Genomic DNA, 57,671 nt, shown 5'->3' on the forward strand with positions numbered 1-57,671 from the left:
GGACCTGGCCTCGGTCAAGACCATGGCGGTGCGGCAGGGCGACCATTACGTCGTCAACGGCCAGAAGACCTGGACCACCCAGGGCCAGCACGCCAACATGATCTTCTGCCTGGTGCGCACCCAACGCGAAGCCAAGGCCCAGGCCGGCATCAGCTTCCTGCTGGTAGACATGAACAGTCCCGGCGTGGAGTTGCGCCCTATCCGCACACTGGACGGCGATCACGAGGTCAACGAAGTCTTCTTCACCGACGTGAAGGTGCCCGTGGATAACCTGGTGGGCGAGGAGAACAAGGGTTGGACCTATGCCAAGTACCTGTTGACCTATGAGCGCACGGGCATCGCGGGCGTGGGTTTTTGCATCTCGGCCCTGGCCAAGCTCAAGATCATCGCTGCCAAGGTGCAAAAGAACGGCAGGCCCATCGACCAAGACCCGCTGTTCGCCGCGCGCATGGCCCGCGTCGAGATCGACCTGGAGAACATGAAGACCACCAACCTGCGTGTGATTGCCGCCGTGGCCGGCGGCGGGGTGCCGGGCGCGGAAAGCTCCATGCTCAAGATCCGCGGCACCGAGATCCGCCAGGAGATCCTCTCGCTGATCCGCCGCGCCATGGGCCCTTATGCCGCCCCTTTCATCGAGGACGCGCAGTACGAGGGCTACACGCAAGCGCCGGTGGGCCCGCAGGAGGCTGCAACGGCCGCCGCCAACTACTTCAACTACCGCAAGCTGTCGATCTTCGGCGGCTCCAATGAAATCCAGAAGAACATCATCTCCAAGATGATTCTCGGCCTGTAGCCATGCAAGACCCCTTGAGTCGTTTAGCGCCTGCCCCTTGCGAGGAGACGAACTGCGCGGTGGCCGCTTTCGGGTCCCATGGATTGAGAAAGAGTTTCCTATGAACTTCGTACACACCGAAGACCGCCGCATGCTGGCGGACAGCCTGAACCGCTTCATCGCCGAGCAGTACGGCATGGAGCGCCGCAACCAGTTCGCCTATGGCGACGAGGGCCACAGCCCCGCCCTTTATGCCCAGTTCGCAGAGCTGGGCGCCATCGGCGCTTTGTTTCCCGAAGCCGCAGGAGGATTTGGCGGCGGAGGTTTCGACATCAGCGTGGTGTTCGAAGCCCTGGGCAAAGGCTTGGTGGCTGAGCCCCTGCTGGGGGCCCTGGTCGTGGGCCAGGCGCTGATCGCGGCGGGCACCGAGGCGCAGAAAGCCAGGGTGCAAGACATTGCCGCCGGTGGAGTGGTCGCTGCTTTGGCCCACGACGAACCCGGCAGCCACTACGAGCTTTCCAATGTCTCGGCGACAGCTGCCAAGACCGCCCAGGGCTGGGTGCTGAACGGTGCCAAGTCGGTGGTGGCATTTGGTGGAAAGGCCGATCTGCTGCTGGTTTCCACACGCACGGCGGGCCGCCCGTTCGACACCGCCGGCATCAGCCTGTTCCTGGTAGATGGCAGTGCGGCTGGCATCGCCAAACGCGGCTACAGCCGGATTGACGGCGGCCGTGCGGCTGAACTGACGTTCACCGATGTGCAGCTTGGCTCCGAAGCGCTAGTGGGCCAGGAAGGGGAGGGCTACGCGCTGCTAGAGCTCGTGCAGGGCTATGCGCTGCTGGCACTGGCGGCCGAAGCCCTGGGTGCCATGGATGTGGCCAAGCAGAGCACTCTGGAGTACCTGCAGACGCGCAAGCAGTTCGGCGTGGCCATCGGCACCTTCCAGGCCCTGCAGCACCGCATGGCCGACCTGTTGCTGGAGGTGGAGCAGATGCGTTCGGCTGTCATCAACGCGGCCGACGCCATCGACAACGCGCGGGGCGGGGCGCGCGAACGCACTTTGTCGGCTGCCAAGTACACCGCAGGCTATGTGGGCGCGCTGGTCGCGGAGGAAAGCATCCAACTGCACGGCGGTATCGGCATGACCTGGGAGTTGCCCCTGTCGCACTACGCCAAGCGCCTGGTGCTGATCGACCATCAGTTCGGCGACGAAGACCACCACCTGGCCCGGTTCATCGCTCTGGGCGCGGCATCCGCTGATTCCTCGAAAGGACGGCCATGACAGAGACCACCCCGCCTTTGCTGCAGCGGCGCGATGGCGCCGTGCTGGTGCTGAGCAACAACAACACGGCTGCGCGCAATGCGCTGTCCCCCGCGTTCTACGCCGCACTGACGCAGGCCTTGGTCGAGGCGCAGGCCGATCCTTCGGTGGGCGCTGTCGTGCTCACAGGAGAGGGCGGCCATTTCTGCGCGGGTGGCGACCTGAGGCAGTTGGCCAAACGGCGTGAGTTGAGCGTCGAACAGCGACGCGAGAAGCTCGAAGGCCTGCACGACCTCATCCGCGCCGTGCGCGACTGCGAGAAGCCCGTGATCGCTGCAGTGGAGGGCGCCGCCGCGGGTGCTGGCCTGTCCCTCGCCCTGGCGTGCGACATGCTGGTGGCGGCGCGCGATGCCGTGTTCTCCGTGGCCTATGTGAAGGTCGGCCTCACTCCCGACGGCGGTGCGACGGCGTTCCTGGCCGAGTTCGTTTCCCGTCAGGTGCTGACCGAGTTGTGCCTGACGGGCGAGCGTCTGTCGGGCGAACGCCTGCATGCCCTGGGTGCGGTCAACCGCCTGGTCGAACCGGGCAAGGCTCTGGCGGGCGCTTTGGCACTGGCCACCAGCGTGGCGGACGGTCCGCAACGGGCGATGGCACGCATCAAGGCCTTGTGCCGTACTGCGCCCCATGCGTCGCTGGAGGAACAGCTGGAAAGTGAAGCCCGCTTCATGGTGATGTCGCAAGCCACCGAAGAGTCCCGCGAAGGCATCGGCGCGTTCCTGGAAAAGCGCACGCCGGACTTCGCACCGCTGCGCGGTGCGGACTGACGCACGCATGCCCACTACGACCAACACAGGAGACAACACCATGACCGCCCCAGACCCGTCACAGGACATCGATTTTCCGCTGGAAGGCGTGCGCGTGCTCGATCTGTCGCGCGTGTTCGCCGGGCCGCTGTGCGGCCAGGTGCTGGCCGATTTCGGCGCCGAGGTCATCAAGGTCGAGCACCCGGGCCGCGGCGATGACACGCGCGACTGGGGCTTGCGCATCGGCCAGACCGAGACCACTTACTACAACAGCATGAACCGCAACAAACGGTCCATCACGCTGGATCTGCAAAGCCCCGAGGGCCTGCAGATCATCCGTGACCTGCTACCGCAGTTCGACGTCGTCATCCACAATTTCAAGACTGGTGGGGCCGAGAAGCTGGGCCTGGGCTACGAGCAGTTGAAGGCGCTGCGGCCTGGCCTGATCTATTGCGCGGTGGCTGGCTACGACAGCAGCGGCCCGGAGGCCAAACGCCCTGGCTACGACCTGGTGATCCAGGGCGAGGCGGGCCTGATGGCGCTCAACGGCGAGGCCACGCAGCCACCGCTGAAATTCGGCGTGGCCGTGGTGGACCTGATGACCGGCATGTACGCCGCGCAGGCCGTGTTGGCGGCGCTGTTTCGCCGGGAGCGCACTGGGCACGGCCGGCTCATCGAAATGGCTTTGTATGACTGCGGCATCATGGTCACAGGCTACTACGGCCTCGACGCCATGCAGCTGGGCCGCGATCCGGAGCGCTACGGCAATGCGCACCCATCCATCGTTCCCTACGGCATGTACGACGCGGCCGATGGTCCGTTGATCATCGCCGTAGGCAACAACGCGCAGTTCGACAAGTTCTGCCGCCAGGTCATCGAGCGGCCCGACATCGTGGAAGACCCGCGCTTTTCCACCAACGTGAACCGGGCCAGGAACCGCGTGGAACTGGGCCCCTTGTTGAAGGCACTGATCCATGCCTTCCCGCGCGATCTGCTGCTGGAGCGCCTCACGGCCGCCGGCATTCCCTGCGGCCGTGTGGCGGGGTTGCATGAGGCGCTGACCAGCGAGAGAACGCGCCGCAGCGGCCTGCTGCGCGACATGCCGCACCCCGTGGTCGGAACCACGCCCGTCTTTGCACCTCCTTACCGCATGGACGGCCAGCGCCTGCCCATCCGCAGCGCGCCGCCCACGCTGGGCGAGGGCACACGCGAGGTGCTGCACCGCCTGCTGTCGATGAGCGACGCCGAACTGCAGCAACTGCAGCAGCGCGGCGTGCTGACCCTGCCGGACGATTCGCCACCGGCCTGAAGGCCTTCCATTTCACCGCCCGGTCCCTTGCGAAAACACCGCATCAGATGGTGCATGGGGCCGTTTTCATCCCTTGACGACGATCGCACTGATCCAGGAGACAACGCTATGGGAATCCAATACAACCGCCGCAACCTGCTTCAGGGGCTGGCGGCGCTGGGGGGCACCAGCTTGCTTGGCCAGGCCGCAGCGCAAACCGCCAAAGCAGCCTGGCCGACCAAGCCCATCCGGCTGATCGTGCCGTTCAACGCCGGGGGGGCGACGGACATCATCGCCCGCACGGTGGGCGAAGCGCTGGCAAAACGCGTGGGCCAGCCCGTGGTGGTGGACAACCGGGGTGGTGCCGCCGGCATCCTGGGTACCGACGTAGTCGCCAAGGCCGCACCCGACGGGCACACCCTGCTGGTATCGCTCAGCACATCGATGCTGATCAACCAGTTTCTGTACACCAAGCTGCCCTACGACCCGCAGAAGGACATCACGCCCATCACCCAGATCGCGGCAGCGCCCGTCACGCTGGTGGTGCACCCGTCGGTGCCCGCGAGCAATATGAAAGAGTTGCTGGCCTACGTGAAGGCCCACAAGGGCAAGCTCTCGTACGGTTCCTGGGGCGTGGGTTCCTACGCGCACCTGGCCGGGGCCTACATGAGCAAGACGATGGACGCCGACATGACCCACGTGGCTTACAAGGGCGAGGCACCCATGATCCAGGAGCTGATCGGCGGCCAGCTGCAGCTGTGCTTCTCCAGTGCGCTGAACACCAAGCCCTTCATCGATGCGGGCCGCCTGAAGGCCATCGGCGTAACGGGCAAGCAGCGCATGGACATTCTGCCCACGCTGCCCTCCATCTACGAGCAAGGGGTGCCGGACGATGCGTATGCCATCTTCGGCTGGGTGGCCATGGGTGCTCCTGCCGGACTACCCAAGGAGATCGTGGACCAGCTCTACGGCCACCTGCGCGAGATCGCCAAGGACCCGAAGGTGCTGGAGCGCACCGTTGGGGCCGGCTTCATGCCCCTGATGAACAGCCCGGAAGCCTTTCGCGAGAACTACCAGCGCGACATGCCTGTCTGGAAGGCTTTGGTCGACGAAGCTGGCGCCAAGCTCGACTGAAACCTGGCGGCCGCAGCTCAGCAACGAGTCAGTGGCTGCCCCTGCAATGACTGACCGATGGATTGACGGGAAACACCATGCCTTTGCCTCACAAAACGTTTCTTGCCTGCACGCGCCGGAACACCCTTCTGGCGCTGGCCGCCGCCCCATGGCTTTTCGGGAGCGCCAGCGCGCAGCAAGCGGCGGCCGTCTGGCCGACCAAGATGATCAAGCTGGTGGTGCCTTTTCCGGCAGGGGGGCCCACGGACACGGCTTCGCGCATCGTCGGGCAGAAGCTGGCCGACCGGTTGAAGCAGTCCGTAGTGGTGGACAACCGTCCGGGTGCCTCGGGCTCCATCGCCGCCTCCCAGGTGGCCAAGGCCGACCCGGATGGCTACACCTTCATGATGCTGGCCACTCCGACCTTGCTGGCCCCGCATCTCTACAAGAAGCTGAGTTACGACACGGTGAAGGATTTCACCCCCGTCGCCACGGTCTATGACCTGCCCATCGTGGTGGTGGTCAACCCGGCGCAGTTGCCGGACGTGACCGACCTGCGCACGCTCATTGCCCACGCCAAGGCGCAGAAGACGCCGCTCAACTACACCAGTTCCGGGACCGGCAGCTTTGGCCATCTCAGCATGGAGTTGCTCAAGCAGATGGGCCATTTCGACATGCAGCATGTGCCCTACAAGGGCGGCGTTCCTGCCATCACCGACACCATCGGCGGCCAGGTGCCCATCATGTATGCCGACCTGGTCGCTGCACTTCCGCATATCCAGGCCGGCAAGCTGCGGGCCATCGCCGTGGGCTCACCCCAGCGCGTCAGCATGCTGCCGGATGTGGCAACCATCGCCGAGCAAGGCTTCAAGGGTTACGACGCCGTGTCCTGGGGCGGACTGCTTGCACCACCCGGTACGCCGAAACTGGTGGTGGACCGGGTGGCGAACGAGGTCAAGCAGATCCTGGCTGAAAAAGAAACGCAAGAGAAGCTGCTGCACGCTGGCGCCATCGCGCGTTTCGAAGACCCCGCGCAGATGGGTAAGCATGTTCAGCAAGACTATGCCAAATGGGGCCAACTGATCCGAGACAAAGGAATTGCGTCGGAGTGATCCGTGCAGCAATCCATCGTCCGCCTCATGGGTGAAGTCCAAGCACCCGTCAGCGAGCGCGTGGCTGGAGTGGTCCGCCGAGCACTCCTTCAACCCATCCTTTAAACACAGGAAAGAACACTGCCATGAAAATTCTGGTCCCTGTCAAGCGCGTGGTGGACTACAACGTGAAGGTCCGGGTGAAGTCGGACAACACGGGTGTGGACATCGCGAACGTGAAGATGAGCATGAACCCCTTTGACGAGATCGCCGTCGAGGAGGCCGTGCGCCTGAAGGAAAAGGGCGTGGTGACCGAAGTCATCGCCGTCTCCTGCGGCGTCGCGCAGTGCCAGGAAACGCTGCGCACCGCGATGGCCATCGGTGCCGACCGTGCCATCCTGGTGGAGACCACCGAAGAGCTGCAGCCCCTGGCCGTGGCCAAGATCCTGAAGGCGCTGGTGGACAAGGAGCAGCCCCAGCTCATCATCCTGGGCAAGCAGGCCATCGACGACGATGCCAACCAGACCGGGCAGATGCTCGCCGCGCTCGCCGACCTGCCGCAGGCCACCTTCGCCTCCAAGGTGGAAGTGAGCGGCGACAAGGTCAACGTCACGCGCGAAGTCGATGGCGGGCTGGAGACCATCTCCCTCACGCTGCCGGCCGTGGTCACCACCGACCTGCGCCTGAACGAGCCGCGCTACGTCACCTTGCCCAACATCATGAAGGCCAAGAAAAAGCAGCTCGATACCGTCAAGCCCGAAGACCTGGGCGTCGATGTCAAGCCGCGCCTGAAGACCCTGAAGGTCTCCGAACCGCCGAAGCGCGCGCCGGCATCAAGGTGCCCGACGTGGCCGCCCTGGTGGACAAGCTCAAGAACGAAGCAAAGGTGATCTGAACATGACAGCCCTCGTAATTGCCGAACACGACAACGCCAGCATCAAGCCCTCCACCCTGAACACCGTCACGGCCGCCGTGGCCTGCGGTGGCGACGTGCACGTGCTGGTGGCGGGCAGCGGCGCCGATGCCGCCGCCCAGGCCGCCGCGCAGATCGCCGGCGTCAGCAAGGTCATCCTGGCCGATGGCGCGAGCCTCAAGGACGGCCTGGCCGAGAACGTCGCCGCCCAGGTGCTGGCCATTGCCAGCCAATACAGCCACATCCTGTTCCCCGCCACCGCGGGCGGCAAGAACGTGGCCCCCCGCGTGGCCGCCAAGCTCGACGTCGCGCAGATCAGCGACATCACGAAGGTCGACAGCCCCGACACCTTCGAGCGCCCCATCTACGCCGGCAACGCCATCGCCACCGTGCAAAGCAGCGATGCGACCAAGGTCATCACCGTGCGCACCACCGGCTTCGATGCCGCGGCCGCCACGGGGGGCTCGGCCGCGGTCGAGAAGCAGGAGGCCGCCGCCGATTCGGGCAAGAGCAGCTTCGTGGGCCGCGAGGTCACCAAGAGCGACCGCCCCGAGCTCACCGCCGCCAAGATCATCGTCTCGGGCGGGCGGGCGCTGGGCAGCAGCGAGAAGTTCAACGAAGTGATGACGCCCCTGGCCGACAAGCTGGGTGCGGCGATCGGCGCGAGCCGCGCGGCGGTGGATGCGGGCTACGCGCCCAACGACCTGCAGGTGGGGCAGACGGGCAAGATCGTGGCGCCGCAGCTGTACATCGCGGCGGGCATCTCGGGCGCGATCCAGCATCTGGCGGGCATGAAGGACTCCAAGGTGATCGTGGCGATCAACAAGGACCCGGAGGCGCCGATCTTCAGCGTGGCCGACTACGGCCTGGAGGCCGACCTGTTCACGGCTGTGCCGGAACTGGTGGACCGGCTCTGACCTATGGACCAGAGCCACACGCCATGCCGTGTGCCGGTCATTTCCCCTGATTCCTGGAGATAGGAGACACACATGCACACATTCCTTCGCCGCCGCCAACTGTTGCTCGCCGCCACGGCGGGTTTCGCCGGAGCGGCTGTCAGCGCGCCGGCCTTGGCCAGCGTCCCCTGGCCGAGCAAGCCGATCCGGATCGTGGTTCCTTACACTGCGGGCGGTTTCACCGACCAGATGGCGCGCTTGCTGCAGGTGGGCTTGCAACAGCGCTTGGGCCAGCCGGTGATCGTGGACAACAAGCCGGGCGCCAACAGCATCATCGGCGTGGACGCCGTGGCCAAGGCCGCGCCGGACGGCTACACCTTCGGCGTGTTCATCGCCGCCTATGCCGCCAACACCACGCTGTATCCCAAGCTGCCGTACGACCCCAAGAAGGATTTGGTGGGCGTGTCGCTGATGGGGGTGTCGCCCCTGGTGGCCGCCGTAGCGATGAATGCGCCCTTCAAGACGACGGCCGAACTGGTGGCCTATGCGCGTTCCAATCCAGGCAAGCTGAGCTTCGCGTCGTCTGGCAACGGATTTGCCGCCCACCTCACCTCCGAGCTGATGCGCCTGATCACCAAGACCGAGATGGTGCACATCCCGTACAAAGGTGCTTCACCTGCGCTGGCAGACCTCATGGGTGGGCAGGTACCGCTGTTCCTGGATCCACCGCCCAACCTGATCCAGCCAGCCAAGGCCGGAAAGATCCGCCTCATCGGGGTGGCCAGCGAAAAGCGCCTTCCTGCCTTGCCCGATGTCCCGACCTTTGCCGAGCAGGGCTACCCTGGCCTGGTGGGCAGTACCTGGGCCGCGATGCTCGCGCCTTCCGGCGTGCCCCGCGAAATCGTGCAGCGCATGTCCGACGAAGTGGCGCGCATCGTCCGCAGCCCCGAAGTGACGCAGCGGCTGGAGCAGACCATGGGGACGTTCGCTGAAGGCTCCACCCCTCAGGAATGCGATGCCTTCATCGCGTCGGAAACGGTCAAATGGGCCAAGGTGATTCAGGAGGCGCGGGTCACGCTGGATTGACGCGGGGGCGAGGGCGGGGCTTCCACCCCGTCGGCGCAGGCAGCACCTGCCGCCGCTCTTCATGAAACTTCGCACTCCGTGATCAGCCACTGGATCTGCGCCATGACCGGGTGGGCATCTGACGAGTGATCTGCTCCAGCAAACGCATGGGCTCCAAAGTACGAGAGTGAAGGCGGTCCTTGCGGTCCTTGTTATCAGTTACTCGGCTTTCGCACCGGACACCCGCACCTGCTCGGCAGCCAATGGCATCTGCTGCTGCACGAAGCTCCAGAATTCATCGACGCCCATCGGCTTGACGGGCAGCGAACCCTGGTCCAGGAACTGCTTTTGCACCTCCGGATTGCGCAGGGCGGTAGCGAGCGCAGCATTGAGCTTGTCCAACGCTGCACGCGGCGTGCCTGCCGGCGCGACCAGTCCGTACCAGGAGTCGGTATGGAACCCCTTCACCCCGGCTTCCTCGAAAGTCGGTACGTCGGGTAGCGCTGGCAGGCGCTGTCGAGCGGCCACCGCGAGCGGGCGCAGCTTGCCCGAGCGGATGAAGGACATTGCGCCCGTCGTCAGAACGAAATCCACGCGGCCAGCCATCAGGTCGGTCATCGCCGGGGCCGTTCCCTTGTAAGGGATGTGGGTCACGTCGGCGCCAGTGATCTTCTTGAAGTTGGCGCCAGCCAGATGCTGACTGGAGCCGACGCCGCCTGATCCGTAATTGAGCTGGCCTGGTCGGGCTTGAGCGGCCTTGAGCAAGTCCGCAACCGAGAGAAACGGCGAATCGGTCGGTACCAGCAGCACGCTCGGAGATGTCGTAATCATGCCGATGGGTGCGAAGTCTTTTATGGGGTCATGGTTGAGTTTCGGGTACAGCGCAGAATTCAGACCGTGCGATGCCACCGTCGCCAGCATGATGTTGCTGCCATCCGGCTTCGCGCGTGCAGCCGCATCGCTGCCGATGTTGCCCCCAGCGCCCCCCTTGTTGTCGATGACGATGGATTGGCCCAATGCCTCGGACATGCGGACGGCCGTGAGCCGTGCCACGTTGTCGGAGGGGCCTCCGGCAGGCCAGCCCACGATCATGGTGATGGGGCCGGCCGATAGAGCGCCCTGGGCCATGGCGTGGATGTGAGGTAGCAGCGCAACCGCCAATGCGAGTGCGGAGAAGCGACGGCGAGTCAGTGTGGTCATGGTGTGCTTTCATCGAGGAGCTTGCAGGCCTGCAGCGAACCCATTGAGTGGTGAGTCCTTCAAGGGTGTTCCGGGAAATGGGGGTGGCGCGTTTGCCTCGGCGGACAAGCGGACTCCACGCTTCACGGTTTGTCTTGCCAGGGCATTTCTGCCCAGAGTTTGCGAAAGTTGGCTTCCGTGGCTTCGAGTTCGGCCGCATAAGCCGCTGGCCCCAGGTATCGCAAAGGTGCGTACATGGCTTCGGCCTGCTGCTTGAACGCAGGGTCCGCGGCGATGGTGGCAATCGCATCAACCAGTTTCTTGCGGATCGCCTCCGGTAAGCCCTTGGGAGCCGCCAGGCCACGCAGCGAGGCCAACTCAATGGCAATCCCTTGCTCTTTGAAGGTCGGCACCTGTGGCGCCAGGGATGAGCGCTCAGCTGACATTTGACCCAGCAGTCGGATCGGGGTGCCCCCCTTCTGATATGCCAGCACCTCCCCGATGTTGATGGCGCCAATCACAATTTGCTGGCCCGTGGCCGCGGCACGCACCTCGCCAGCGCCTTTGTAAGGCACATGCATGAGCTTGGTTCCCGTAGCGCGTTCGAACAGCAGCATCGCCAGGTGGTCATCCGATCCGGTGCCTGTCGTGCCAACAGTCACAGCGCCAGGGTTCGCCTTGGAATAGGCCGCCAGGCCCGCCAGCGAGGTGATGTTGTTTGTGTTGTGTATCGCGAAGCCGCCCGGGTCGTCCACGAGGTTGCCGAGCAGGTCGTACTGGCTCCAGTGGAAACTGCTCTTGCGCTCAATCGGAATGGTCAACACGTTGGGTGTGTTGATAAAGCCGATGGTGTAGCCATCAGGCTTCGCGCGTGCCAGCTCGCCAAAGCCGATGCCGCCTCCCGCGCCAGGACGGTTGAGTACCACGACACTGCCTTCGAGTTGCTTTTCCAGGTGCCGTGCCAGCAACCGGGCGACAAGGTCGGTACCTCCACCAGGACCGTAGGCCACAATCAGCTCGATGGGTTTAGAAGGGTACGGCGCGGCGGGCTGCGCTGCTGAGGGAAGCGCAAATGCAGTAGCGAGCAATCCGGCGCACAGCGTGCGACGGGTCCATTGTTTGTTCATGCTTGTCTCCGTGATGTTTGCCCGTTTCGGGCTTATGGGAATCAGTGGCCGAGCGCGGCGGCAATACGCTCCCTGGCCCGTGGCCAGACGTCAGGGTTGACCAGGCGCTCAGGTCGCTCGCCATCCGAGAGCAACTGCAAGATCTGTATGGCGGCCAGCGTGGCGTTGTTGCGCCGGGCTTCATGTGTGACACCAGCCGTGTGGAACGTTGCCACGACATTCGGGAGGCGCAACAGGGCATGGCTGGCGGGTGGAGGCTCCTGGTCCCACACATCGAGACCTGCACCCTTGAGATGGCCGCTGGCGATTGCAGCATGCAGGGCGTTCTCATCGTGAATGCCGCCGCGTGCGGTGCTGACGAAGATGCTGCCTGGCTTCATCGCTGCGAATGCGGCTGCGTTCATCAGCCCGAGGGTGCTGGCATTGCGCGGGCAGTGCAGCGAGACAATGTCGGAACGACGCAGCAATTCATCCAGTGACACGGATTGCGCACCTCGTGCACTCATCTCGGCGTCGTCCAGTGCGGGATCAACGCCCAGCACTTGCATGCCGAAGGCCCGACCCAGTGCTGCGGTGCGCCGGCCGGTTTCGCCGACACCCACAATGCCCAGTGTGCGTCCGCGCAGTTCGTGGCCCATCAAGTCTTCGCGACTGAAGCTGCGTTGGTTCGAGCGCAGCAACGCATCCGATTCCGGAATGCGGCGCAGCACCGCCAGCATCAGGCCGAGTGCCAATTCGGCGACTGAATCGGCGTTGCCGCCGGCCTGGTTCATGACCACCACGCCAGCGCGCGTACACGCTTCGATGTCGATGGTGTCGCAACCTGAACCACTCGACGAAACCGCCAGCAGCTTGGGGCAGCGTGCCAGCAACTCAGCGCTGACGAACCAGCGTCGCGGCAACTCATCCTTGGCCGCAGTGATCTGCAGCACTTGCGCTTGGGCCAGCGCCTCCCATGCTGCACGGTCAGCGCCTTCCCGTGCGCAGGTCTGCAATGTCACGCCAGGGGCTGCGGAGATGATGCGATTGAAGGCCGGGTCCAGCCAATAGTCGAAGCGAACGACCTGGCTCACAGAACGCCCTTCTCGCGCAGCGTGCGTTCAACCCAGCTCCGGTCGGCGCGGCCTTCAGCGATGGCCTGCAGCGCATCGGCTTCGATGCGTTCAATGGCTTCGACACGTGCCGCAATGTCTTCGGCCTCTTCGGGCGGCACCGCCAGCAGGCCATCGCCATCGCCAACCACAATGTCCCCGGGATGCACCACCATCCCGTCAATGGTGACTGGCACATGCAACTCGCCTGGGCCATCCTTGTATGGGCCACGGTGTGCAACCCCGCGTGCATACACCGACAGACTATGCTGACCGATGGCGTCGCTGTCACGAATCAGCCCGTCGATGACGATGCCTGCCGCGCCGCGCGCGATCAGCAGCGCGAGCATGATTTCGCCAATGATGGCGTTCGGACCCACTCCGCCGGCATCCACCACGATGACGTCACCCGGTGCGCAGGTGTCGATGGCGTGGTGCACCATGAGGTTGTCACCAGGCCTGGTGCGCACCGTCAGCGCACGGCCTGCGAGTCCACCATCGCGTCTGTGGAACGGTTTCAGCGACGAAGTTCCGGTGGTGCGGCTCATGGCGTCGCTGATGTTGGCGACTTGGAAGCCCCGGTACCGCGCCAAGAGTGCGTCACTCACGACGGTCGAGGGGCGCGCATGAATGTGGAAACCCTGGATTTTGCTCATGGTTGGTTCGAAGTGATGGGGAAATAGTCGATGGGACTGGCAACTGGACGGATGCAGCGGGATGTGATGTCGGCAATGCGCGTGAGTCCCAGCATGGCCATATCCCGAGAAATTTCTTCGTGCATCAGGGAGATGGCATGGGTCACGCCGCCTTGTCCAGCGACCGAGGCGGCATAGTTGAAGGGCCGGCCCACGAATACGCAGCGCGCCCCGAGGGCCAACGCTTTGACGGCGTCGGTACCGCGGCGAACGCCGCTGTCGAGCATCACCGGCATTTCGGGAACGGCGCGTGCGATGGCGGGCAACACGCGCAGCGGTGCCACCGCACCGTCCAGCTGACGCCCTCCGTGGTTGGAGACGATGATCCCGTCGACGCCATGGTCGCGTGCATGCACAGCGTCCTCCGGCGTCAGGATGCCCTTGACCACGAGTTGATTCGGCCAGCGCTTGCGTATGGCTGCCAGATGGGGCCAAGCCAGGTGGGCGCGGTCTGAGAAATCGCGCAGCACATTGGAGGAAAGGATGGGCGCGCCGCGCGTGGCGTAGTTGTTCTCGAAGTGGGGCATGCCATGCAGCAGCAGCGTCTTCAGAAACGTACCCAGCAACCAGCGCGGATGGCTCAGGCCTTGCCAAGCCAGCGAAAAGCTGGGCTTGAGCGGCGTTGAAAAGCCTGCACGTACATTGTTTTCCCGGTTCGCTGCGACGGGTGTGTCCACAGTGACCACCAGGGTCTGTACGCCTGCGCCTTGCACGCGATCGAGCAGGCCATCTATCTGCGCAAGCTCGCCCGGCAGGTAGGCCTGGAACCAGGTTTGCGGAGCGATCGCCATCACCTCTTCGAGCCGAATCAACGAAGAGCCGCTCATGATGGCCGGCACATTGGCTTGCTGTGCTGCCTGGGCCAGCACGACATCGCCACGGTAGGCCGAAAGCGCGGAAATCCCCATGGGCGCGAGTCCCACCGGCGTGGCGTAGCGGCGGCCGAAGAGTTCGAATCCGAGGTCGCGTTGCGCGACGCCGACCAGCATGCGCGGGCGGAAGGCCAAATCATTGAAGGCCCTGCGGTTCTCCGCCAGCGACTGGTTGTCCTCTACGGCGCCGCTGATGTAGGCAAAGATGGGCCGAGGCAGGTGGCGGCGGGCCAACTTCTCGAAGTCGTCCAGGGACAGCACCTGTCGGCAGGCTTTGGGGATGAGTAGGGGAGAAGAAGGCATGGCGCAACCATGGTGCGCCGGTTGATATTGAAAGAAAAGAGAAAAAATTCGAACTTTTGATTTCGCTTTTAGTAAACTAAATTCATGACCCTCAAGCAACTCGAGGCCTTCTACTGGGCCGCCACTTGTCTCAATTTCACGGTCGCGGCTGAACGGGTGCACCTGTCCATTTCTTCCCTGTCAAAGCGCATTGCTGAATTGGAGGTTTCGCTGGGGACCCTGCTGTTCGACCGGAGCGGGCGGTCAGCCGAGTTGACGCCCCATGGCGAACTGCTGTTGCCGCGTGTTCGTGCGTTGCTGCATGACGCGGCCCAGTTGCAACAGGCCATCGGTCAAAGTACTGGTTTGCAAGGGCGTTGCCGGATTGGCTTTGGCGAACTGAGTGGACTGACCTGGCTGCCGAAGCTGGTGCAGAAGGTGGCCGAACTGCATCCTGCGCTGCAGTTGGAGCCGCATACCGACATTGGCCAAGTGCTGGAGCAGCGCATCGTGGATGGCGAACTCGACTGCGTGGTGATCGCAGGCCCCTCATCGCGCAGTACCTTGGCTTTCGAACGCGTAGCGCAGGTGCGATTCGTCTGGGCTGCAAGCGAGGCATTTCTCGTGAAAGCCGGTACTGACTTGCCGCAGCGCCTGGTACGCGAGCAGATGCTGATTGCCCTGCCTGAGGGCTCAGGTGCTACCCGCATCCTGGATGAATGGCTGAGCGGTCAATCGATGAGCGTCGAGCGGCGGCTCAGTTGCAACAGTTGGGGTGCGGTGGTGGGAATGGTGGCCGAAGGCCTGGGCTTCACGTACATGCCCCACGGGTGGGCCGAAGCGCTGCAAGCTCGCGGGATGCTGAGGATTCTGTCTGCAGGCAATGCGTTGGCACCCCTGACCTATACCGTGCAGTGGCGGCGCGACGATGTGAGGCCACTCATCACGGAAATGCGAAAAATCATCAAAAGCGTCATCGACTTTTCCGCCCCCCGCTGCTTGTGCTGACAAGTGCAGAGTGATCCATCGTGATCTAGGATACGCAGGCGCAACGCGCTTCTGACTCCGAACAGTGCTCGTCGACACTTCGATGCCAGATTCCAATCGCAGCGATATCACACGAAACGGTCAGTGATGGTGGTTCGGAGGATTGCGTTTTCGTCGGCACGATGTGTGCCGGAACACCTTTCGCTGCAAGTGCGGGAGCTGTGAAGGGTTTTTTCACGGCACCGGCAGCGCCTGTCGCCGCTCCTCACAAAATCCCCGTCCCTCTTCTACCAACCACTCCCGGACCTGCTCCATGGCCGGGCTGGGATGCGCGGTGGTCACAAACGAGTAAGACGCGCGCGACAGTACGCTGCGCTGAAGAACCGGCACCAAACGCCCTGCCTTGACGTCCTGCAATACCAGTGCGGCGCGGCCCATGGCAATGCCCTGGCCGGCCAGTGCGGCGCCCTGGGCCAATTGAGACAGATTGAATTGCTGGCCACCCGCCCACAGTGGTGGCGCGGCGCCCATTTGAGTAAACCAGTGTTGCCATTCCTCGTACGTGTCGGCGCCGTCCCATGCGCTGCCGTCGTGCAACAGCCAGTCGCGGTGCAGGTCCTGGGGTGATGTGATGGGTGGATGCCGCGCCAAAAAATCGGGGCTCGCCACGGGCAGGAGCCACTCATCGAGAAACACCGTTGCGTTCAGATCACGGTAGCCGCCCAAATCGAAACGCACTGCGGCCTCGATACCGTCCCGCACCATGCGGGTGCGGTCCAGTCTGTGGAACTCGCCAAACACCCGCAGGCCCATGCTCGGATACTGGCGGAAAAATTCGCCCAGCCGGGGCGTGAGCCAGCTCATGGCGAACGACGGTGAGCAACTGAGGGTGGCAGTAGCGGCCTCTTGCGGCCGGCGCATCTGCGCCAGTGTGTTTTCGATCGCGGTGAAGCTCTCGCGCAGCACCACAGCCAGCCACTGGCCCTCGGGCGTGGGCACCAGCGCGCGCGGTGTGCGAAGGAACAGCGGACGGTGCAGCCAGTCTTCGAGGTGCTTGACCTGCTGGCTGACGGCGCCCTGGGTGATGCAAAGTTCGGCAGCGGCCTTGGTGAAGCTGCCGTGGCGGGCGGCTGCATCAAAACAGCGCAGCCAGGCGAGCAAGGAGGCGGAGAGGTGGATGTCCATTACTTTGGCTAATGCGTTCGCCACTATAAATGCGTTGTGGCAACAGGGTGACGGGCGAAGAATGCGTTACAGGGGCCCATTTGGAAATCGGCCCGAAAACCGTGTCCCATTGCTGCCTGAACCTGATATGTCCTATCCAATCAACCGTTCCCCGCAGGCTGGAGTTGACGCATTGGCAATCCGCCTCCGGCAGGCCCAACCGTGCCTGTGGACCAATCCTGAACGCCTGGAACATCCGCCGGCCACGTTGGAGGCACTGGGGCGCAGCATTAGTCTGGATGATACGAAAGCCGCTGCCGCTCGCCTGAAACGTTTCGAGGCATTGCTGGCACAGGTGTTTACGGAATTGGCAGACGCGAAGGGCGTCGTAGAGTCGCCCCTGCTGCCAGCTGCCGCGTTGAAGCCTGTGCTCGGCCTGCAGCCAGGGCAGGGCAACCTGTTCATCAAGGCCGATCATCGCCTGCCAGTGGCGGGCTCCATCAAGGCGCGTGGCGGGATGCATGAGGTGCTGGAGTTCGCCGAACAACTGGCGTTGAAGCATGGGTTGGTGTCGCAGAGCGGTGACGAACATGCCTACCTTGCGCTGGCCGGCACTGCGGCACGCGAAGTGCTGGGACGCTACGAAGTGGCAGTGGGGTCTACCGGCAATCTGGGGCTGAGCATCGGCGTGGTGGCCTCGGCCCTGGGATTCAAGGCGGCGGTACACATGTCGGCCGACGCCAAGGAGTGGAAAAAGGAGCGTCTGCGCCAGCGTGGCGTGCTGGTGGTGGAGCATGCGGGCGACTATGAGCGCGCAGTGGCCGCCGGTCGCTCCCAGGCCGGAGCCGATCCCACGTGCCACTTCGTGGACGACGAGCAGTCGTTCTCGCTGTTGCTGGGGTACAGCACCGCGGCCTTGCATCTGCAAAAGCAGCTGGCAGAGCAGGGCATCGTGGTGGATGCCGGTCACCCCCTCATCGTTTACCTGCCTTGCGGGGTGGGAGGAGCACCTGCGGGCATCACCTTTGGCCTGCGGCAGTTGCTGGGACCCCATGTGCATTGCTTCTTCGCGGAGCCGGTTCAGTCGCCATGTTTCCTGGTGCAGATGCTGGGTGGGCAAGCCGGCTTGGCAAGCGGTTCAGCGCACCCTTCGGTATATGACTGGGGCCTGACCAACCAGACGGAGGCCGATGGGCTGGCCGTGCCGCGCGCTTCGTTGCTGGCGGCCGAATTGATGGCGCCGCTGCTGTCCGGGGGGTTCACGGTGGCGGACGACACCTTGTTCGCCCATTTGGTGCAGGTGCTGGATGCGCTGGGCGAGCGCATCGAGCCCTCGGCCGCGGCAGGCTTCAGCGGCCCCGGCATGCTGACCGGCACCGACGCGGGGCAGGCTTGGCTTCGCAGCACCGGCGTGGGCGAAGTGCTGCCCCAGGCCACCCACCTCGTGTGGACCACTGGCGGGCTCTTGGTGCCTGATGCGCAGTATCAGGGCTTTGTGAAGCGCGGGCGGGCTTTGCTTGCCGCGCGTGACTGACGCAGCGTGCGTCTGCGGCATTTCTCGATGTCTCTTTTTTCTATACCCTTGTTTGACCCTTGGAGCTAACGTCATGAACCGCAAGAAGCTGCTTTTGTCCGCTGTGATCTGTGCCTTGGGCGCGGCTTCGTGGGCCCCTGCCATGGCACAGGAAGCGCCATTCCCCACCAAGCCCATCACGCTGGTGATTCCGTTTCCGCCCGGCGGCGCCACCGACGTGCTGGGCCGGCTGATTGGCAAGAAGATGGGCGATCTGCTGGGGCAAAGCGTGGTCATCGACAACCGCGCCGGGGCGGGCACCACCATTGGGGCTGCTTATGCGGCCAAGGCAACGCCCGACGGCTACACGTTGCTCATGAGTTCAGGCACGACCTTTACCGTGAACCCTGCGGTGCGCCCCAAGCTGCCCTACGACCCGGTCAAGAGCTTCGAGCCCATCGGCATTGCCGGGCGCACCAGCCTGATCCTCTTGGCCAACAAGGACGTGCCGGCGGCTGACCTGAAGCAGTTTGTGGCTTTGGTGAAGGCCGCACCCGATAAATATTCCTATGGCTCCTTTGGCGCGGGCACCACGTCGCAGTTTGCAGGCGAGATGTTCTTTCACGCCGCGGGTTTGAAGATTCAGCACGTGCCCTACAAGGGCAGTGCGCCCGCCATGACGGACCTGATGGGTGGGCAGATTCCGTTCACGGTAGACACCGTGTCGGCGGCACTGCCTCAGCTCAAGGACGGCAAGATCAAGGCCATTGCCGTCACGGCGGGCAAGCGTTCGGCCCTGCTGCCCAAGGTCCCCACGCTGGTGGAAAGCGGATACCCCGGCCTGGAGATGGACACCTGGCTGGCCATGGTGGCGCCGCGCGGGCTGCCGCCCGCCGTCAAGTCGCGGCTGGAGTTGACCCTGGCCCAGGTGGTGTCGGACCCGGAAACCCGCGACAAGATGATCGCTGTGGGCTTTGAACCTGCCTATGCTTCGTCCAAAACGGTGGCCGAGTTGATCGACAGGGAACTGCCCCTGATGCGCGCCATTGCCCAGCGAGCAAGCATCACGGCCGATTGAGACCCACACCGCGCTGTCTTCACCGTGCCATGCGGTAGGACGTTGCCCGCGGGACAGAAAGACTTTGCGCTGCGGCCACTGCTTTGGACTGCCGCAGGTTCAGAGGCTGACGGTGGTTCGCAGACATCATGGATAACGAATGGATACGCGCTGCCGGATGTGCACTGCCAAATCGACAAGGAGACGAATACCCCATGATCACCCCCAGCACGCTGGTCGAGTTGACCGCCAACGAACTGCGTCACCGCATCGGCACCCGAGAGGTATCACCTGTGGAACTGCTGGACGCCTGCATCGAACGCATCGAGGCCGTGAACCCGTCCGTTAACGCCATCACCGCCACCTGCTATGACCGCGCTCGCGTTGAGGCCAGGGTGGCTGAGGAGGCCGTGCTGCGCGGCGAGCCGTTAGGTCTGCTGCATGGCCTGCCGCTGGGCGTAAAGGATCTGGAAGCCACGGCTGGGCTACTGACCACCTATGGCTCGGAAATCTATCGCGACCACATCCCTGTGCAAGACAACGTGCTGGTGGCCCGCCTGCGAGCCGCTGGCGCCATCGTGGCGGGTAAAACCAACATTCCCGAAATGGGCGCCGGCGCCAACTCGCGCAACACCGTGTGGGGGGCTACGGGCAACCCGTTCAACCCTACGCTGAATGCCGGGGGCTCATCGGGCGGCTCGGCCGCGGCACTTGCCTGCGACATGCTGCCCGTGTGTACGGGCTCGGACACGGGCGGTTCACTGCGCATTCCCGCCTCCATCTGCGGCGTGGTGGGTTTTCGGCCGTCACCCGGCGTGGTGCCGAGCTCGCGCAAGCTGCTTGGCTGGACGCCCATCTCCGTCGTGGGCCCGATGGGCCGCACGGTGGAAGAAGCTTGCCTGCAACTGGCCGCGACGGCGGGCATGTCGGCCGGCGATCCGCTGAGCTACCCGCTGGACCCCACAAGCTTTCTATTACCCGAAACGGTGGACCTGGGCCGCCTGCGCGTGGCGATCACGGAGGACTTTGGTGCCTGCGCGGTGGACAACGGCATCCGCGCCGTGTTTCGCACCAAGGTGCAAGCCATGAAGCACCTGTTCGGCACTTGCGACACGATCGACATGGATCTGGGCGACGTGCACCGCTGCTTCGACGTACTGCGCGCCGAGGCCTTCGTGGCCGGCATGCGCGAAGCCTACCAGCGCGACCCAAATAGCCTGGGTCCCAATACCCGCGCCAACTACGAAATGGGTGCCGCTATGACGCTGCTGGACAGCGCCTGGGCACAGGCCGAGCAAACGCGCATTCTGGCGCGGTTTCAGGCGCTGTTCGAGCAGTACGACGTGATCCTGTCTCCTACCACGCCCGTGTCTCCCTTCGCATGGACGCAGCTGTTCGCCAGTCACATCAACGGCGAGCCGCAGGCCAATTACTACCGCTGGCTGGCACTGACCTATGTGACCACGCTCACCACACACCCCTCGCTGAGCCTGCCGTGCGGGCTGGACGACGCAGGCATGCCCTTTGGCCTGCAGATCGTGGGACGTTTCCGGGCAGACCGCTACACGCTGGGCGTGGGCCATGCGATGGAGCAGGCCTTCAAGGGCATCGCCGGGCTGGACCGCCCAAGGCCGGACCTGGCCAAGTTGGTGGCAACCCGCGTGGAGCCCGCACTGACCTCGATCGTGACCGGCGCACCTGATCCGCGCGATGTCCGCAGCCTGCCGCGCGATGACCGAGCGGCCTCGGCGGCGAAGGTGTCTGCGGTGTGATGGGGGAGCGTGAAACCATGCAATCAGTGGACTTCATCATCATCGGCGCAGGCATCGCAGGTGCCTCGCTGGCCTGGCAATTGGTCAATTCGGAGGGTGAGAGCGACCGCCCCGGCGTGCTGCTGCTGGAGCGTGAATCCCAGCCCGGTTATCACACCACAGGGCGTTCCGCGGCGCTCTATATGGCCACCTACGGCACCCCCAACATCCAGGCGTTGACCCGGGCAAGCCGCGCCTTCTATGACGCGCCGCCGCCCGAGTTCGGAGCGGACCCCATCCTCTCGCCCCGTGGCGTGGTCTATGTGGCGGGGCCTGACCAACTGGACCTGCTGCAGCAGGCTTATGACGAAGCCCGGGCCGCATCACCCAATGTGGAATGGGTGGAGAAGGCAGCACTGCTGGCCCAACTGCCATGCCTGAGGCCCGATGCCGTGGCTGCAGGCATGCGCGAGCCCGACGCTGCCGACATCGACGTGCATGCGCTTCACCAGGGCTATCTGCGTGGGCTGCGGCAGCGTGGTGGTCAGGTGCTGACCCATGCCGAGGTAACGGATCTGCAGCGCCAGGGCGGCGGTTGGCGGGTCACACTGGCAGATGGCCGGCAGCTGCAGGCCGGAACCATCGTCAACGCGGCGGGCGCCTGGGCCGATGTGGTGGCAGGCCTCGCCGGCGTGCCGCCCATCGGATTGGAGCCGCGCAGGCGCACCGCCTTCACCTTCGCCGTGCCCGAGGGCCTGGATGCCGCCCACTGGCCGGCCGTGGTAGGCATTGACGAAAGTTTTTACTTCAAGCCTGACGCAGGCCAGTTGCTGGGTTCACCTGCCAATGCCGACCCCACCCATCCGCACGACGTGGTGCCCGAAGAGCTGGATGTGGCCACCGGCATCTATCACATCGAGGAAATGACGACTTTCCAGATCCGCCGCCCATCCCATACCTGGGCGGGGCTGCGCTCATTTGTGCCGGATGGCGACATGGTCATCGGGTGGGACAACCATGTGCCGGGCTTTTTCTGGTTGGCAGGGCAGGGCGGGTATGGCATTCAGAGTGCTGCTGGCGCGTCGCTGCTTGCTCGGCAATTGCTGCGCGGCGAGCCACTGCCTGAGGAATTGGTGCGTGAGGGCTTGGTGGTGGAAGAGCTATCGCCGGCCCGGCTGTCCACACGGCAAAGCACTCCGGGCCAGGTGACATAGCCCTTTCCTGGCCGCGAAGTCAAAAACCATTCCCCGATCACCGATGGGTGTTGTCTGTATCGCGGTCATGGGACATCCATGGCGGCCACCACGATCACGACCTTGGGCCTGAGAGGTCAGGTCATTTTGTACAGCTGATGGGACGCGGCCAAATTCTCGAGCTGTGCACCGAACTGTTCCGCATGGCTCCAAAAGCGCCGGTCCAGGCCATCGAGCACCTGGTTCGCAATTTCATATTCAGGGTGGTCTTCCGATGCCGTGCGCATGAGGTCGAAGCGAGCCACGCGGTTGGCGGGTACTGGTGCGTCACCGAATACCGCAGCCTTTGCCTGCAATAGAAGGTCCAGGGCCAAGGTATCTCCGATCTCTTTGAGCGCATCGACGGTTTCGCGGTAGTGGTTACCGCTGGAGTTGGAGAAGAACTGATCGAAGCCTCCGTTGTGGACCTCGCCAGAAAGGACGCTGAGCAAGTAATAAAGCTGGTCGCCATGCGAGAGCGATTCAAAGCCCTCGCCCTTGTACACCCGGTCGACGAGGGCAATCCAATACAGGCGTTCCGGGGATTCTCGATCGGCACGCTCGGCCTCGCGGCGCTGCCGATGTTCCTCGCGACGCTCTTCAATGGAGCGGGTATTGCCTCGCACACAAGGCATGCACAGGCCATCGTTGCTTGCTGCCGTATCGGGGTGAATGGAGTCGCCGCATCTGGTGCATGGAAGACGTTGCAAGGGTTGATTCCTGTCTGTGGCTCAAGTCGCCTGCGCCGTTCGTTGGGATCACGAACTGGCTTGTGCGTCTGAAGTGGATGACTTTGCCTCGCCGTCCGTCCTTCATGCAAGCGCTGAAACAATTTGCTGCAGTACCACCAAGGGCTGAGGGTGCGCCAGACCAGCATGGGCGTACAAGCTGATCTCGAAGGTCAGAAACCCCCCATAGGTTGGGCTGCCCGTATTGGTTCTCCAGGCTTCGAACGCGCCGATGATGCTCTGCACCGTGCTGGTCGCATTGAATTCAGAGAGTGGTAGGAACATCACCGGAGTCAGGGTTTCAATGGCCGGTGTGGAGCTTGCGACACGGTAGCCATAGGTGGTACGGACCAAGATCTCGCGACCCGTTTCATCGCTGTCGAACAACGCGTTGAACAGTGGCGTCAGTGGGTTGGTGGCCACGTCGTTGGTCCAGATGCCGATGGGCAGCGGGGTATCGATGCGGATGAGTGGGATCAGAGGTTCTGAAAACCCCCTCTGCGGGGTTCGGTAGACAAAGGCCGGGCAGGTCAGGGCGCCGTCGGTGCCCAGCAATTGCGCATTGCGTATGACGGCCACGGTCGCGTTGGCCCGTTGATAGCGAGCCACGTGCAGACCGGAAAGCGTCCATTGGCACGACACAGGGGTGAAAGCCGGCACATTGGGCACGCCTTCACCCGCAGGAAAGTTGTAGTCACGACTCTGGCCCACCGGCTCTACTCCGATCAGCAGGACGTTCACGCCGTCTGCACAGAGGATCGTGATCTCGGGCCATGCTGCGGGCCCATCGGCTTGCAGCCGCTGCAGCGTCAGTTTGCAGTAGGCCGGTGGATTGGTCCCCTCGCCAGCGGCTGTGGTGGTGTGCAGCGTTGCCAGGTATTGGTAGCACTCATGCGGCACACTCGCATCGGTCAAACTTGGCATGGTGGCGGAATGCGCGGCACTTTCAGAGCTGCTGGAAAGGTGTGGCGCCCGATGTCCGCCCATGCGGTGCGTGGCAGGGGGCGAGTACTGCGAATCATGGCTGGGCCACCAATCCGACCAGAGTGCACCCACACGTTCGGCCAGGTCGGCGAAGGTATGGAGTGCTGTCACGAGCACCGGGTCCTTCGGCGAAACACTGGGCGCTTGCAGTTGCTCAAGGATGGCCCAAAGGGGTTCCTGCACGGCCGTGTACTGCGCCAGGGCCTGGAACAGCGCGTTGTCACCCCGGTTCCCGAGGTCGGTGGCAACGGGCGGCTGACCGTTGAATTCAATCTCGATGAGGGCTTGGTCTTGTGCTGCATTGTCGTGGGCATGGGTGAACACATAAGACCAGTGCAGAGCCTCTGCCAGCGTGGCTGGGTCAACCGGCCCTTCGGCCTGATGCGAGACCACGATCGGAGGGTCGGGGCAGGCGCGCAGCGGTACCGGTACGACCGTCGTGCCCAGCGGCGCGCTGAAAGCCGCGGGTGGGAACCGTTCGAAGTCGCGCAAGAAGCTCAGTCGCTTTGGCGTGCCACTGTCGTTGTCCGAAAGCTGGCCGGCGACCTCCATGTCATGGACGGCATAGTCTGGTTGCAGTGCCACCGCTCGGTGGAGGGCGGGCTGGTCGACATCCAGCGGGAAGGAGACAGTGCCTTTGCGGGTGTTGGCCAGGGCGGTCGCGGCATTTCCCAACTGGCAGATTTTCCACGCGCCTGGATCGTCGGAGACGGAGTCGTGTGCGCCTGCAGCCTGTGGATTGCCCACGTGCCCAGTCCCCCAGAGCCGTGCCATGGACGCGGTGGCTGGGGATGTCACAGCGGCATTGAACTGCAGGATGGCAGCGGTGTCGTAGCCACTCAGCAACTGGTCCTGCAGGCGCTGTTGCAGTGCTTCGCGAGCCGCTTGCCATGCCTCCGAATCTAAGGCACCAAGGCTTGCCTCCTGGATCACCAGGACGGGGGAAAGCCCGTTTGCCACGGCGCGGGACAGAACCTTCTTGGCGGTCATCAGCCGAGCGAGCGCTTCGGGCGCCACTTGTGCAGCGGGCACGGCATAGCGGCCAGTGCAAAGCTGGTCCAATCCCGCCAACCAGATGCGCGCCCAGGCCTCCAGGTCGATGCCCTGGTAATCGTTGACAGTGGAGGCACCCCAGCCGCCGGTGGTCTCGTCAATGGATCGGATTTCGACGCCAGTCGCGTGCTCCAACGTGTTTGACAGAGGGCGCAGCGCGAAGCTCAGCGGCTGGAGCCCTTCAACCCCGGGCACGCTGGCCTGTGGCGACACCTTCACTTCGGCGATGCCGCCAGGGTCGACGAAAGAGATGCCCCATACATCGACGGGGGTAGTGCCATGCTCCGTGGCCAGTTTCAGGCCCATCACAGTGCTCTCGATGGCAACAGCCAACTGGCCCAGCGCGACAGCGTTGCTTTCTTGGCCATCGCCAATGCCGTTGCCCACCGCCACCACCACGCTGCTGTCCTGCACCGCCGCGCCGGGCGCTTCTGTGGTGCCGCGCAACGCCGGTGGTACTTGGTCAGCGTCGCGCTTCAGCGTAACCCAGGTACGCAAAGGAAAAATCGCTCCCGGCAGTTGCCAGCCGCCAGCGCCGAAGGCAGCGCGCAGTACCGTATCGACCGGCGGCAGAAGCAATTGCGCGCCGGCTGCCAGAAACGCGGTGCGCTGATTCGCGCGGACCAAGTCCTCGATGCTGACGTCATTCCCGGCCAACGCGAAGCGGCGGATGATGGCATGGATGCTGTCGCCTTGCGCGGTCTCAATGGTGGGTTCATCGGCGACTTGCGATGGCTTGAGCAAGACGCTTGGCACGATCAGCTTCGGCGTGGCCGCATTGGCGCGGAGCAGTGCTGTCGCACTCAGGCCATAAGCGATAGCCAGATCCTCTGGCGTGGTAGCGCTTGCCAAAACAGCGGGTGGACAAAGTAGCAGCGCGCCAGCGGCCAGTGCTTCGGGATCGGTGGCGATGGCCGTGGCAAATTCATCCAGAGTGACGGCTGGGTTGGATCGCGCGATCAGCGTGTCGAAGCTGTCGCCGGATTGGGTGGTCAGTGGCTGGCCTGCGACGATGATCACCTGGCCTGGCGCCAGCGTGGCGGGCATGGAGCGGTTGGTCTCGCACAATGCCTGTTCGTCTGTTTGCTCTGTGTCTGTCGCTGCGGCCGGGACGAACAGCCCAGCAATGGTGGACAGTGTTTGACCAGCGCGAACGCGGTAAGGAATGCGCAGCGAAAGGGATGTGCCAGGCCATGCCGCCAAGCCGGGCACGGGCAAATCGCGCACCGCCAGTCCCGCGTTGTGGCGCAGCAGATCGCCCGGTCCGATGGCATGGGCGTGGGCCAAGGCGCCGAGAGGCTCTGCATCCAGGCCTGTGGTCAGCGTGGTTTTGAGCAAAAGCGCCGAACCTGCAGGGAGCAGATCGACCGTACCGACATTGAGTCTGGCCAGCGGGCCCATGGCAATGCCGGTGGGGTTGTCCGCCAGCGTCCAGCCGGCTTCGATCAGCCTGCGGTCCACTGCCAGCGTGATACCAGGGCGGAACATGCCTGGCTTGTCTGCGTTGGCCAGGGCGACCATGGCCGCTTCAATCGATACACCTTTGTCTGAAAAGAGGTGCGCGATGTCGTTCAGGCAGGCATCGGCGCCTGGATCGCCTTCGGCCGGAACTTGCACGGCCACGCCTTCGGCTTCGAAGACAAAACCTGGCGCCAGCAGAGCGGGGCGGGTGCAGTTGGCCGCCACCAGACTGGCCGGAGTCAGGTGCAGCGTGGCGGCGACTGCCGACAGCGGCAGGCCGCCGGTGGGTTGTGTCTGGTCGGTGGTCGGAATCGCCAACTCGATGCCGGGGTTCAACGGCAGTGAGATGTTGTTCGGGTCGGTCAGCACGGCAGCAGGGTCCAGATCCTCGGCCACCAGCGCTGCCACGGTGCCACCGGCCACGAAAGCGGCATAGCTGGGCATCCACAGCCCCTCGGGTGGTAGGTGCACCAGGGTGCCAATCGTGCGGTCTCGAGCGGCCAAGCCCATCGCCTGCCAATCCACACCGTAATGCGAATAGACATCGGCCAGCGTGGCTGCTGCGACGGGGTCGGCCATGGCCACGCCCAGCGTTGCAGCCGCTTGGCTGAATGCGTGGCACGCTGCGGCATAGGCGCGCAGCGGCGGGATTTCCACCGGCATTTGGATCGGCGTGCCGCCAGCCGGCTGGTTCAGCGAGGTGGCGAGGGACAGTTGCATGTCCGGCTGTACCAACTGCCACATGATGGCTTCGAAGCGGGTTGCGACTTCGCTGGCCATGGCTGCCGCCGCATCGCCCGCCGCTGTGGGTGCGGGCAGCAGGCCTTCGGGACGCATGGCGATGTTCACCGCCAATGTGGCGCCCGTTGTCTCGGCACTGGCAGGCAAAAAACGCCATGCCATGGTGGTGCTTGGCCAGGATGCAATGCCCAGCACGGCATCGCTGTAGCCGACCGGCGTGCTGTCGGTGTCGGCCTTTGCATCGCTCGATGGGGCGGTGGCTTGGGAGGGAGAGGGCGGAGAGTTCACTGCGGCGCTCATGGTCGCGCGTCCCCTGGCGCTGTCAGGCTGGCCGAGACGGCCGATGCAACTGCCTTGGATGCAGTGCTGCTGCGCAATATATCTTGGAAGCTCTGCACCACCTTCGGGAAATGGGTGGCACGCTGAGAGCCGGCACCAAGATGCCTGCCCGGCCAAACTTCAGCAAGCCCCTTTCACCAAGCCGTCTCTTGACCCTGCAGCGCACGCCGGGCCATCAGGAAGGTGGCTGCATTCCAGCTTTGCCCGGCCATGCCGAGCGGCGCCAGCGTGCGGCCGTGGAACCACTCGGTGAAGCGCCAATTGTCGAGTTCGTTCGTGCGCGCCAGCTTGACCAGTTCGGCCCAGCCTTCTGCTTGCAGGCCCACCTTCGTCAGTGCCATGACCCAGAAAGCACCGACGAAGGGCCAGATACCTCCGTTGTGGTACTGGTGCGCAAGGTTCTGTCGATGCCGTCCCATGTAGGCTCGCCAGAGATCGTGCTGTTCCGACAGGGGATGCAGCACCACCCGCACCGGATAAGGATCGCTGGCCCGCGCGGCCCCGATCGCGTTCGTGATGCTGTGCGACATGGCCTCGTCGGCCAGGCCGCATTGGATGGCCAGCAAATTGCCGAACACATCGCCTTCGTCCCCCACGACCGCCAGATTCACGAAGCTCAGGTAGAGCCCACGATCCCGGCGGCCACGGCGCGCATAGTGCTGCAGCAGGCGCGCACGGTGGTACTGGTGCAGATCGCGCTGGAACGGATTGAAGAGATGGTTGAAGTGGTGCTGCGTCTCGTCCGCATGGCACAGCGCGAAGCGGCGCTTGACGTCGAACCACAGCGCGTTGGTGTAGAGCACGTACCCCGAGCGCGGCATGATGTCCGCCCAGTCGCTTGCCTCGTTCTGCTGCAAGAGGCGAAAGTGCTGATGCTCTTGTGCCAGCAGCCATCCAATCGCTCGGTCGACTTCGCTGGCCCAGTGGTCCGCCCCCACCTCACCATGGCGCCGCACGTGGTCCACCGCGATCAGCCACCACAGCGTGGCGTCAATGCAACCCAGGTACCAGAAGTCCGCATCATGGCCTTCCGGATCTACGTACTTGGGAATCTGCCCGTTAGGCGCCTGCTTCACTGCCAGCGCATCCAGGCTGGCCACAGCGCCCTGTTCGAGCGCCTGAACACCGCTGCCGCACATGGCCATCACGCAGATCGCCGCGTCCCGCCCGAAGATGCGCGTGTAGCGTCGCGCCTCTGCGGCCGCGGTGCGGCTTGCCGCCAAAATGCCGTGCTGGGTGAGGTTGCTCTCCAGCAGCGTCAGCGCAGCTTCCGAGCAGGTTTCAATCAAGGCGAGCGAGGACGGATCAAGGGTATGGTCGGACATGGGCAGTTCAGATGCCAAAGTGAACGATGCGTGGATTTTGCCGATCGTGGCGAGCGCTGACCCTTTCTCCTTTTGCGCGGCACATCGCTGCAAATCAATGGAAACGACAATCCATCCTATGCCAAACCAATCGAAGCGGGCGAATAACCACGATGGATTCGTTCTTGTGCGGGGCGCACGGGAACACAACCTGAAAAATGTGGATGTCGAGATTCCCCGCAATGCCATCGTGGTGTTCACCGGCGTCTCGGGCTCCGGTAAATCTTCGCTGGCGTTCGGCACCATCTATGCGGAAGCGCAGCGCCGGTATTTTGAGTCGGTGGCGCCCTATGCGCGTCGTTTGATCGACCAGGTGGGCGTGCCTCAGGTCGATGCCATCGAGGGTTTGCCGCCCGCTGTGGCCCTCCAGCAGCAAAGGGGCACGCCCACCGCACGATCCTCCGTGGGCAGCGTGACCACTATTTCCAGCCTGGTACGCATGCTGTACTCCCGCGCTGGAACCTACCCAGCCAGACAGCCTATGCTGTATGCGGAAGACTTTTCGCCCAACACCCCACAGGGCGCTTGTCCGCACTGCCACGGCTTGGGCCGCATCTACGAGGTGACCGAGGCTTCGATGGTGCCCGACGATTCACTCACCCTGCGCGAGCGGGCTGTGGCGGCTTGGCCCAGCGCCTGGCAAGGGCAGAACCTGCGCGATATCCTGACCACGCTGGGGCATGACGTCGATGTGCCTTGGCGAGATCTGCCGCGCAAGACGCGGAACTGGATTCTCTTCACCGACGAGCAGCCGACAGTCCCTGTGTACGCAGGCTTCACGATGGAGGAGGTACGCCGGGCAGACGTGCCAAGCAGCAGCCCAGCTACATGGGCACCTTCACCGGCGCTCGCCGCTACGTGATGCAGACTTTCGCCACCAGCCAGAGCGCCATGATGAAGCGCAAGGTGGCCCAGTTCATGGTGGGGACGCCCTGTCCCGTGTGCCATGGAAAACGGCTCAAGCCGGAGGCCTTGTCCGTCACTTTTTGCGGACTGGACATCGGCGACCTCACGCACCTGTCCCTGTCCGCATTGGCCGATGTACTCGGCCCGGTGGCAGAGGGTTCGCCATCCGGTGGGCCCTCGGAAAATGCAGGCGCCAGCTTGTCGAAAGCGGCTCGCATGCGTGCGGCCGCAAAGCGCGAAGCGACAGGAGCTTCGGGCCACGCGGGCGCGTCCGACATCCGCCGTACGCCCAACCTGTCGGCGGAGAAGCAATTGGCCGCTCAGCGCATTTCGCAAGAGCTACTTTCCCGTGTTCGCGCATTGACGGACCTCGGACTGGGCTATCTGTCGCTCGATCGCGCCACACCTACCCTGTCGCCCGGCGAGTTGCAGCGGTTGCGTCTGGCGACCCAGCTCGCATCGCAACTCTTCGGCGTCGTGTACGTGCTCGACGAGCCTTCTGCAGGCCTGCATCCCGCTGACAGCGCATCGTTGCTCACGGCGCTGGAGCGTCTGAAAGCCGCCGGCAACTCCATCTTCGTGGTGGAGCACGACATCGCCACCATGCGCCGTGCCGACTGGCTGGTGGATGTGGGACCGGACGCCGGAGAGCATGGTGGGCAGGTGCTCTACAGCGGCCCACCGCCAGGATTGGCCTGCGTGCCGCACTCCCATACGCGCCGGTATCTGTTCGACGACGTTGCACGTGATCGCCGCGTTCAGCGAACACCGCAAGCCTGGCTGACATTGGAGGATGTGCATCGGCACAATTTGCATGGTGTGGATGCAGCTTTCCCCATCGGCTGCCTGACCGCCGTAACCGGTGTTTCAGGGTCAGGCAAGTCGAGTCTGGTCAGCCAAGCGCTCCTGGAACTGGTCAGCGCCCATTTGGGGCAGCCCATGCCGACGCCCGAGGACGGTGGCATGCCGGAAGGACCGCCCGATGCGGCTGCTGGCGATGATGATCCGGGCGCTACTCTTGAGTTGGGTGGAGCCATTCTCACCGTGGGCCGACTGGGTGGCGCAACCGATCAGGTGCGCAGGCTGGTGCGGGTGGATCAGAAACCCATTGGACGCACGCCCCGCTCCAATTTGGCCACTTACACGGGCCTTTTCGATGCCGTGCGAAAGTTGTTTGCGGCCACACCTGCTGCACGAAAGAAGCAGTACGACGCAGGGCGGTTTTCGTTCAATGTCGCGAAAGGTCGGTGCCCCACCTGCGAGGGCGAAGGTTTCGTCAGCGTGGAGTTGCTCTTTCTGCCCAGTGTCTATGCGCCTTGCCCCACTTGTCACGGAGCACGCTATAACCCCCAGACATTGGCCATTACCTGGAACGGACTGTCGATTGCCGACGTGCTGGCACTTACCGTGGACGCAGCATGCGATACCTTCGTGGAAGAACCCACTGTTTTCCGGTCTTTGCAAGTCCTGCGCGACATCGGTCTCGGCTACCTGCGCCTTGGCCAGCCCGCCACGGAACTGTCGGGTGGCGAAGCACAACGCATCAAGCTCGCCACCGAATTACAGCGCACGCAACGCGGGCACACGCTGTATGTGCTGGACGAGCCGACCACCGGTTTGCATCCAGCCGATGTGGACCGCCTGCTGTCCCAGTTGGATGCTCTCGTGCAGGCAGGCAACACGGTGGTAGTGGTTGAGCACGACATGCATTTCGTCGCCTCTAGCGATTGGGTGATCGACATCGGTCCGGGGGCAGGCGCCCAGGGCGGTTGCATCGTGGTGAGCGGAACTCCGGCGGAGGTGGCACGCTGTGCAGAGTCTCGCACCGCCGCCTACCTGAAAGCGGTGTTGGGAGTGATCACAACTGAAGCCTAAGCCAGCAGGAACCCATGAGCAACGGCAGGATGCACCGCCCCGCTTAACCGCGTGATGGGGTGGTTGTGCTACCTGTCGTCTTGCGAGACTGGTATTTTTTCCAGAGATAGCCAGCGACAGCCATGAGAATCATTTTTCGCATCAGAAGACTCCGTTTGATCAAGCCCAGAGCTTCCATGCGTTGTCGGCCACGCCTTGTAGGAAGTCCGGGCGAGGCCATGTCGTCTTCTGCGGAATGCACTGATCCTTGTGGGAGGGGGTGAACGAGAGGTTGGGCTTGTCGAGCCCGTTCACGGCAGCAGAGTGAACGCACTGGCTTGGAGGGTCTCCCATCAATGCTGCTGCGCTGAATCCAGCAGCCAACTCCTAAAGGTCTGCAGGGTCGGTGATTGCACTGACTCTTCCGGATAAACGAGGTAGTAGCCCTTGGGGCTGCGCCATGTGCGCGAAGACAGGCGCACAAGCCGCGTGGCCTGCACCATGTCGTCGGCCATGTAGTCCGGCAGCAAGACCACGCCCAGGCCCGCCACAGCGGCATTCAGCGCCATGGACATGATCTCAAAGCGGGGGCCGGCGCGGCCGGGGTCAGCGTCGATTTGCTCTGCCAGAAACCACTGCTCCCAGGCATCCGGCAGTGTGTGGTGATGCAGCAGCCCCGAACCGGGCGTTGCTGCCCCGATCTGCGCGCCGTGGCGCGCCACCCAGGCGGGGGCGGCATAGGGTGTGAGGTCCAGTGCCGCCACGAAGTCGCAGCACAGGCCGGCGCGCTGGCCATCGCCGAATTCTAAGGAAGCATCAATGGTGCCAGTCTTGAAGTCGGCGGGGCCCACGCGTGTGCTCAAGCTCAGCGTAATTTCTCCATGCGCCCGGGTGAATGCAGGCAGACGGGGGATGAGCCAATACGCACCGATCGAAGCGCCCACCGACAAAGCCAACCCGCCGCCGCGCCCTTTGAACGCCATCACATTGACCGTGGCCCGCTCCAGGCGCTGAAGCAATGGCGCAATCTCCTCGAGGTAGTAGCGTCCGGCATCGGTGGTGATCAGCGATTCACGCCGCCTAACGAACAGACGCACGTTCAGCCGTGATTCCAAGGCCTGTATCTGCCGGCTCACCGCGCCCTGGGTGAGGTGCAATTCCTGGGCTGCGGCAGTGAACGAGCCGAGGCGCGCGCTGGCCTCCAGGCATAGCAGGGACATGGTGGATGGAGCACGGTACATGAAGGGAAACCATGAGCAATGCACATGCTGGCAGCAAGATGCACCGGGAAGGGGTCAAAGATCACCGCAATAGTGCATGAGAAAAAGACATGGTATCCCCAGCAAACATGGTTTGTGCCAAGCCAGATCGATTTCTAGCATTCATGCGGTTGAATCCAACGAACTGAAGGAATGCACCGATGAACGCTCCGCTCCGCCCCGCATCCCTGTCGCGCCGCCGCTGGCTGCAGACGGTCTCTCTCACCCCCTCCGTCGCACTGTTGCCGGATTCGACCCGGGCGGCGCCAGGGTATCCCGATCGTCCCATTCGCCTGGTCGTGCCATCGGCCGCAGGCGGTTCTCCGGATGCCGTCTGCCGCATCCTGACGAACGAGTTGCCCAAAGCACTGGGCCAGCCCTTCGTGGTGGACAACAAGCCCGGTGCCAGCGGCAATATCGGCATGGCCGACGTGTTTCGTGCCCCTGCAGACGGCTATACGCTGGGCTATGCCAACGTGGGCACCCTGGCCATCAACAAGGCCCTGTATTCCAAGCTTCCTTACGACCCTGACGCTCTGGTTTCCATCGGTTTGATCGGCTTCGTGCAGAACGCGCTGGTGGTGCGCAAAGACCTGCCCGTGCAGAGCGTGAAGGACCTCATCGCGCTTGCGCGCGCCAAGCCCGGGGAGTTGACGGTGGCTTCGGGCGGCAGCGGTACCACGGGGCACCTGAGCGGCGAGTTGTTCAAGGCATCGACCCAGGTGTCGATGACGCACATCCCCTACAAGGGCAGCCCGCAGGCCATCACTGACCTGATGGGCGGCGTGGTGGACCTGATGTTCGACAACCTCAGCTCCATTCTTCCGCACATCCAGTCGGGCCGGGTGCGCGTGCTGGCCGTGACAGGCGCCGCGCGCAGTCCGCAACTGCCGCAGGTGCCCACCGTGGCAGAGGCCGGCGTGCAGGGTTACGAGACCGTGGGCTGGGGTGGCATCGTCGCCCCGCCTGGCACGCCCAGCGCGATTGCCGCCCAGCTCAACAAGGCCCTCAATGACGCTCTTCGCCTGCCCCCCGTGCAAGAGAAATACGCAGCCCTCGGCTTCGAACTGACGCCTGGTCCTCCTGAGCGCCTGATCGAGCGGGCCCGAAAGGAATCACCAATGTGGGCAGACGTCGTCAAGCGCTCTGGTGCCCAGGTGGGGTGAGGCAGGCCATGTTCGATCTCCTCATTTTCGGAGGCACCGTCGTGGATGGCAGCGGAGCGGCTCGTCGGCAGGCCGACGTCGGCATTGCAGGCGGGCGCATTCTCGCCGTTGGCGACCTCTCAGCACAGCCTGCCCGCCAACGCCACGACGCTGTCGGGCGCATCGTGTGCCCCGGCTTCATCGACGTCCATACCCATGATGATCGGTTGTTGCTCACATCACCGGCCGGCTCCCATCCCAAGCTCACGCAAGGCGTGACCACAGTGGTCACCGGAAATTGCGGGATCAGCCTGGCGCCGCTTCTGAGCAATGAGACACCGCCAGCACCACTGGACCTGCTTGGCGCGGACGACTGGCGGTATGACCGGTTCGGTGACTACCTCGATGCACTGGAGGCCGCGGGGCCGGCGCTGAATGCGGCATGCCTGGTGGGGCACTCCACTTTGCGGGTGCGCCATGTGCCGGACCTGCGTCGACCGGCCACCCCGCCCGAAGCTGAGCGCATGGCCAGGGATCTGGCCGAAGGATTGGATGCGGGCGCTTTCGGCCTGTCCACCGGGCTTTACTACCCTCCCGCCCAGGCGGCCACGGCAGAAGAGGTGATTGCGGTGGGCGCTCCGCTTTCGGCGGCGCAGGGCCTGATCACGATGCATATCCGCGACGAGGCAGATGCCATTGACGATGCATTGCGCGAAGCCTTGCACATTGGCCAGGCGCTAGGGGTGAGCACTGTGCTGTCGCATCACAAGTTGATTGGCCAACGCAACCATGGGCGCTCGGTGAACACCTTGGCCATGGTCGACGCCGCCGCGCTGTCGCAGCCCGTTTGTATGGACTGCTATCCCTACAACGCTTCGTCCACCATGCTGCTGGCCAGCCGCGTCGGGCAGTCCCGGGAGGTTCTCGTGACTTGGTCTGTTGGCGATCCATCGGCGGCTGGGAAATCGCTGTTTGCAATGGCGCGCGAACGGGGTTGTTCCCCCGAATCCTTGGTGGAGCCGTTGTCTCCCGCGGGTGCGGTGTACTTTGCCATGCATGAAGATGATGTGCGCCGCATCCTCCGACACCCTTTGACGATGGTCGGCTCGGACGGACTGGCCCACGATGCGGTGCCGCATCCTCGTCTATGGGGAACCTTCCCCCGCGTACTGGGGCATTACGCGCGCGACCAGCGCCTGTTTTCTCTCGAAACAGCGGTGCACAAGATGACTGGGTTGAGCGCGCGCCGCTTCGGGCTGCGCGACCGGGGGGTGATCGCCCAGGGTCATGCGGCGGACATCGTGGTGTTCGATGAGACGTGCATCGCGGACCGTGCCACGTTCGAACAGCCCACCGCACCCAGCGCAGGCATTGATGCAGTGTTCATCAATGGCCAGTTGGCTTGCGCGCATGGCCATACCGTCAATGCGCATGCAGGTCAGGTGTTGCGGCGACAACGCTCGTTCTGATTTCCGAACGCAGGAAGCCACTTGGTTGGCGGGCATGCCAAGCGCGTCCGGGCGATTGATTCACTGGAGGCTGGATGGCTCTGCAGCGTCGCCGCACCACGAGCGTGGATGTTTCTGTCGATGTGATTAAGCAGTTTTCCCATTTTTATCAAATACCGATAATTGATTTAATCAACTCCTTCAATAATTGCATCTGATAAGAATTCATAAGAAGTTTTTTTCTCGTGTCCGATAAGACATTCTTTGTGGTTATGTGAATAAAGAATCTCAAATATTTATCGATGCTGTAAGTAAAAAATACTTTGGTGCGTGAGGCATTCATCGTTAGCAGAAGGGGGCCTGAATCTCATCTCGGAGTACTCATGGCCTGTGTGCGATATGGAATGGTGGAACGGGCAGTGATTGATCATTATATTTTTCTATTGGTAACGGTTTTTTGTGGAATTGCGTTTGAGGGGATTATTCACTGTTTGAATAATAAGGGTAAACCCTTGCATTGAGAGCGGCCACCCCTAATAGACTTTTTGAAAATAAATGTGTCGGCTCAAAATAAACAGCCGTAATGGACAGGGACGGGAGGGATTCATGTCATTGAATCAATGGAGAGGGTGGGCGCAGCGTATGGGCGTGATTTGGAAGGCGCGTCATTGCATGGGCGTCCCAGGTGCTGGGAGGCCGGGGTTGCGTCTGCGGGCGTGCATTCAAAAAAGCGACGTCGGACGCCGCAGAATGTTTCCACCCGCGGGCCATGGGAGGGCTTGGTCTTGCTCCGCCTACCGGCGCCCCCACGCGAGTAAACGCTCCGGTGTCTTTGGCGCATTGGATGTGTGTGGATGTTTTTGCCTCACGCCGCTGCAACGCGCCACTGCTCCGCCATGCGGCGGGGGCGAGGCCGGCTGGCCGGTGCATTCAGGCGGTTTTCCAGAGCGGCGGTGAAGGGCTTTCTTCCCTTGATCTCGAACGTCGACTAAGCCCGGCAGGCGCGGGCCGCCAAGACCGCGCGATGCCGGCACGTTCCACACCCGGCCGGCTCTGGCCGGCCAGCGCGATCTCAGGCTCTTGCGAGCCTGCCAATAACGATTTCAAGAGCGACATACGTCCGTGCGGTGCAGGTGCGGATGCTGACTTTCGTCCATACGACAGGGAGAATTGCATGAATACGGTCGATCAATCCGGTGGCTCCGCCGAGCTCATGGCAGGCCAGATGGCCATGTGGCTGGGGTCTCAGTTCGCTTCGGCAGACACCAACTTCAATTTGGCTGAGGCCATCGACATCGAGGGATGCATCGATCCCGCATTGTTCGCCGAGGCGGTGCGCCGAGTCACCGACGAAGCCGAGGCCACGCGGCTCAACTTTCTCGATGCGGGGCAAGGCCCGAAGCAGGTGCTCGCACCGACCTTCAATGGAGAGTTGCCCTTCCTCGATTTCAGCGGCGAGGCCGACCCGATGGCCGCAGCGCAGGCATGGATGCAGGCTGATTTCAGTCATCGGGCAGAACTGGCATCAGGGCAGTTGTGGCTCTGCGCGCTGATCCGACTCGCGCCAGGGCGTCATGTCTGCTATCAGCGCAGCCACCATATCCTGCTGGATGGTTTCGGTGGCGGTCTGGTGGCGCGGCGCATTGCGGATATCTACACGGCGCTGGCCCAGGGGAACACCATTTCTGAAACCTCGCGACTTGCACCGGTGGCACAGTTGGCCGAAGAGGAGCGCGCCTACCGTGAATCCGGTCGGTTTCCGAGAGACCGCCAATACTGGATGGAGCGCTTTGCTGACGTGCCGGAACCCTTGACCCTGGCGTCGCGTCAGTCGGTGAACATCGGCGGCCTGCTGCGCCAGACCGTGCACCTGCCGGCCGCCAGCGTTCAGGCGCTTCATGCCATCGGCCAGGCCTGGGGAAGCACGCTGCCTCAGATCCTGATCGCCACGACGGCTGCCTATCTCTATCGCACCACGGGGGTTGAAGACATGGTGATCGGCATCCCGGTCACCGCGCGGCACAACGAGCGCATGCGACGGGTTCCCGCCATGGTGGCGAATGCATTGCCGCTGCGCCTGTCCATGCGCCCTGACCTTTCCTTCCCTGAGCTCGTTCGCGAAGTGGGCCGCCAAATGCGCCAGATCCTGCGGCACCAGTGCTATCGCTACGAGACCCTGCGGGGTGATTTGAATCTTCTGCTGAACCACCGGCAACTCTTCACCACGGTCGTCAATGTGGAGCCTTTCGACTACGACTTCCGTTTTGCGGGGCACGTGGCCAAACCACGTAATCTTTCCAACGGAACGGCAGAGGATCTGGGCATCTTTCTGTACGAGCGCGGCAACGGCCAGGATCTGCAGATCGATTTCGATGCGAATCCAGCGCTGTACACCGCACAGACCCTGGCCGAGCATCAGCGGCGGCTGCTGACGCTCATGGCGGCCGTGATCGAGCGGCCGGATCAGGCCATCGGACGCATCGAGTTGCTGGGCGCGCAGGAGCGCCAACAGGTGCTGGCGGGTTGGAACGACACAGAGCAGACGGTGCCCGACATTCACCTGTCGACCTGCATTGAGGCTGGTTTGCTGGCTGACTCCCAAGCCACTGCCTTGCGGTTCGAGGACCAAGTGCTGAGCCGTGGTGAACTGAATCAAAGGGCGAATCGGTTGGCGCACCTGCTGCGTGCGCGTGGCGCAGGGCCGGAGCGTGTTGTGGCAATCGCCGTGCCGCGGTCGCTGGATCTCATGGTGGCCTTGCTGGCCATTCTGAAAACCGGGGCCGCCTATTTGCCGGTCGATCCGGACTTTCCGGCGGATCGCATTGCCTACATGCTGGGCGATGCCCGGCCGGTATGCCTTGTCACGACCAAGTCTTTAGTGCAAACCCTGGCCGCAACAGTGTCGTTTGTGCTGCTCGATGACCCGGAAACCATCGACGAATTGGGCAGACATCCCGAGACCCGCCCGGAGCCGCTGGGAACGCTTGACACGGCGCAGCCGGCCTATGTGATCTACACGTCTGGATCGACCGGAAATCCGAAGGGGGTCGCTGTGTCGCACCGTGCCATCGTCAACCGGCTCCGGTGGATGCAGAACCAATATGGCCTGCAAGCCGATGACCGAGTGCTGCAGAAGACCCCTTCCAGCTTCGATGTGTCGGTGTGGGAGTTCTTCTGGCCCCTGATCGACGGCGCCACGCTGGTGCTTGCCAAGCCGGGAGGGCATAAGGATGCAGCCTACCTGGCCGAGATCATCGTTCGCGAAGGCATCACCACCCTGCATTTCGTGCCCTCGATGCTGGAGGTCTTCCTGCTGGAGCCGGCAGCATCCGCCTGTGCCAGCCTGCGGCGCGTGGTCTGCAGCGGCGAGGCCCTGTCGTCTGCGCTGGCAGGCAAGTTTCACCAGCAGTTGGGATGTGAACTGCACAACTTGTACGGTCCCACGGAGGCGGCCGTCGATGTGACTGCATGGGCCTGCCCAAGCACGCCGCTGATGGAGCCGGGTTCGGAGGGCGTACCCATCGGCCACCCCATCTGGAACACGCAAATGGTGGTGCTGGATAGTGGGCTCCAGCCGGTGCCCGTGGGGGTGACGGGCGAGTTGTACATCGCGGGCATGGGCCTGGCGCGGGGCTACCTGGGGCGCCCAGTGCTGAGCGCAGAGCGCTTTGTGGCCAATCCGCATGGCGGTCCGGGCAGCCGCATGTACCGCACAGGCGATCTGGCGCGCTGGCGCACCGACGGCAGCCTGGACTTCCTGGGCCGGGCCGACCAGCAGGTGAAGATCCGGGGCTTGCGCATTGAGCCGGGAGAGATCGAATCGGCCTTGCTGCAGCACCCTCTGGTGGCGCAGGCGGCGGTGATAGCCCGCGAGGACGTGGCAGGGGAAAAGCGGCTGGTGGCGTACGTGGTGTCCACCGGTGAGGGCGAGCCTGCGTCAGGGGAACTGCGCAGCCATCTGGCGCTGTCGCTGCCCGAGTACATGGTGCCATCGGCGTTCGTTCAATTACCGGCATTGCCGCTGAGCCCGAGTGGAAAGCTGGACCGTAAGGCGCTGCCTGCGCCAGAGGTACAAAGCGCCGTTGCCTATGCGGCACCGCGCACACCGACGGAGAAGGCACTCGCGGACCTGTGGGCCGAGACACTGCATCTGCCCCGTGTCGGCATTCACGACAACTTCTTCGAGTTGGGCGGGCATTCTCTGATGATCGTGCAGTTGATCTCGATGATCCGGCAGCAGTTCCTGATCGATCTGCCCCTGGACACCTTGTTCCAGGTCTCCACCATTGCGGGGCTGGCGGAGCGGCTGGACCAGGAGGCGGTGGCGCGGCCGCGCCTGGCACCGATGCCCCGCCCGGCGCGGATTCCGCTGTCGTCCGCACAACGTCGCCTGTGGCTCATGAACCAGCTGGATGGTGCCAATCCGGCCTACAACATGCCCCTGGCGTTACGCTTGTCCGGCATGCTAGACCGCGTGGCGCTGCACGTCGCCTTGGGCGATCTGGTGCAGCGCCATGAGAGTTTGCGCACGATCTACCCGCATGAGGCGGGGCTGCCATACCAACAGATCCTTGACGGTGCCGAAGCCCACCCACCCGTGATTGAGGCGGAGGCCTGCGAAGACGATTTGACTGCGCAGTTGCACGCGGCGGCCCGCCACGCCTTCGACCTGTGCCATTCGATGCCTTTGCGGGTCTCGCTGTTCCGGCTGGCCGAGGACGAGCATGTGCTGTTGCTGCTCACCCACCACATCGCAGGCGATGGTGCTTCGCTGCTGCCATTGGCGCGGGACCTGAGCGTGGCCTACGCCGCGCGTTGCAGCCGCCAGACTCCAGATTGGGAGCCGCTGCCGCTCCAGTACGCTGACTACGCGCTGTGGCAGCAGGCGCTGCTGGGCAGCGAAGACGATCCCGATAGCCTGGCCGGCCGGCAGCGCAGGTTCTGGCATGACGCGCTGCGCGACCTGCCTGAGCAAATGGCATTGCCTGTCGACCGTCCCCGCCCCCTGGTGCCCAGCCACCGTGGCGACGTGGTCCCGCTGCACATACCGGCTGCGGTCCATGAACGCATGCTGCAACTGGCCCGAGACGGGCAAGCCAGCGTTTTCATGGTGCTCCAGGCTGCCTTGGCCGCGTTGCTGAGCCGCTTGGGGGCTGGCGACGACATCGTGATCGGCAGCCCGGTCGCGGGGCGCAGTGACCACGCCCTGGATGGGCTGATCGGCTGTTTCGTTAACACGCTCGTTTTGCGTACCGATACGTCGGGCCAGCCAGGGTTGCGCGAACTGATTGCGCGTGTGCGTACCACCAATCTGTCGGCCTATGCGAACCAGGATTTTCCTTACGACCGCCTGGTGGAGTTGCTGCGGCCGGGGCGCTCGCGGTCCAATCTGCCGCTGTTTCAGGTCATGCTGGGATTCCAGAACAGCAGCCGGTTGTCATTCAGCCTTCCGGGGCTGTCGATCACGCCGCAGCCTGTGGCCGTTGACACTGCCAAATTCGATCTGTCCTTCATCCTGACGGAGCAACGCCATCACGATGGTCTGCCCGGTGGGATCTCGGGTGGCATTCAATACAGCACCGATCTGTTCGACAGGTCCACCGTGGAGTCCCTGGCGGTCCGGCTGGTAAGCTGGCTGGAACAGGCGTGCGACACCCCGGACGAGGCGATGGGCCGCATCGACATCCTGCATCCCCAGGAGCGCCGCCGTTTGTTGCAGGAGTGGAGCGGCTTCGAGCGCCCCTTGGTTACCAAAACCATTGCCTCGATGGTTGAGGGCCACGCCAGCCGGCGACCCCAGGCACCTGCGGTGATTCTGGATGGCACCACGATCCGCTATGGCGAGCTCGACACACGGGCCAACCGCCTGGCCCACCTGCTGCAGGCACGGGACGTGGCTGCTGGGTCCATCGTCGCGACGGTGCTGCCGCGCTCGCTCGATCTGGTCGTGGCGCACCTGGCCATCGTCAAGGCGGGGGCAGCTTACCTGCCCCTCGATCCGAACCATCTGGCAGGACGCAGTGCGCTGGTGTTTCAAGAGGCCGCTCCCACCGCCGTCCTTACGCACGAAGCGTTGCTGCCGACGCTGAGCGATGTGCCGAATTGCATGGCGCTTGACAGCGACCTGACGGTTGCGGCCCTGGCGATCCAGTCGGACAGCCGCCCAGGCGGTTGGGGCGCTGCGCGACACCATGATGGCCCTCACGCGCAGGAGGCGGCATACCTCATCTATACGTCGGGCTCCACCGGAACCCCGAAGGGGGTCGTGGTGCCGCACGCAGGCCTTCACTCCCTGGCCGCTTCCATGGCCGAGCAGATGGACATTGGGCAGGACGCCCGCGTACTGCAGTTTTCTTCCAGTGGTTTCGATGCGTCGGTGATGGACCTGTTGATGGCCTTTCACGTTGGCGCGGCGCTGGTGTTGCCCGGGCCTGCGCCATGGCTGGGACAGGATCTGGCGCAGGGGCTGGTTCGCCAGTCGATCAGCCATGCCCTGATTCCGCCTGCCGCGCTGGCTTCGGTGCCGCCCGGCGAATTTCCAGCGCTGCGCACGCTGGTGGTCGGTGGCGATGTGTGCCCGCCCGCGCTCGCAGCGCAGTGGGCGACAGGGCGCCGCATGATCAACGCCTACGGCCCGACGGAGATCACGATCTGCGCGAGCCTGAGCGAGCCCATGCAGGCCGGGACCGTGCCATCGATCGGGCAACCGATCTGCAACACGCATATGTACGTGCTGGACGGAGACCTTCAGCCGGCGCCTGCGGGCGTGGTCGGCGAGTTGTACATCGCGGGCATGGGCCTGGCGCGGGGCTACCTGGGCCGCCCGGTGCTGAGCGCAGAGCGCTTTGTGGCCAATCCGCATGGCGGTCCGGGCAGCCGCATGTACCGCACAGGCGATCTGGCGCGCTGGCGCACCGACGGCAGCCTGGACTTCCTGGGCCGGGCCGACCAGCAGGTGAAGATCCGGGGCTTGCGCATTGAGCCGGGAGAGATTGAATCGGTCTTGCTGCAGCACCCTCTGGTGGCGCAGGCGGCGGTGATAGCCCGCGAGGACGTGGCAGGGGAAAAGCGGCTGGTGGCGTACGTGGTGTCCACCGGTGAGGGCGAGCCTGCGTCAGGGGAACTGCGCAGCCATCTGGCGCTGTCGCTGCCCGAGTACATGGTGCCATCGGCGTTCGTTCAATTACCGGCATTGCCGCTGAGCCCGAGTGGAAAGCTGGACCGTAAGGCGCTGCCCGAGCCGCAGGCGCCGGGCGACCAGCCTTACGCCGCGCCGCGCACCGACACGGAAATCGCTTTGGCCGCGTTGTGGGCTGACATCCTGCATTTGCCACGAGTGGGCATTCACGACAACTTTTTCGAAATCGGTGGCCATTCGCTGATGGCAATCCAGTTGGGCATGCGGATCCGGGACCAGATCCACCCTGACTTTCCTCATGCGGAGGTTTACAACCGCCCGTCGATCGCACAATTGGCCCAGTGGATGGACCAGGCTGGCGACGATGGAGTCTCCCTGGATCTGGCGCGCGAGATCCATTTGCCAGAGCACATCCAGGGACAGCCCGAGGCGCCCAGTCTGACGCCGGCGCGTGTCTTTCTCACCGGGGCCAGCGGATTCGTCGGAAGCCATCTGCTGGCTGCGCTGTTGCGCGACACCTCGGCTTGCGTGGTCTGCCACGTGCGGGCTGCCGACGAGGCGCAGGGGCGGCAGCGCCTGCAACGCGCCATGGCAGAGCGGCAGCTTGGCGCGATATGGGACGATGCGCGAATCCAGGTGGTCACGGGCGATCTGGGTGCACCGCAGTTGGGGCTGGATGAAGCCGCCGTGCAACGGGTGCGCGACGGCTGCGATTCCATCTACCACTGCGCCGCGCAGGTGGATTTTCTGCATCCGTACGCCAGCCTGAAGGGCCCCAATGTGGACAGCGTGGTCACATTGCTCGAATGGACATCGCAAGGGCGGCCCAAGACCCTGCATTACGTCTCGACGCTGGCCGTGATTGGCCAGAACGAGGACGGTGGCGCGGTCACGGAGCGTTCGGCGCTGCCTTCCTGGAACGGCCTGGTGGACGGCTACAGCCAGAGCAAGTGGGTCGCCGACGCGTTGGCCCGGGAAGCGCAGGCGCGGGGAATGCCGGTGGCCATCTATCGGCTCGGTGCCGTGACCGGTGACCACGATCACGCGATTTGCAATGCCGCTGACCTGATCTGGCGGGTGGCACACCTGTATGCGGACCTGCAGTCCATCCCCGACATGGACTTGCCTCTGAACATGACCCCGGTGGACGATGTGGCGCGGGCCATCCTGGGCCTGGCTGCCCGGGCATCTTCGTGGGGGCAGGTGTACCACCTGGTGAGTCCGGCGCCGCTGCGGGTGCGGGACATTCCTCCGGTGTTCGAGCGTCTCGGGCTGCATCTGGAACCGGTGGCGCTGGAGTCCTGGCTGCGGCGTGCCCACGTGCGGCTGGCCGAGGGGCAGGACCGCGATTTGGCTGCCGTGCTGGCCATCCTGGACCGCTATGACGCATCGGCCACGCCACCGAAGGTGTGCGGCGCGGCAACCCACGCGCAACTTGAATCCATCGGTGCGGCAATCCGGCCGGTGGATCGTGATCTGCTGCACCGCTATTTCGTCGATCTGGGTATCGATGCAAGGCACACCGTGCCTTGGAAACCAGCATTTCTTGAACGAAGGAGGAAACCATGGTACGTTATCTCATTGCAGCAACCGCCCTGCCGGGACATGTGTTGCCCATGCTGGCCATCGCCCAGCATCTGGTGCGTCAGGGACACCAGGTGCGGGTGCACACTGCCAGCCACTTCAAGGAACAGGCCCTGGCCACGGGCGCGTCCTTCACCGCGTTCGATCCGTCGATTGACTTCGAGCACCAGGAGCTGGACCGGCGGTTTCCGCAACGTCTGCAACAGCCTTCCGCCCATGCGCAGCTGTGCTTTGGACTGAAGCACTTCTTTGCCGACGCGATGGCGCCGCAACTGGCGGGGTTGCGGCGCATCCTGGCGCATTTCGATGCCGATGCCATTTTGGTGGACACGATGTTTTGCGGCACGTTCCCGATGCTGCTGGGACCGCGGGAGGAGCGGCCCGCCATCGTCGCCATCGGCATTTCGGCGCTGGCGCTGTCCAGCCGGGACACTGCCTTTTTTGGCACGGCGCTGCCGCCTTCGTCCACGGCCGAAGGTCGCACTCGCAACCAAGCCATGAACCGCAATCTTCAGCAGGTGATGTTCGGCGATGTGCAACGCCATTTCAATGGTGAACTGGCGCGCTTGGGAGCGCCGGCACTGCCCCATTTTTTCATCGATGCGATGGTGACGCTGCCGGATCGGTACCTCCAACTGACGTCGGCATCTTTCGAGTATCCACGCAGCGACCTGCCTGGCTCCGTCCGGTTCGTGGGGCCGCTGCTGGCACCGTCACGTGCCGACTTCAACCCACCTGGCTGGTGGCCCGAACTGGATGACGGCCGGTCCGTCGTGTTGGTCACGCAGGGCACGCTGGCCAATCAGAACCCTGCGCAGTTGATCGGGCCCACCGTGCAGGCGCTGGCCAGGTTCGATGACATCCAGGTGATTGCGACCACGGGCGGACCAGTGCCCCCAGGCCTCAGCGCCGCGATGCTGCCCGCCAACGCCCGTGTGGTGCCATTTTTGCCATATGACCGGCTGTTGCCCAAGGTGCACGCCATGGTCACCAATGGTGGATATGGCTCGGTCAACCATGCGCTCAGTCTGGGCGTGCCGCTGGCCGTGGCGGGCGCGACCGAGGAGAAGCCGGAAATCGCCGCGCGAGTCGCCTGGTCGGGCGCCGGCATCAACCTGGCCACCGGGCAGCCCAGCGCGCGTCAAATCGGCGATGCGGTGCGCAAACTGCTGGACGACCCTTCCTACCGGCAGCGCGCCCAAGCGCTGCGACTGGATTTCGCACGCCACCACGCGCTGACCGAGATCGCATCGGCCCTGGTGACGTTGCATGAAAGAGCCCCCGCCATCGCGGAATTTGCATGATTTTCCAAGGAGACCTGACATGAGCAATCCATTCGACGACGAGAACGGCCGTTTCCTGGTGCTGACCAATCCCGAAGGCCAGCACTCACTGTGGCCCGCGTTTCTCGATGTGCCCGCTGGCTGGGAGGTGGCCTTGCCTGCATCCGACAGAGCAGCGTGCCGTTCGTACATCGAAACGCACTGGAGGGACATGCGGCCCCGTTCACTGGTCGTCGCAATGGGCGGTTGATCGCCGTGCCATCGGCCGCCGCGAAATTTCCTTCGGGATTCAACGCGTTTTTTCCGGGAACCCTTGTGCGGCCCATGCGACGGTCTGGACGCCCATTCCGTGGCGCGCAGCCTGCGCAGCCAGGAGGGCATGCACATCAAAGAGTTCGGTGCCCTCCCAGCGCTCTTGTGCATGCGTCACCACGCCTGCTTGCGCACGCTCTGCCATGTCAGGACACCACTGGCTCAACACCCGTGGGAATGCCCGGCAGTACCCCTTGGCGACGCCAGCGAGTTAGGCCAACTGCCCATACCCGACGCGCTTGCCAGCCGGTATCCGCCGCACGATGTCGACGATGCGTCCCTTCCAATCGTCGCTCAGAGGGGGAATCGGCGCAGGTCCTTGGCAGATGGCATCGCCCACCCGCAGCATGCCGCCTTGCAGCACCCGCGCCAGTGTGCCGCGACGTCCCTTCAACGCTTTGACGACGCCCGGCTGGCATTGCTCCAGGCGGGCGCAGGGCTCGCATTGGAAGGTGATCCAGAGCACCACCTCCGGGCCGATTCTCAACAGCGACCCGGAGGGCAGGCTTGCCGTGGGGCCATCAATGAGCAGGTTTTCGCGCAGCGTGGAAGGTGGCAGTTGGAGGTCGCGATACGCATCTATCCCCGCCAGCAAAACCTGGCGTGGCGAAAGCCGATTGGCATACCGGTCGCCAAGCAATCCCTGATCGGCCATGGCCATGGCCTCCGATACCAACTGGGAGCCTGGAGCGGCCTGACTGTGCAAGCACAGACCTTGCAGGGTGCCCACGGCCCGCCAGGGCATGGATGGGGGAAACTGCAAAGTGAGGGCATCCGCAGGGGCAGCGGCTGGCATCTGGGGAGGCGGCAAGGGGCGGAAACGGCGTGTGGGCAGTGCTTTGTTCCACAGCTTGACAGAAATCTTCATGCGACGGCGGATGCAGGCGCAATTCCTACAACCCGGCTGCGGCCTGCCGAGCAAACTGGCTCGCCCACCAGGCCGTGAAAGAAGCGCCATGCAATCCAGCCAACCTTTGTCGGCAGCTCGCAATGAGAGCTGCGGCGACCGCCTTGCTTCTGCCCACTCCGTGCGACTGCGCGTGAATGGCCAAGACCACCATGTCGAAGTTCCCAGTTGGGTCACGCTGCTTGACCTGCTGCGCGATCGGCTGGGGCTAACGGGAACCAAGAAAGGCTGCGATCATGGCCAGTGCGGCGCTTGTACCGTGCTGGCTGATGGGAAGCGCATCAACGCGTGCCTCACGCTCGCGGTCATGCAGGATGGGGTGGACATCATCACGGTGGAAGGGCTGCCCGCCCTGTCCGGAGAAGGGCTCACAGACACCGGACTGCATCCCTTGCAGCAGGCCTTCATCGACCATGACGCATTCCAGTGCGGCTATTGCACACCAGGGCAGCTGTGCTCCGCGGTGGGTCTGCTGAACGAAGGGGCAGTGCACACGGCTGAGGAGGTTCGGGAGCGCATGAGCGGTAACCTCTGCCGTTGCGGGGCCTATCCGCAGATCGTGCAGGCGGTCGCTCAGGTGGCTGGCATCCGCGTCGATGCCATGCGTTATTCATCGCCCGGCCCCTTCAAGGTGCAGGGGAGCCAGGCATGAGGGCATTCGGGTACGAAGCCGTCGCCACTGCGGATGCCGCCCTGTCTGCAATGCGCGGCCAAGCGCCAGACTCTGGCGAGACCGCACCGCAGGCCAAGTTTCTCGCGGGGGGAACCAACCTGATCGACCTGATGAAAGAAGACGTCGTGCGCCCACAGTGGCTGATCGATGTCAGCCGCCTGCCGCTGGCCTCCATCGAGGCCCTGCCCCATGGAGGCGTGCGCCTTGGAGCCATGGCACGGAATGCGGCCACTGCGCGCCATCCCTTGGTGCGCGAACGCTATCCGTTGCTGTCGGCGGCCATCCTGGCGGGCGCATCGCCGCAGATTCGCAACATGGCGACCAATGGGGGCAACCTGTTGCAGCGCACACGGTGCCACTACTTCTACGACACGGGAACACCCTGCAACAAACGTGAGCCGGGCACGGGTTGTCCAGCGCGTGAGGGGCTGGCCCGGCAGCTGGCCATCCTGGGGACCAGCGACCATTGCGTGGCCACGCATCCGTCGGACATGTGCGTGGCGCTTGCCGCGCTCGATGCGGTGGTGCATGTGCAATCGCCGAACGGGCAGCGAACCATCGCGTTCGCCGATTTCCATCGATTGCCAGGCAACGCGCCGCAGCGCGACAACACGCTGTCGGGCGATGAACTCATCGTGCACATCGAACTGCCGGCCAACGGGCTGCAGCAGCACAGCACCTATCTGAAGCTGCGTGACAGGGCCTCCTATGCCTTCGCCCTGGTGTCGGTGGCTGCGGCGTTCGAGCTGGACGCTGCCGGGCTGATGCGAAGCCCTCGCATTGCGTTGGGCGGCGTGGCCCACAAGCCCTGGCGCGACGCCGAAGCGGAACAGATTCTGGAGGGGCAGCCGCCGGAAGCTGCGGCCTTCCATGCGGCGGCGCAGTTGCTCTTGCGGGATGCCTGCGGCCACGGGGCCCCGGGTGGACCCGGTGACAACCGTTTCAAGATCGTTCTGGCCCGGCGTGCCATCGTGCGTGCGCTCGAGATGGCGCGCGATGGCGAACTGACCAACACAGGAGAGCTGGGTACCGGACCTGTACAGGAATTTCAACCATGAGCACCCACGATGATTTCCGGACAGACCCCGGCGCCGGGCAGGCCCTCCCCCAGCAGCCCATGGCGGAGCCTGGCACCGGGCTGGTGAAGACGGGTGCGCCCGTCTCCCGCATCGATGGCCGCCTCAAGGTCATGGGCCAGGCGCGCTACGCTGCGGAGCATGCCAACGATGACCTGATTTATGGAGTGGTTGTCAACAGCACCGTGGCAAAAGGGCGGATTCTGAATCTGCGGACGGATCGAGCGCGTGCAGTGCCGGGCGTGCTCGATGTCATCACACACATGAACCGCCCCGCGGTTCGGTCGCTCGATCTTTTCTACAAGGACATGACTTCCCCTGGGGGCTCGCCGTTCAAGCCCCTGCACGACGCGCGCATCCACTACAGCGGCCAGCCGGTCGCGCTGGTGGTTGCCACGTCGTTCGAGGCTGCGCGCTGTGCAGCTGCCTTGGTGGAGCTGGATTACGAGGTTGAAAAACACGAGACCCATCTGGTGCACAACTTGCGCCATGCGCGGGAACCGAGCCGGCTCAAGGCTGGCTACTCACCGCTACCCAAGCCCCGGGGGAATGCCCCCCGAGCGTTCGGCGCGGCGCCGGTCAGGATCGATGCCCAGTACTACAGCGGCGTGGAGCACCACAATCCGATGGAGATGCATGCCTCCACCGTACTGCGCAGTGCCGATGGCCATCTCACCATCTATGACAAGACCCAGAGCCCGCAGAACAGCCGGTGGGTGGTGTCGCGCGTGTTCGGTCTTTCGCAGGAAGAGGTGACCGTTCGCAATCCTTTCGTTGGCGGCGCATTCGGGTCGGGCCTGCGGCCGCAGTACCAGCTCATCCTGGCGGTGATGGCTGCATTGCACCTGCAGCGTTCGGTGCGGGTGGTGCTCACGCGCCAGCAGATGTTCACGTTCGGGCACCGGCCCGAGACATGGCAGCGCGTCAGGCTGGCCGCGGACCACGATGGTTCTCTGAAGGCTGTCATGCACGAAGCTGTGGCCGAGACTTCGCGCCTGGAAGACTACGTGGAAGTGGTGGTGAACTGGTCCGGCCAGCTCTACCAGTGCGACAACGTCAGCCTCGGCTACCGATTGGTCCCTCTCGACCAGTACAGCCCCCTCGATATGCGCGCACCGGGGGCCGCCCATGGCGTGCACGCGCTGGAAGTGGCCATGGACGAATTGGCCTATCAGCTGCGCATGGATCCGCTGATCTTGCGGCTCAAGAACTACGCCGATCGCGATGCCTCCAAGGGGTTGCCTTTTTCTACCAAGGAGCTGCGTGCGTGCTACCAGCAAGGTGCGGAGCGGTTCGGTTGGGCGCAGCGCCCGCTGGAGCCACGTTCCATGCAGCAGGGGCGAGAGCTGATTGGCTGGGGCATGGCCACGGGCACCTGGGATGCCATGCAGATGTTCGCGCGCGTTCGCGCGGTGATGCATGCCGACGGGCGATTGGTCGTGAGCAGTGCGGCCTCCGACATCGGTACCGGCACCTACACGGTGATGGCCATGATCGCCGCCGAAGCGATGGGATTGCCACTGGAACAGGTAACCTTCGCCCTGGGCGACTCGAACCTGCCGTTGGCCCCTGTGGAAGGCGGCTCGTCGCATGTAGCGACGGTCGGTGCCGCGGTGGAGGGCGCATGCGAGAAGCTGCAACGGTTGCTCTGGGCGCTGGCAAGGCGCAGTCGGAGCATGGGCTTCGGCAAGGTGCTGCTCCAGGAGGTGGAATTCAAGGAGGGTCGCATGCGTCGCCGGGACGCCCTACCGCAGGACTTGGGTGTCACGTTCGCCGACATCCTGGCGTCGCAAGGGCGCTCGATGATCGAGGTGCGGCACCTCATGCTTCCCAACGTGCTCCGGCAAAAGAAGTTCGTCAGGGCCACCCACTCCGCCGTGTTCTGCGAAGTGCGGGTAGACGAGGCTCTGGGAACGGTTCGTGTCACGCGGGTCGTCAGTGCCATCGCTGCGGGGCGCATTCTCAATGCCAAAACAGCCCACAGCCAGATCACCGGGGGCGTGGTCTGGGGTATCAGCCAGGCATTGCATGAAGAGACGCAGACCGACCATGCCCTGGGCCGGTTCATGAACCACAACTATGCGGAATACCACATTGCCACCAACGCCGACATTCCGCCGATCGACGTGATTTTTGTGCAGGAGGATGACCGGATCGTCAGCCGCCTGGGCTCCAAGGGGGTGGGCGAGATCGGCATCGTGGGTGTGGCGGCGGCCGTGTGCAATGCCATCTTCCATGCCACTGGCCGGCGCGTTCGCTCCACCCCCATGACGCCTGACAAGGTGATGCTCCCTGCACCACCGGCCGTGCCGTCTTCCGCGGAGGACGCTGTGTCCCTGTAGACGGCCAGGGCCGCCGCCGCATGCGACCGGGTCGTGGCGGGTCGTCAGTCCTGATTCATGGGCGTGGATGCCATGCTGCGTCCTTTTGGTGGCGGTCGGCCAGCAGCGCCCTCAGGCGCTCCAGCAATCTGCCCATGTCCACCGGCTTGGAGAAATGGTCGTCGAAACCTGCCTCCAGCGCGAGCAGCCGGTCGGCATCGCTTCCATAGCCTGTCAATGCAATCAAAGGAAGGTGCCGGGTGTCTGGCTGAGAGCGAACGCGGCGCGCCAGTTCGTACCCGCTGATCTCGGGCAGGCCGATGTCGAAGATGGCCGCGTCAAACCGTGCTTCGGCCAACTGGGCGAGGCCGCCGGCGGCACTGTAGGTGGCCCGTACCCGATGGCCTTCCATTACCAGCCACTCCGCCAAAAGGTCGGCGGCATCGGTATTGTCATCGACCAAAAGCAGTCGCAATGCAGGCAAGGCCTCCGATCCCGTATCTCCTCGCGGGTCATCGGTGGACCGTGGTCGGCCGAGCAAGGGCAACCGCAGCGTGAAAGTGCTTCCTTTGCCCGGTCCGTCGCTGTGCGCCTTGATGGTGCCGGAGTGCAGGCCCGTCAAGCTGCGGGCGATGGCCAGTCCCAGGCCGAGCCCCCCGGACGCGCGCTCCAAGGCCTGCTCGCCCTGCACGAACCGCTCGAATACGTGGTGGAGCAGGTGGGCAGGGATGCCCACGCCCTCATCGCTGACGCGGAGCACTGCCCAGCCTGCCTCGCTGGCGAGTTCCATCCGGATGGGTGTGTCCGGTGGGCTGAATTTCGCGGCGTTGTTGAGCAGGTTGCAGACGATCTGAACGAGCCGAAGCAATTCGCCCTGCACGAGGACAGGCGTCGTCGGCATGCTCAACTGGGGCGTTGAGCTGCGCGCCTGCAAGGCGGGCATCGTCAGCTCCAGCGCACGCTCCATCACCTCTCGGAGATCCACGGGTTCCAGCGACAGGGTGATCTTTCCCGACACGATTCTCGAGATGTCGAGCAGGTCGTCCACCAGGCGCGACAGGTGCTTGACCTGCCGGTCGATGATTTCACGTTCCCGGGAAAATGCGGTGGGATCGCGGCGGGCGATCAACTGCAGGGCCAGCACGATAGGCGCCAGAGGGTTGCGGAGTTCATGGCCCAGCATGGCCAGGAATTCATCTTTCGCGCGGTTGGCCGACTCGGCTTCGCGCTGCGCCTTCCGTGCCTCCGACAAGAGCAGCGCATTGTCCAGCGCCAAGGCTGCGCGTTGCGCAAGTTCGCCGATCAGTGCGCTGTCTTCCGCTTCAAAGATGCGGTTAGGACCGGCCTGGAGCACCGCCATGGTGCCGATGGTGCGTCCCCGCGCAATGAGTGGAACGACGCAGGCCGCGCCGGCTTCGAGTTCCGGCACAAGCGCTGAAATGTCTTTGATCTGGCCCTTGACTTCGCCGGTCTGGCCGGACGGATACAGGCGGGGCTTGCCGGTCTTGAGGGCGGTGATCAGCACCTGCGGCGTTTCCGTGGGATGGACCAGCACGTGGTCCTGTTCGGCAAGCCTGCCGCTGTGCTCCGCCCATTTGGAGTGGCTCAGTCTTGGAAGCAAGGCTCCTTGCTCATCCAGCAGATCGATCCGGCAGGCATCGCCGATGGCAGGCACCACCAGGCGGGCAATCGCTTCAAGCGTATCCGACTCCTCCAGTGATCCGGAAAGTACGGCACTGGCATTGACCAGCAACCCCAGCCGCTGTTCGGCCGCCTGGGCTGCGGACCGTGCATGGCTTTCAAGCTGCAGCAACTCTTCCCGCTCTGCCTCACTGCCGGCGCGCTGCACGGCGGCCGATTCGAGCGCCCGTGCCACGGCGTCGATTTCCGTGATGCGCGACATGCCGGATGGCCGCAATTCGCCCCGGCCCAGGGCATCGGCGTCGTCTCGCAGGCTGCGCATGGGCATCGTGATGGACTTCGACATCCACCAGGCACCCGTCCCCCCGAGAACCAGTGATGCCAGAAGACCCAGCACGTAGGCCCCGGCGGTGCGCCACCAGGAGCTTTCTGCCTTCGACAGCGATGTGCCCAGGACGAGCGTCCAGCCCCCTTCGCCGAGCCGCGCGAGCACAGTCTTCGCAAGCACACCATCGACATTGGTGCTGGTGCCCAGGAGTTCTTGCTTGTCGGAGCCCAGTGCCTGGAAAAGGGGCTTGAGCGATTCACTGGGGCCGGAGCCCCGCCATTTTTCGTCGTCCACCGTGCGGGCGATGCGAGCCAGATTGGCATCGAAGACGGACACGTACCACCCTTCTGGAACGCGCTGCGCACGCAGCACGGCGGCAATGGCCTCCGGTCGAATGATGGCTGTCAACACATATTTCACCACGCCATCCCGTACCACCGGAACGCGGACCGGAAAGGCCAGATTGCCCCCGGCACCACGCGCCATGGACCCGGCGACGGGTCGTCGGGTCTGGACGGTTGCGTCAAAGCTGGATCGCTCCACCACGTTTGCGCTGTTGGGGCGGTCGGTTTCAGTGGAAAACACCACGCGCCCGGAAGGGTCCGCCAGTAGCAAGCCGCGCCACTCCGGATGGGAGGCGCGCACCGCCCGGCTGAGTGCGAGGGCCTGCGCTCTGCCCTCGCCGTCCGCCGTGCCCAACGGATCTGCCAGAGCCAGCGTTTGCAAGGCGGACATCGTCAGTCGCAGCTCTCCCTCCACTGCCGTGGACAGCGCGCGTGCGACACCCAGGCTCGACGCCTCGTTTTGCGCACGCTGGCTTTCGAAAAGGGCGGACAGGGAGATGCCGCACACGATCGCCAGCGGCAGGATCGCCGCCACAGCCACCAGCAGCAGTTGGGTTTTCAAGGGAACGGTGCGCACGGGTTTCGAAAGGCGTTGTGTCCACTAAGACGGGCGGGTGTGGCGCAATGGGCAGGCGCAAGCATGACCGTTTTGCGGCGTGGCCTGGGTGCAGGGCAGGGGTGGAAGGCGACAGCATGTTATCTCCGCCCGGGCAGATTCCTTTCCTCCTCTGTTCCGCAAATTTTCTGGCCCCCTGGCCTCTGACCGAAGATTTGTTGCAAAATGTTCGATTGATCCGCTTGGCGGAATGCAGGAGGGGAGAAATGGCAAAAAGACGTCAAAAACAAAGTGCCGCAGACGATTTCCTGGATTGGGTGGCACGGCTTCCATGGTGGATCGGACTTGGCCTGGCGGCCATGATTTATTGGGCGCTGCACATGTTGGCATCCCAGCCCATGCCAGCGATGAGAACGCCGCACGAGATGGGACAGGTGATCACCGGCGCGCTCTGGCGCAGTCTGGCTTATGCCGGGCAATTCGTGCTGCCGCTTCTGTGCCTGACGGGAGCGGTGCTTTCCGCCGTGAGGCGTCGGGAGCGGCGCCATCTGCTGGACGACTGCGGGACCGCCAGCTCCAGCGCACAGGCCTTGCAAGGCATGTCCTGGCAGGCTTTCGAAAAGCTCGTGGGTGAGGGGTTCCGGCGGCGCGGCTATGCAGTGCAGGAGCGGGTGCAAGAGGGCTCGGATGGCGGGGTGGATCTGGTCCTCACCAAAGCGGGGGAAATGTCCCTCGTCCAGTGCAAGCATTGGAAAGCCTTCCAGGTCGGCGTCCAGGTAGTCCGCGAGTTGTATGGCGTGATGGCCGCCCACGGGGCGTCCGCCGGCTTCGTGGTGACCTCAGGGCGCTTCACGCAAGACGCCACGGCGTTCGCCAGCGGGCGCAACATCCGCCTGATCGATGGTGCAGCACTGCTGCAACTCATTCGCGAAACCACTGCGGATCGCACCCAGGCCCCGCAAACCGCATCCAAGGTGTCGGTCCCTTTCTCACCTCAGGAGACTCCGGCAGTGCGGTCCGAAGTGTCCTGCCCTCAATGCGGCAGCCGGATGGTGCGGCGCACCGCCAAGCGGGGCATACTGGCGGGTCAATCGTTCTGGGGATGCTCTGACTACCCCTCCTGCCGGGAAACGCGCAACGGCTGAAAGGGCTTTGCACGGTGCGCAGACCTTGCAGGGTTTGGGCGCCCAGCGACAGCGTGACCGGCAGGCCCCGTTCAGCCAACCCACTCCGGTCTGTGAGCCCGACTCAAGACAGCGGTTTGGCCCGGGTGCCCCGGGGAACAAACCGCTGCACGAAATCCGGTTGAAAACAGCGTTGGGTCCCATCGGCAAAATCCACCGTGACAGAAATCGCATCAATGGCTGCCACGGTGCCTTTGCCATACCGTTTGACGCGAACGGTTGCCCCCAGTTCGAGCACCTGGGCATCATGACGGGCTTGGGCTGCCGATGCGATGACCGGTTCTCCCATTTCGCCCAGGTCGCTTGCCCCCAGTTTCCGTACCGTGTCGGCAGCCCGCTCGACCAACGTCTGTCGGGCCAGCTCGGCCATGCGAATGCAGTTGTCGCAGGTGCCACAACGCTGCGGTTCGTTCGATGGATCGAAATACTCGAGCAGCACCTGCCAACGGCAGCGACCCGTCTGCGCATAGAACACCATGCGCTCCAGCGCCTGTTGGTCTTGCTCCCGCTTGTCGGCATAGGCCTGCAGAAGCGCACGCACCGACGCGGGCTCCAGTTCCGTCTTGCGCAGGGTGAGTGCGCCGCTGCGTGCTTTCGAGACCATCTTGTGCCGCTGCAGCAGGCCCAGCCCCACCTGGAGCTTGCTGCGGGGCCGGTCCAGGCGCGCCTGCAGGCTGTCGAGCGTCCAGAAGCCCGGGTCTTGCGGCGCGGGATCGCGCAATGCCTGGTACAGCGCGTCGATGTCGTCCGCGCTGGGGTAGCGGCCTGCCAGAAAGAACTGCTGAACCGCTTTGTCCTTGCGGAGAAACAGCAGCGTGCAGTCTGCTGGATCGCCATCGCGCCCCGCACGCCCTGATTCCTGGTAGTACGCATCGAGGCCGCCTGGCATCTGGTAGTGCACGACAAAGCGCACATCCTGCTTGTCGATGCCCAGTCCGAACGCATTGGTGGCGACCATCACGCGGGCCTTTCCGTGCATGAATGCATCCTGGGCTTCACTGCGCTCTGCGGCTGGCATGCGCCCGTGGTAGAGGCCGGCCGCCACATCCGCAGCGCGCAGTGCTGCATGAACCTCCTGCGCTGCTTTCACCGTGGCGGCATAGACCAGCCCGGAACCCTCGGCCGCTTTCACGATATCGATGAGGCGGGCCCGTTTGTCGGCTTCGTTGGCCAGCGCCTCGGCGCGGTAGCGGAGGTTCGGCCGGTAGGTCCCCGTGTCGACGACGCCCGCTGCAGGAATGCCCAGTTGCTTGCGAATGTCCGCCGCCACCGGCCCGGCCGCCGTAGCGGTCAGCGCCAGCACGGTCGGGCGGCCCAGCCGTGCCACCGCACCGGCGATTTCGAGAAAGGCCGGCCGAAAATCATGGCCCCATTGGGAGATGCAGTGGGCTTCGTCCACCGCGAGCAGGCCGATCGGTCCGCTGGAGGCGACCAGGGCCAGAAATTCTGCATCGGCGAGCCGCTCCGGGGTGGTCAGCACGATGCGTGCGCTACCGTCGGCAATGGCTTGCTCTGCCTCGCGCGTTTCCTGCGGTGTGAGTCCGCTGTGCAACTGCACGGCAGGAACACCCCGCTCGCGCAGCGAGTCGCACTGGTCGCGCATGAGCGCGATGAGCGGTGACACCACCACCGTCCTGCCTTCAATCATCAGGGCAGGCAATTGGTAGCAAAGCGACTTGCCCGCCCCGGTCGGCATCACCGCCAACGTGTTTTCGGACTGCAGCACGCGGTCGATCACCTCGCGCTGGCCCGCCCGCAATGCGCGCAAACCGAACGTCTTCTTCAGCACCGACTGGATTCGGGCCGCTGACGGCGTGCGGAGTGCTCGCGGCTGGCGGGCACGTTTGGGAGAGGCGGGTGTGGGCTGGGGCGGGATGACAGGCATAGGCTGCCATGCTGGCGGGGGCCGCATCTCCCCCGCGTCAGACGTTGCTCACGCCGAATGTCATCCGCTGTCTCTGCCCTCCACCCCTCTGCCCGGTGCGTCAGAAGCGTGCCTGCACGCCCAGCGTCACCGCGCGCGCCGTGCCCGGTGCAACCCAGAGGCGGCTGTACGAACTGGTGTAGTACGTGGTGTCGAAAACATTGTCCACGTCCAGGGTCAGCCGCACGGCCGGGGTGATGCGCCAGTAGGCGACCAGTTTGGCTGTGCGGTAGCTGGGCAGATCGAAGGCCGCCGATCCCGCATTGGCCTCGGCCTGGGTACGGGCCTGGCCCAGGCGGCGGCCGACGTGCGTGACGCCGCCCCCGATGCCATAGCGTTGCCCATTGTCGAAGGCGTTCTCGTACACCGCCAGCACGCTGCCATTGACCTTGGGCACGTTGAGCAGCCGGCCCCCGACCTCCAGGGTGTTGTCACGGGTGATTTCCACGTCGTTCAGAACCAGGCTGGCATTGACCCGCCAGCGGGCCGTCACCTGGCCTGCGAAATCCAGCTCCAGGCCCCGGCTGCGCACTTCGCCTGCGGCCACGGAATAGCTCGAATTGAGCGGGTCGGAGGTCAGTACATTGCGTTTGCGGATGTCGAACAGGGCGGCCGTGGCACCCATGCGCTGGTCGGCGCTCTCCCACTTTGCGCCGACTTCCAGGGAACGCCCGGTTTCCGGATCGAAGGGCTGCGAAGCACTGTCGGACCCCACGTTCGGGCGGAACGAGCGCCCCGCGTTCGCGTACACCGTCCATTGCGAGGACGGCAGCCAGCTCAGGCCAACGCGCGGCGAGGTGGATGAAGGCTCCTGGCGGACCGTGGTGCCATTGCGCCGGTTTTCCAGCGACTGCCGGTACTGGTCCACGCGTACCCCGCCCACCAGGCGCCACGTCGGCGACAGCTTGATGGCATCCTGAAAATAAAGCGCGGTGTTGCGCTGGCGCTCCAGGGTGTCCGTGTTGG

General features: G+C 64.2%; 36 protein-coding genes and 3 pseudogenes (1 of these 39 running past the window's edge). 24 read left to right on the plus strand and 15 right to left on the minus strand.

The window, feature by feature from the left end:
• The 9 genes and pseudogenes from AC27KI_RS01135 to AC27KI_RS01175 form a co-directional block, all read left to right on the plus strand.
• The coding region (locus tag AC27KI_RS01135) for an acyl-CoA dehydrogenase family protein (RefSeq protein WP_487087653.1) at positions 1-793 on the plus strand (793 nt) is incomplete at its 5' end.
• A 100-nt stretch (positions 794-893) separates the two neighbouring features.
• Entirely contained in the window at positions 894-2,054 is a 1,161-nt protein-coding gene (locus tag AC27KI_RS01140) for an acyl-CoA dehydrogenase family protein (RefSeq protein ID WP_487112219.1), read from the plus strand.
• On the plus strand, positions 2,051-2,857 hold the full coding sequence (locus AC27KI_RS01145) for an oxepin-CoA hydrolase, alternative type (RefSeq protein ID WP_487087649.1): 807 nt from the start codon (positions 2,051-2,053) through the stop codon (positions 2,855-2,857). The genes AC27KI_RS01140 and AC27KI_RS01145 overlap by 4 nt, the downstream gene beginning before the upstream one ends.
• 40 nt (positions 2,858-2,897) lie before the next feature.
• Complete coding sequence (locus tag AC27KI_RS01150; RefSeq protein WP_487087647.1) at positions 2,898-4,145, plus strand: CaiB/BaiF CoA transferase family protein; 1,248 nt, start codon at positions 2,898-2,900, stop codon at positions 4,143-4,145.
• A gap of 108 nt (positions 4,146-4,253) precedes the next feature.
• Positions 4,254-5,258 (plus strand): Bug family tripartite tricarboxylate transporter substrate binding protein, encoded by a 1,005-nt coding sequence (locus AC27KI_RS01155; protein WP_487087645.1) that lies wholly within the window; start codon positions 4,254-4,256, stop codon positions 5,256-5,258.
• 77 nt (positions 5,259-5,335) lie between these two features.
• Positions 5,336-6,349 (plus strand): tripartite tricarboxylate transporter substrate binding protein, encoded by a 1,014-nt coding sequence (locus AC27KI_RS01160; RefSeq protein WP_284429799.1) that lies wholly within the window; start codon positions 5,336-5,338, stop codon positions 6,347-6,349.
• A 125-nt stretch (positions 6,350-6,474) separates the two neighbouring features.
• A pseudogene (locus AC27KI_RS01165) lies at positions 6,475-7,223 on the plus strand (electron transfer flavoprotein subunit beta/FixA family protein).
• Between the two features lie 2 nt (positions 7,224-7,225).
• Positions 7,226-8,158: an electron transfer flavoprotein subunit alpha/FixB family protein gene (locus tag AC27KI_RS01170; protein ID WP_487087643.1), complete on the plus strand. Its 933-nt coding sequence runs from the start codon at positions 7,226-7,228 to the stop codon at positions 8,156-8,158.
• A 72-nt stretch (positions 8,159-8,230) separates the two neighbouring features.
• The gene (locus tag AC27KI_RS01175) at positions 8,231-9,223 is read left to right on the plus strand and encodes a tripartite tricarboxylate transporter substrate binding protein (RefSeq protein ID WP_487087641.1); all 993 of its coding nucleotides are present in this window, start codon (positions 8,231-8,233) and stop codon (positions 9,221-9,223) included.
• 198 nt (positions 9,224-9,421) lie between these two features.
• Here AC27KI_RS01175 and AC27KI_RS01180 read toward each other — a convergent pair whose 3' ends face one another.
• From AC27KI_RS01180 to AC27KI_RS01200, 5 genes are all read right to left on the minus strand, one after another.
• The gene (locus tag AC27KI_RS01180) at positions 9,422-10,402 is read right to left on the minus strand and encodes a Bug family tripartite tricarboxylate transporter substrate binding protein (RefSeq protein WP_487087639.1); all 981 of its coding nucleotides are present in this window, start codon (positions 10,400-10,402) and stop codon (positions 9,422-9,424) included.
• A gap of 122 nt (positions 10,403-10,524) precedes the next feature.
• Positions 10,525-11,508, minus strand: a complete 984-nt coding sequence (locus AC27KI_RS01185; RefSeq protein WP_317352928.1) for a Bug family tripartite tricarboxylate transporter substrate binding protein — start codon at positions 11,506-11,508, stop codon at positions 10,525-10,527.
• A gap of 41 nt (positions 11,509-11,549) precedes the next feature.
• Positions 11,550-12,581: a hydroxyacid dehydrogenase gene (locus tag AC27KI_RS01190; protein WP_317352926.1), complete on the minus strand. Its 1,032-nt coding sequence runs from the start codon at positions 12,579-12,581 to the stop codon at positions 11,550-11,552.
• Positions 12,578-13,255 (minus strand): RraA family protein, encoded by a 678-nt coding sequence (locus tag AC27KI_RS01195; RefSeq protein WP_487087636.1) that lies wholly within the window; start codon positions 13,253-13,255, stop codon positions 12,578-12,580. Before AC27KI_RS01195 ends, AC27KI_RS01190 begins: the two co-directional genes overlap by 4 nt.
• Positions 13,252-14,469: an alpha-hydroxy acid oxidase gene (locus AC27KI_RS01200; RefSeq protein ID WP_487087634.1), complete on the minus strand. Its 1,218-nt coding sequence runs from the start codon at positions 14,467-14,469 to the stop codon at positions 13,252-13,254. Before AC27KI_RS01200 ends, AC27KI_RS01195 begins: the two co-directional genes overlap by 4 nt.
• 84 nt (positions 14,470-14,553) lie before the next feature.
• Between AC27KI_RS01200 and AC27KI_RS01205 the strand changes: the two genes are divergently transcribed.
• On the plus strand, positions 14,554-15,456 hold the full coding sequence (locus tag AC27KI_RS01205; RefSeq protein ID WP_284429807.1) for a LysR family transcriptional regulator: 903 nt from the start codon (positions 14,554-14,556) through the stop codon (positions 15,454-15,456).
• A 213-nt stretch (positions 15,457-15,669) separates the two neighbouring features.
• Here AC27KI_RS01205 and AC27KI_RS01210 read toward each other — a convergent pair whose 3' ends face one another.
• A complete protein-coding gene (locus AC27KI_RS01210) occupies positions 15,670-16,620 on the minus strand; it encodes a LysR substrate-binding domain-containing protein (RefSeq protein WP_487112221.1) in 951 nt (316 codons plus the stop codon).
• 127 nt (positions 16,621-16,747) lie between these two features.
• Here AC27KI_RS01210 and dsdA point away from each other — a divergent pair, with 127 nt between their 5' ends.
• From dsdA to AC27KI_RS01230, 4 genes are all read left to right on the plus strand, one after another.
• Positions 16,748-18,133, plus strand: a complete 1,386-nt coding sequence (dsdA, locus tag AC27KI_RS01215) for a D-serine ammonia-lyase (RefSeq protein ID WP_487087659.1) — start codon at positions 16,748-16,750, stop codon at positions 18,131-18,133.
• 73 nt (positions 18,134-18,206) lie between these two features.
• Positions 18,207-19,190, plus strand: coding sequence for a Bug family tripartite tricarboxylate transporter substrate binding protein (locus tag AC27KI_RS01220; RefSeq protein WP_284429810.1), 984 nt, complete (start codon positions 18,207-18,209; stop codon positions 19,188-19,190).
• Between the two features lie 194 nt (positions 19,191-19,384).
• Positions 19,385-20,941, plus strand: coding sequence for an amidase (locus AC27KI_RS01225; protein ID WP_487087632.1), 1,557 nt, complete (start codon positions 19,385-19,387; stop codon positions 20,939-20,941).
• 17 nt (positions 20,942-20,958) lie between these two features.
• Positions 20,959-22,134, plus strand: coding sequence for an NAD(P)/FAD-dependent oxidoreductase (locus AC27KI_RS01230; RefSeq protein ID WP_487087631.1), 1,176 nt, complete (start codon positions 20,959-20,961; stop codon positions 22,132-22,134).
• Between the two features lie 116 nt (positions 22,135-22,250).
• On the opposite strand, the gene AC27KI_RS01235 is transcribed toward AC27KI_RS01230, so the two are convergent.
• The 3 genes from AC27KI_RS01235 to AC27KI_RS01245 all read right to left on the minus strand — a co-directional run bounded on the left by AC27KI_RS01235 (position 22,251) and on the right by AC27KI_RS01245 (position 28,783).
• Positions 22,251-22,862 (minus strand): DMP19 family protein, encoded by a 612-nt coding sequence (locus AC27KI_RS01235; protein ID WP_487087630.1) that lies wholly within the window; start codon positions 22,860-22,862, stop codon positions 22,251-22,253.
• A 102-nt stretch (positions 22,863-22,964) separates the two neighbouring features.
• Positions 22,965-27,419, minus strand: a complete 4,455-nt coding sequence (locus tag AC27KI_RS01240; RefSeq protein WP_487112223.1) for a LysM peptidoglycan-binding domain-containing protein — start codon at positions 27,417-27,419, stop codon at positions 22,965-22,967.
• A gap of 173 nt (positions 27,420-27,592) precedes the next feature.
• On the minus strand, positions 27,593-28,783 hold the full coding sequence (locus AC27KI_RS01245; protein WP_284429815.1) for a glycoside hydrolase 100 family protein: 1,191 nt from the start codon (positions 28,781-28,783) through the stop codon (positions 27,593-27,595).
• Between the two features lie 97 nt (positions 28,784-28,880).
• On the opposite strand from AC27KI_RS01245, the pseudogene AC27KI_RS01250 reads away from it, so the two are divergent.
• Positions 28,881-31,603 (plus strand): annotated as a pseudogene (locus tag AC27KI_RS01250) (excinuclease ABC subunit UvrA).
• A 159-nt stretch (positions 31,604-31,762) separates the two neighbouring features.
• Here AC27KI_RS01250 and AC27KI_RS01255 read toward each other — a convergent pair.
• The gene (locus AC27KI_RS01255; protein ID WP_487112225.1) at positions 31,763-31,936 is read right to left on the minus strand and encodes a hypothetical protein; all 174 of its coding nucleotides are present in this window, start codon (positions 31,934-31,936) and stop codon (positions 31,763-31,765) included.
• Entirely contained in the window at positions 31,936-32,823 is an 888-nt protein-coding gene (locus tag AC27KI_RS01260) for a LysR substrate-binding domain-containing protein (RefSeq protein WP_487112227.1), read from the minus strand. The genes AC27KI_RS01255 and AC27KI_RS01260 overlap by 1 nt, the downstream gene beginning before the upstream one ends.
• Positions 32,824-33,002: 179 nt before the next feature.
• Between AC27KI_RS01260 and AC27KI_RS01265 the strand changes: the two genes are divergently transcribed.
• From AC27KI_RS01265 to AC27KI_RS01285, 5 genes and pseudogenes are all read left to right on the plus strand, one after another.
• A complete protein-coding gene (locus AC27KI_RS01265) occupies positions 33,003-34,007 on the plus strand; it encodes a Bug family tripartite tricarboxylate transporter substrate binding protein (protein ID WP_284402992.1) in 1,005 nt (334 codons plus the stop codon).
• Between the two features lie 8 nt (positions 34,008-34,015).
• A complete protein-coding gene (locus tag AC27KI_RS01270; protein WP_487112229.1) occupies positions 34,016-35,455 on the plus strand; it encodes an N-acyl-D-amino-acid deacylase family protein in 1,440 nt (479 codons plus the stop codon).
• A 1,210-nt stretch (positions 35,456-36,665) separates the two neighbouring features.
• A pseudogene (locus AC27KI_RS01275) lies at positions 36,666-43,919 on the plus strand (non-ribosomal peptide synthetase); the annotation flags it as partial.
• Between the two features lie 311 nt (positions 43,920-44,230).
• Entirely contained in the window at positions 44,231-45,460 is a 1,230-nt protein-coding gene (locus AC27KI_RS01280) for a glycosyltransferase (protein ID WP_487112231.1), read from the plus strand.
• A gap of 19 nt (positions 45,461-45,479) precedes the next feature.
• Positions 45,480-45,689, plus strand: a complete 210-nt coding sequence (locus AC27KI_RS01285) for an MbtH family protein (protein ID WP_284429821.1) — start codon at positions 45,480-45,482, stop codon at positions 45,687-45,689.
• Between the two features lie 273 nt (positions 45,690-45,962).
• On the opposite strand, the gene AC27KI_RS01290 is transcribed toward AC27KI_RS01285, so the two are convergent.
• The gene (locus tag AC27KI_RS01290) at positions 45,963-46,619 is read right to left on the minus strand and encodes an MOSC domain-containing protein (RefSeq protein ID WP_487112234.1); all 657 of its coding nucleotides are present in this window, start codon (positions 46,617-46,619) and stop codon (positions 45,963-45,965) included.
• Positions 46,620-46,707: 88 nt separating this feature from the next.
• Between AC27KI_RS01290 and AC27KI_RS01295 the strand changes: the two genes are divergently transcribed.
• From AC27KI_RS01295 to AC27KI_RS01305, 3 genes are read left to right on the plus strand one after another with little or no spacing between them, the layout of a single operon-like run.
• Positions 46,708-47,310: a (2Fe-2S)-binding protein gene (locus tag AC27KI_RS01295; RefSeq protein ID WP_487112236.1), complete on the plus strand. Its 603-nt coding sequence runs from the start codon at positions 46,708-46,710 to the stop codon at positions 47,308-47,310.
• A complete protein-coding gene (locus AC27KI_RS01300) occupies positions 47,307-48,389 on the plus strand; it encodes an FAD binding domain-containing protein (protein WP_487112238.1) in 1,083 nt (360 codons plus the stop codon). Before AC27KI_RS01295 ends, AC27KI_RS01300 begins: the two co-directional genes overlap by 4 nt.
• The gene (locus tag AC27KI_RS01305) at positions 48,386-50,749 is read left to right on the plus strand and encodes a xanthine dehydrogenase family protein molybdopterin-binding subunit (RefSeq protein WP_487112240.1); all 2,364 of its coding nucleotides are present in this window, start codon (positions 48,386-48,388) and stop codon (positions 50,747-50,749) included. Before AC27KI_RS01300 ends, AC27KI_RS01305 begins: the two co-directional genes overlap by 4 nt.
• A 55-nt stretch (positions 50,750-50,804) precedes the next feature.
• Here the strand turns inward: AC27KI_RS01305 and AC27KI_RS01310 are convergent, their stop codons facing one another.
• The gene (locus tag AC27KI_RS01310; protein WP_487112242.1) at positions 50,805-53,603 is read right to left on the minus strand and encodes a hybrid sensor histidine kinase/response regulator; all 2,799 of its coding nucleotides are present in this window, start codon (positions 53,601-53,603) and stop codon (positions 50,805-50,807) included.
• A 260-nt stretch (positions 53,604-53,863) separates the two neighbouring features.
• On the opposite strand from AC27KI_RS01310, the gene AC27KI_RS01315 reads away from it, so the two are divergent.
• Positions 53,864-54,742, plus strand: coding sequence for a restriction endonuclease (locus AC27KI_RS01315; protein WP_487112249.1), 879 nt, complete (start codon positions 53,864-53,866; stop codon positions 54,740-54,742).
• 103 nt (positions 54,743-54,845) lie between these two features.
• On the opposite strand, the gene AC27KI_RS01320 is transcribed toward AC27KI_RS01315, so the two are convergent.
• Both AC27KI_RS01320 and AC27KI_RS01325 read right to left on the minus strand, forming a co-directional pair.
• Positions 54,846-56,666 (minus strand): RecQ family ATP-dependent DNA helicase, encoded by a 1,821-nt coding sequence (locus AC27KI_RS01320; RefSeq protein WP_487112244.1) that lies wholly within the window; start codon positions 56,664-56,666, stop codon positions 54,846-54,848.
• Between the two features lie 100 nt (positions 56,667-56,766).
• Positions 56,767-57,671, minus strand: the final stretch of a protein-coding gene (locus tag AC27KI_RS01325) for a TonB-dependent siderophore receptor (protein WP_372588162.1). The gene runs 1,240 nt beyond the window's last position; 905 of the gene's 2,145 nt are visible here — the last part of the coding sequence; the start codon falls outside the window, past its right edge; it ends in the stop codon at positions 56,767-56,769.

The organism is Acidovorax sp. KPB24-03 (assembly GCF_057546605.1).

Bases quoted from the DNA above. Each gene is read 5' to 3' on its own strand.
- AC27KI_RS01140 (WP_487112219.1), top strand. From the start codon at position 894: ATGAACTTCGTACACACCGAAGACCGCCGCATGCTGGCGGACAGCCTG.
- AC27KI_RS01145 (WP_487087649.1), top strand. From the start codon at position 2,051: ATGACAGAGACCACCCCGCCTTTGCTGCAGCGGCGCGATGGCGCCGTG.
- AC27KI_RS01150 (WP_487087647.1), top strand. From the start codon at position 2,898: ATGACCGCCCCAGACCCGTCACAGGACATCGATTTTCCGCTGGAAGGC.
- AC27KI_RS01155 (WP_487087645.1), top strand. From the start codon at position 4,254: ATGGGAATCCAATACAACCGCCGCAACCTGCTTCAGGGGCTGGCGGCG.
- AC27KI_RS01160 (WP_284429799.1), top strand. From the start codon at position 5,336: ATGCCTTTGCCTCACAAAACGTTTCTTGCCTGCACGCGCCGGAACACC.
- AC27KI_RS01170 (WP_487087643.1), top strand. From the start codon at position 7,226: ATGACAGCCCTCGTAATTGCCGAACACGACAACGCCAGCATCAAGCCC.
- AC27KI_RS01175 (WP_487087641.1), top strand. From the start codon at position 8,231: ATGCACACATTCCTTCGCCGCCGCCAACTGTTGCTCGCCGCCACGGCG.
- AC27KI_RS01180 (WP_487087639.1), bottom strand. From the start codon at position 10,402: ATGACCACACTGACTCGCCGTCGCTTCTCCGCACTCGCATTGGCGGTT.
- AC27KI_RS01185 (WP_317352928.1), bottom strand. From the start codon at position 11,508: ATGAACAAACAATGGACCCGTCGCACGCTGTGCGCCGGATTGCTCGCT.
- AC27KI_RS01195 (WP_487087636.1), bottom strand. From the start codon at position 13,255: ATGAGCAAAATCCAGGGTTTCCACATTCATGCGCGCCCCTCGACCGTC.
- AC27KI_RS01200 (WP_487087634.1), bottom strand. From the start codon at position 14,469: ATGCCTTCTTCTCCCCTACTCATCCCCAAAGCCTGCCGACAGGTGCTG.
- AC27KI_RS01205 (WP_284429807.1), top strand. From the start codon at position 14,554: ATGACCCTCAAGCAACTCGAGGCCTTCTACTGGGCCGCCACTTGTCTC.
- AC27KI_RS01210 (WP_487112221.1), bottom strand. From the start codon at position 16,620: ATGGACATCCACCTCTCCGCCTCCTTGCTCGCCTGGCTGCGCTGTTTT.
- dsdA (WP_487087659.1), top strand. From the start codon at position 16,748: ATGTCCTATCCAATCAACCGTTCCCCGCAGGCTGGAGTTGACGCATTG.
- AC27KI_RS01220 (WP_284429810.1), top strand. From the start codon at position 18,207: ATGAACCGCAAGAAGCTGCTTTTGTCCGCTGTGATCTGTGCCTTGGGC.
- AC27KI_RS01225 (WP_487087632.1), top strand. From the start codon at position 19,385: ATGATCACCCCCAGCACGCTGGTCGAGTTGACCGCCAACGAACTGCGT.
- AC27KI_RS01230 (WP_487087631.1), top strand. From the start codon at position 20,959: ATGCAATCAGTGGACTTCATCATCATCGGCGCAGGCATCGCAGGTGCC.
- AC27KI_RS01240 (WP_487112223.1), bottom strand. From the start codon at position 27,419: ATGAGCGCCGCAGTGAACTCTCCGCCCTCTCCCTCCCAAGCCACCGCC.
- AC27KI_RS01245 (WP_284429815.1), bottom strand. From the start codon at position 28,783: ATGTCCGACCATACCCTTGATCCGTCCTCGCTCGCCTTGATTGAAACC.
- AC27KI_RS01255 (WP_487112225.1), bottom strand. From the start codon at position 31,936: ATGGGAGACCCTCCAAGCCAGTGCGTTCACTCTGCTGCCGTGAACGGG.
- AC27KI_RS01260 (WP_487112227.1), bottom strand. From the start codon at position 32,823: ATGTACCGTGCTCCATCCACCATGTCCCTGCTATGCCTGGAGGCCAGC.
- AC27KI_RS01265 (WP_284402992.1), top strand. From the start codon at position 33,003: ATGAACGCTCCGCTCCGCCCCGCATCCCTGTCGCGCCGCCGCTGGCTG.
- AC27KI_RS01270 (WP_487112229.1), top strand. From the start codon at position 34,016: ATGTTCGATCTCCTCATTTTCGGAGGCACCGTCGTGGATGGCAGCGGA.
- AC27KI_RS01285 (WP_284429821.1), top strand. From the start codon at position 45,480: ATGAGCAATCCATTCGACGACGAGAACGGCCGTTTCCTGGTGCTGACC.
- AC27KI_RS01290 (WP_487112234.1), bottom strand. From the start codon at position 46,619: ATGAAGATTTCTGTCAAGCTGTGGAACAAAGCACTGCCCACACGCCGT.
- AC27KI_RS01295 (WP_487112236.1), top strand. From the start codon at position 46,708: ATGCAATCCAGCCAACCTTTGTCGGCAGCTCGCAATGAGAGCTGCGGC.
- AC27KI_RS01300 (WP_487112238.1), top strand. From the start codon at position 47,307: ATGAGGGCATTCGGGTACGAAGCCGTCGCCACTGCGGATGCCGCCCTG.
- AC27KI_RS01305 (WP_487112240.1), top strand. From the start codon at position 48,386: ATGAGCACCCACGATGATTTCCGGACAGACCCCGGCGCCGGGCAGGCC.
- AC27KI_RS01315 (WP_487112249.1), top strand. From the start codon at position 53,864: ATGGCAAAAAGACGTCAAAAACAAAGTGCCGCAGACGATTTCCTGGAT.
- AC27KI_RS01320 (WP_487112244.1), bottom strand. From the start codon at position 56,666: ATGCCTGTCATCCCGCCCCAGCCCACACCCGCCTCTCCCAAACGTGCC.